56 protein-coding genes (1 of these 56 running past the window's edge) are annotated in these 57,671 nt (G+C 58.4%); 6 read left to right on the top strand and 50 right to left on the bottom strand.

The window, feature by feature from the left end; translation table 11 throughout:
- From K341_RS11640 to K341_RS0105200, 6 genes are all read right to left on the bottom strand, one after another.
- A partial coding sequence (locus tag K341_RS11640) for a helix-turn-helix domain-containing protein (RefSeq protein WP_037349470.1) occupies positions 1–224 on the bottom strand: 224 nt, incomplete at its 3' end.
- Positions 225–334: 110 nt separating this feature from the next.
- Positions 335–1,636 (bottom strand): hexokinase family protein, encoded by a 1,302-nt coding sequence (locus K341_RS0105180; protein ID WP_026762088.1) that lies wholly within the window; start codon positions 1,634–1,636, stop codon positions 335–337.
- Positions 1,637–1,758: 122 nt separating this feature from the next.
- Positions 1,759–2,532 carry an HAD-IIB family hydrolase gene (locus K341_RS0105185; protein WP_026762089.1) on the bottom strand — a complete coding sequence of 258 codons (774 nt, stop codon included), beginning with the start codon at positions 2,530–2,532 and terminating at the stop codon, positions 1,759–1,761.
- On the bottom strand, positions 2,529–4,193 hold the full coding sequence (locus K341_RS0105190; protein WP_026762090.1) for a glycoside hydrolase family 13 protein: 1,665 nt from the start codon (positions 4,191–4,193) through the stop codon (positions 2,529–2,531). The genes K341_RS0105185 and K341_RS0105190 overlap by 4 nt, the downstream gene beginning before the upstream one ends.
- Before the next feature lie 171 nt (positions 4,194–4,364).
- Positions 4,365–6,476: an alpha-glucoside-specific PTS transporter subunit IIBC gene (locus tag K341_RS0105195; RefSeq protein ID WP_026762091.1), complete on the bottom strand. Its 2,112-nt coding sequence runs from the start codon at positions 6,474–6,476 to the stop codon at positions 4,365–4,367.
- Positions 6,477–6,686: 210 nt separating this feature from the next.
- Positions 6,687–7,457 carry a MurR/RpiR family transcriptional regulator gene (locus tag K341_RS0105200; protein ID WP_026762092.1) on the bottom strand — a complete coding sequence of 257 codons (771 nt, stop codon included), beginning with the start codon at positions 7,455–7,457 and terminating at the stop codon, positions 6,687–6,689.
- Between the two features lie 401 nt (positions 7,458–7,858).
- Here K341_RS0105200 and mtnA point away from each other — a divergent pair, with 401 nt between their 5' ends.
- A complete protein-coding gene (gene mtnA / locus K341_RS0105210) occupies positions 7,859–8,935 on the top strand; it encodes an S-methyl-5-thioribose-1-phosphate isomerase (protein ID WP_026762093.1) in 1,077 nt (358 codons plus the stop codon).
- Between the two features lie 135 nt (positions 8,936–9,070).
- On the opposite strand, the gene K341_RS0105220 is transcribed toward mtnA, so the two are convergent.
- Entirely contained in the window at positions 9,071–10,033 is a 963-nt protein-coding gene (locus K341_RS0105220; RefSeq protein WP_026762094.1) for a type I phosphomannose isomerase catalytic subunit, read from the bottom strand.
- 142 nt (positions 10,034–10,175) lie between these two features.
- Here K341_RS0105220 and K341_RS0105225 point away from each other — a divergent pair, with 142 nt between their 5' ends.
- Positions 10,176–10,931, top strand: a complete 756-nt coding sequence (locus K341_RS0105225; RefSeq protein WP_026762095.1) for an esterase family protein — start codon at positions 10,176–10,178, stop codon at positions 10,929–10,931.
- Positions 10,932–10,953: 22 nt separating this feature from the next.
- The gene (locus K341_RS0105230) at positions 10,954–12,147 is read left to right on the top strand and encodes an ATP-grasp domain-containing protein (RefSeq protein WP_009438834.1); all 1,194 of its coding nucleotides are present in this window, start codon (positions 10,954–10,956) and stop codon (positions 12,145–12,147) included.
- Between the two features lie 176 nt (positions 12,148–12,323).
- Here the strand turns inward: K341_RS0105230 and K341_RS0105235 are convergent, their stop codons facing one another.
- The 4 genes from K341_RS0105235 to K341_RS0105250 form a co-directional block, all read right to left on the bottom strand.
- On the bottom strand, positions 12,324–13,175 hold the full coding sequence (locus K341_RS0105235) for an aldo/keto reductase (RefSeq protein WP_026762096.1): 852 nt from the start codon (positions 13,173–13,175) through the stop codon (positions 12,324–12,326).
- Between the two features lie 63 nt (positions 13,176–13,238).
- Entirely contained in the window at positions 13,239–14,078 is an 840-nt protein-coding gene (locus K341_RS0105240; RefSeq protein WP_026762097.1) for an SDR family oxidoreductase, read from the bottom strand.
- Between the two features lie 43 nt (positions 14,079–14,121).
- Positions 14,122–14,565 carry a nuclear transport factor 2 family protein gene (locus K341_RS0105245; protein ID WP_009729237.1) on the bottom strand — a complete coding sequence of 148 codons (444 nt, stop codon included), beginning with the start codon at positions 14,563–14,565 and terminating at the stop codon, positions 14,122–14,124.
- 33 nt (positions 14,566–14,598) lie between these two features.
- A complete protein-coding gene (locus tag K341_RS0105250; protein ID WP_009729236.1) occupies positions 14,599–15,114 on the bottom strand; it encodes a flavodoxin in 516 nt (171 codons plus the stop codon).
- Positions 15,115–15,226: 112 nt separating this feature from the next.
- Between K341_RS0105250 and K341_RS0105255 the strand changes: the two genes are divergently transcribed.
- On the top strand, positions 15,227–16,111 hold the full coding sequence (locus K341_RS0105255) for a LysR family transcriptional regulator (protein ID WP_026762098.1): 885 nt from the start codon (positions 15,227–15,229) through the stop codon (positions 16,109–16,111).
- A 55-nt stretch (positions 16,112–16,166) separates the two neighbouring features.
- Here the strand turns inward: K341_RS0105255 and K341_RS0105260 are convergent, their stop codons facing one another.
- The 35 genes from K341_RS0105260 to K341_RS0105430 form a co-directional block, all read right to left on the bottom strand.
- Positions 16,167–16,817 carry a class I SAM-dependent methyltransferase gene (locus tag K341_RS0105260; RefSeq protein ID WP_026762099.1) on the bottom strand — a complete coding sequence of 217 codons (651 nt, stop codon included), beginning with the start codon at positions 16,815–16,817 and terminating at the stop codon, positions 16,167–16,169.
- Entirely contained in the window at positions 16,817–17,425 is a 609-nt protein-coding gene (locus tag K341_RS0105265; protein ID WP_248676876.1) for a DUF5105 domain-containing protein, read from the bottom strand. Before K341_RS0105265 ends, K341_RS0105260 begins: the two co-directional genes overlap by 1 nt.
- Positions 17,426–17,580: 155 nt before the next feature.
- Complete coding sequence (locus K341_RS0105270) at positions 17,581–18,711, bottom strand: MBL fold metallo-hydrolase (RefSeq protein WP_026762101.1); 1,131 nt, start codon at positions 18,709–18,711, stop codon at positions 17,581–17,583.
- Positions 18,712–18,802: 91 nt separating this feature from the next.
- Entirely contained in the window at positions 18,803–19,291 is a 489-nt protein-coding gene (locus K341_RS0105275; RefSeq protein ID WP_026762102.1) for a flavodoxin, read from the bottom strand.
- 1 nt (position 19,292) lies between these two features.
- Positions 19,293–20,924 carry a DUF4127 family protein gene (locus K341_RS0105280; RefSeq protein WP_009349164.1) on the bottom strand — a complete coding sequence of 544 codons (1,632 nt, stop codon included), beginning with the start codon at positions 20,922–20,924 and terminating at the stop codon, positions 19,293–19,295.
- Positions 20,925–20,932: 8 nt separating this feature from the next.
- Positions 20,933–21,652 carry a hypothetical protein gene (locus K341_RS0105285; RefSeq protein ID WP_009349165.1) on the bottom strand — a complete coding sequence of 240 codons (720 nt, stop codon included), beginning with the start codon at positions 21,650–21,652 and terminating at the stop codon, positions 20,933–20,935.
- The gene (locus tag K341_RS0105290) at positions 21,652–22,350 is read right to left on the bottom strand and encodes a DUF2225 domain-containing protein (protein WP_009349167.1); all 699 of its coding nucleotides are present in this window, start codon (positions 22,348–22,350) and stop codon (positions 21,652–21,654) included. Before K341_RS0105290 ends, K341_RS0105285 begins: the two co-directional genes overlap by 1 nt.
- 153 nt (positions 22,351–22,503) lie before the next feature.
- Entirely contained in the window at positions 22,504–22,785 is a 282-nt protein-coding gene (locus K341_RS0105295; RefSeq protein ID WP_009349168.1) for a type II toxin-antitoxin system YafQ family toxin, read from the bottom strand.
- Positions 22,782–23,054: a type II toxin-antitoxin system RelB/DinJ family antitoxin gene (locus K341_RS0105300; protein WP_009349170.1), complete on the bottom strand. Its 273-nt coding sequence runs from the start codon at positions 23,052–23,054 to the stop codon at positions 22,782–22,784. Before K341_RS0105300 ends, K341_RS0105295 begins: the two co-directional genes overlap by 4 nt.
- A gap of 116 nt (positions 23,055–23,170) precedes the next feature.
- Positions 23,171–24,625: an NADH-quinone oxidoreductase subunit NuoN gene (locus tag K341_RS0105305; RefSeq protein WP_026762103.1), complete on the bottom strand. Its 1,455-nt coding sequence runs from the start codon at positions 24,623–24,625 to the stop codon at positions 23,171–23,173.
- A complete protein-coding gene (locus K341_RS0105310) occupies positions 24,625–26,157 on the bottom strand; it encodes a complex I subunit 4 family protein (protein ID WP_026762104.1) in 1,533 nt (510 codons plus the stop codon). Before K341_RS0105310 ends, K341_RS0105305 begins: the two co-directional genes overlap by 1 nt.
- Positions 26,154–28,058: an NADH-quinone oxidoreductase subunit L gene (gene nuoL, locus K341_RS0105315; RefSeq protein WP_026762105.1), complete on the bottom strand. Its 1,905-nt coding sequence runs from the start codon at positions 28,056–28,058 to the stop codon at positions 26,154–26,156. Before nuoL ends, K341_RS0105310 begins: the two co-directional genes overlap by 4 nt.
- 13 nt (positions 28,059–28,071) lie before the next feature.
- The gene (gene nuoK, locus K341_RS0105320) at positions 28,072–28,377 is read right to left on the bottom strand and encodes an NADH-quinone oxidoreductase subunit NuoK (protein WP_009657691.1); all 306 of its coding nucleotides are present in this window, start codon (positions 28,375–28,377) and stop codon (positions 28,072–28,074) included.
- Entirely contained in the window at positions 28,374–28,868 is a 495-nt protein-coding gene (locus K341_RS0105325; RefSeq protein ID WP_026762106.1) for an NADH-quinone oxidoreductase subunit J family protein, read from the bottom strand. The genes nuoK and K341_RS0105325 overlap by 4 nt, the downstream gene beginning before the upstream one ends.
- Positions 28,865–29,551 carry a 4Fe-4S dicluster domain-containing protein gene (locus tag K341_RS0105330; protein WP_026762107.1) on the bottom strand — a complete coding sequence of 229 codons (687 nt, stop codon included), beginning with the start codon at positions 29,549–29,551 and terminating at the stop codon, positions 28,865–28,867. The genes K341_RS0105325 and K341_RS0105330 overlap by 4 nt, the downstream gene beginning before the upstream one ends.
- A gap of 12 nt (positions 29,552–29,563) precedes the next feature.
- Positions 29,564–30,610 (bottom strand): NADH-quinone oxidoreductase subunit NuoH, encoded by a 1,047-nt coding sequence (gene nuoH / locus K341_RS0105335; RefSeq protein WP_026762108.1) that lies wholly within the window; start codon positions 30,608–30,610, stop codon positions 29,564–29,566.
- Between the two features lie 12 nt (positions 30,611–30,622).
- Positions 30,623–31,720, bottom strand: coding sequence for an NADH-quinone oxidoreductase subunit D (locus tag K341_RS0105340; RefSeq protein WP_026762109.1), 1,098 nt, complete (start codon positions 31,718–31,720; stop codon positions 30,623–30,625).
- On the bottom strand, positions 31,720–32,208 hold the full coding sequence (locus K341_RS0105345) for an NADH-quinone oxidoreductase subunit C (protein WP_026762110.1): 489 nt from the start codon (positions 32,206–32,208) through the stop codon (positions 31,720–31,722). The genes K341_RS0105340 and K341_RS0105345 overlap by 1 nt, the downstream gene beginning before the upstream one ends.
- Entirely contained in the window at positions 32,205–32,741 is a 537-nt protein-coding gene (locus tag K341_RS0105350) for an NADH-quinone oxidoreductase subunit B (RefSeq protein ID WP_009438716.1), read from the bottom strand. The genes K341_RS0105345 and K341_RS0105350 overlap by 4 nt, the downstream gene beginning before the upstream one ends.
- Positions 32,732–33,085, bottom strand: a complete 354-nt coding sequence (locus K341_RS0105355) for an NADH-quinone oxidoreductase subunit A (RefSeq protein ID WP_009349182.1) — start codon at positions 33,083–33,085, stop codon at positions 32,732–32,734. Before K341_RS0105355 ends, K341_RS0105350 begins: the two co-directional genes overlap by 10 nt.
- 548 nt (positions 33,086–33,633) lie before the next feature.
- The gene (gene trpA / locus K341_RS0105360; protein ID WP_026762111.1) at positions 33,634–34,419 is read right to left on the bottom strand and encodes a tryptophan synthase subunit alpha; all 786 of its coding nucleotides are present in this window, start codon (positions 34,417–34,419) and stop codon (positions 33,634–33,636) included.
- Positions 34,416–35,603: a tryptophan synthase subunit beta gene (gene trpB, locus K341_RS0105365; protein ID WP_026762112.1), complete on the bottom strand. Its 1,188-nt coding sequence runs from the start codon at positions 35,601–35,603 to the stop codon at positions 34,416–34,418. The genes trpA and trpB overlap by 4 nt, the downstream gene beginning before the upstream one ends.
- Entirely contained in the window at positions 35,600–36,391 is a 792-nt protein-coding gene (trpC, locus tag K341_RS0105370; protein WP_009349186.1) for an indole-3-glycerol phosphate synthase TrpC, read from the bottom strand. Before trpC ends, trpB begins: the two co-directional genes overlap by 4 nt.
- A gap of 71 nt (positions 36,392–36,462) precedes the next feature.
- A complete protein-coding gene (locus K341_RS0105375) occupies positions 36,463–37,095 on the bottom strand; it encodes a phosphoribosylanthranilate isomerase (RefSeq protein WP_026762113.1) in 633 nt (210 codons plus the stop codon).
- A gap of 167 nt (positions 37,096–37,262) precedes the next feature.
- Entirely contained in the window at positions 37,263–37,940 is a 678-nt protein-coding gene (locus K341_RS0105380) for a hypothetical protein (protein ID WP_009349188.1), read from the bottom strand.
- Positions 37,941–38,075: 135 nt separating this feature from the next.
- On the bottom strand, positions 38,076–39,182 hold the full coding sequence (locus K341_RS0105385) for an ABC transporter substrate-binding protein (RefSeq protein WP_026762115.1): 1,107 nt from the start codon (positions 39,180–39,182) through the stop codon (positions 38,076–38,078).
- The gene (locus tag K341_RS0105390) at positions 39,179–39,979 is read right to left on the bottom strand and encodes an ABC transporter ATP-binding protein (protein ID WP_026762116.1); all 801 of its coding nucleotides are present in this window, start codon (positions 39,977–39,979) and stop codon (positions 39,179–39,181) included. Before K341_RS0105390 ends, K341_RS0105385 begins: the two co-directional genes overlap by 4 nt.
- 18 nt (positions 39,980–39,997) lie before the next feature.
- A complete protein-coding gene (locus K341_RS0105395; protein ID WP_026762117.1) occupies positions 39,998–41,005 on the bottom strand; it encodes a FecCD family ABC transporter permease in 1,008 nt (335 codons plus the stop codon).
- The gene (locus K341_RS0105400) at positions 41,002–42,033 is read right to left on the bottom strand and encodes a FecCD family ABC transporter permease (protein ID WP_026762118.1); all 1,032 of its coding nucleotides are present in this window, start codon (positions 42,031–42,033) and stop codon (positions 41,002–41,004) included. The genes K341_RS0105395 and K341_RS0105400 overlap by 4 nt, the downstream gene beginning before the upstream one ends.
- A gap of 139 nt (positions 42,034–42,172) precedes the next feature.
- Entirely contained in the window at positions 42,173–44,341 is a 2,169-nt protein-coding gene (locus tag K341_RS0105405; RefSeq protein ID WP_026762119.1) for a TonB-dependent receptor, read from the bottom strand.
- Positions 44,342–44,440: 99 nt separating this feature from the next.
- Positions 44,441–45,157, bottom strand: coding sequence for an energy transducer TonB (locus K341_RS0105410; protein WP_026762120.1), 717 nt, complete (start codon positions 45,155–45,157; stop codon positions 44,441–44,443).
- Between the two features lie 167 nt (positions 45,158–45,324).
- The gene (gene glyS, locus K341_RS0105415; protein WP_026762121.1) at positions 45,325–47,388 is read right to left on the bottom strand and encodes a glycine--tRNA ligase subunit beta; all 2,064 of its coding nucleotides are present in this window, start codon (positions 47,386–47,388) and stop codon (positions 45,325–45,327) included.
- Positions 47,385–48,266 carry a glycine--tRNA ligase subunit alpha gene (gene glyQ, locus K341_RS0105420; protein WP_009349196.1) on the bottom strand — a complete coding sequence of 294 codons (882 nt, stop codon included), beginning with the start codon at positions 48,264–48,266 and terminating at the stop codon, positions 47,385–47,387. Before glyQ ends, glyS begins: the two co-directional genes overlap by 4 nt.
- A 67-nt stretch (positions 48,267–48,333) precedes the next feature.
- Positions 48,334–48,573, bottom strand: coding sequence for a hypothetical protein (locus K341_RS0105425; RefSeq protein WP_026762122.1), 240 nt, complete (start codon positions 48,571–48,573; stop codon positions 48,334–48,336).
- 33 nt (positions 48,574–48,606) lie between these two features.
- Complete coding sequence (locus K341_RS0105430) at positions 48,607–49,146, bottom strand: 3'-5' exonuclease (RefSeq protein WP_009349198.1); 540 nt, start codon at positions 49,144–49,146, stop codon at positions 48,607–48,609.
- 253 nt (positions 49,147–49,399) lie between these two features.
- Here K341_RS0105430 and K341_RS0105435 point away from each other — a divergent pair, with 253 nt between their 5' ends.
- Entirely contained in the window at positions 49,400–50,560 is a 1,161-nt protein-coding gene (locus K341_RS0105435; RefSeq protein WP_009349199.1) for an FprA family A-type flavoprotein, read from the top strand.
- Positions 50,561–50,640: 80 nt separating this feature from the next.
- Here the strand turns inward: K341_RS0105435 and K341_RS0105440 are convergent, their stop codons facing one another.
- Genes K341_RS0105440 through K341_RS0105450 form a run of 3 tightly spaced genes read right to left on the bottom strand, consistent with a single transcriptional unit; the run spans position 50,641 to position 56,342 of the window.
- Positions 50,641–53,658: a type I restriction endonuclease subunit R gene (locus K341_RS0105440; RefSeq protein WP_026762123.1), complete on the bottom strand. Its 3,018-nt coding sequence runs from the start codon at positions 53,656–53,658 to the stop codon at positions 50,641–50,643.
- Between the two features lie 11 nt (positions 53,659–53,669).
- Positions 53,670–54,341, bottom strand: a complete 672-nt coding sequence (locus tag K341_RS0105445) for a restriction endonuclease subunit S (protein ID WP_009349201.1) — start codon at positions 54,339–54,341, stop codon at positions 53,670–53,672.
- 12 nt (positions 54,342–54,353) lie between these two features.
- Entirely contained in the window at positions 54,354–56,342 is a 1,989-nt protein-coding gene (locus tag K341_RS0105450; RefSeq protein ID WP_009349202.1) for a type I restriction-modification system subunit M, read from the bottom strand.
- A 187-nt stretch (positions 56,343–56,529) separates the two neighbouring features.
- On the opposite strand from K341_RS0105450, the gene K341_RS0105455 reads away from it, so the two are divergent.
- Positions 56,530–57,318, top strand: a complete 789-nt coding sequence (locus K341_RS0105455) for an Rpn family recombination-promoting nuclease/putative transposase (protein ID WP_009349203.1) — start codon at positions 56,530–56,532, stop codon at positions 57,316–57,318.
- Between the two features lie 90 nt (positions 57,319–57,408).
- Here the strand turns inward: K341_RS0105455 and K341_RS0105460 are convergent, their stop codons facing one another.
- Positions 57,409–57,671 carry the final stretch of an L-threonylcarbamoyladenylate synthase gene (locus K341_RS0105460; protein ID WP_009349204.1) on the bottom strand. 805 nt of this gene lie beyond the right edge of the window, so only the last 263 of its 1,068 coding nucleotides appear in the window; the start codon falls outside the window, past its right edge; its stop codon occupies positions 57,409–57,411.

The raw sequence follows: 57,671 nt of genomic DNA on the forward strand, positions 1-57,671 counted from the left end.
CTTGCCGTATATTGTGGAGACCGCCCGCGAGCAGCTTGGCGTTCGGGTGTCCCCCGCTTAAGCTCATAGTGGATCGCCGTGTGCGAGCATCCAACCCGTGCGGCTATGGCGCGAAGGGAGAATCCTTCGCGGTGAAGTGCCTGTATTTGCCCCCTTTCGTCAAGGGTAAAGTGCTTTCCCGATTTACGAACAGCTTCCATTGTGGTAGAATGGGGGTAATCCATAGTGATTGCTCCTTTGCTGATGTTTTGTAGCAGAACCATTATAGCACGGGATGTCACTATGGATTTTGTTTTTGTTTAGCTGTTCAACTTCATTTTACAACGAACCGATTTCATTTTATCCTTTCATTTCGTTCTGTCATAGCTGCTGCGAGTGCTGCGCCGAGGGCGGAGCCGGTGTTTTCGAGGATGATCTTGACGTTGACCGCCTCGTCCAAGAGCAGCGTGTCGAGTGCACCACGCAGATGATGCGCGACAAGCGGGACTTTCTCATAGACGGAGCCGTCGACGGCGACGAACTGGTCCTCAAGCGCGTTTTCACCCATGCGGTGCTGAATGATGGCGACGTAGGTCGCCGCAACGATGCGTGCAGAGCGGACGATGACTGCAGTCGCGAGCTCCTGCAGAAGGGCACGCTCGGAGGCGGTGAAGGTCATGCCCGTTTTTGCCTCGATGACGGCGCCCGCCGAATGGCGGTCGAGATAGGCATCTGCGATGATCTCGGAGAGTTCAATGCTCGAAAAGGGGTAAACCCCGTCCGTACCGAGGAGGTCGGCAAGCGCCGCACCGTAGAGCGACCCGAGGTAGCGTCCCGACACCATCTTCTCAAGACGCTGTGCGCCGGGCTGCTCGGACTCCCTGTCCAGAATCTCATCGTATTTGGAGAAGGGCAGTTTTCCGAAGCCGCCCGACTCCATGTTGATGACGGTAGGCGGCTCGCTGCCGTCCGCGAACTCCTCGTAGTAGCAGGTGTTCTGCCCCGTGGCGTAGATGGAGCCGATGTAGGTGTGCTCGTGCTTGTATGCCGCCGCGAGCAGGACTGCGACCGTGTCATTGATGACTGCGACGGGTTCGACGTTCCTCATGCCGCGCCGTGCGAGTGCCTCTTTGAGGAGGTCGTTGACGACCTTACCCTCGACCCCCTGCGTGGCGAATTCCTTCGTCCATACAATCAGCTTCGCATTGTAGAGGTCGGTCTGCTGCGAGGGGAAGGAGAAGGTGTGTCCGAGCAGGTATTTCGTTGTGCGATTTCCCTCGATCGCCTCATCGATGATCTCAGCGAGGAAGTCAAACATTTCTTCCGCCGTTGCATCCGCGCTGACGTAGTCATAGACACCGGGGAGGGTGAGCGGCTTTGCGACCTTGCTCAGTACCTCATATTCGCCGCCGCCCTTGAGGAGGATGCGAAGTGCTCGTACATTTGTGCCGCCGAAGTCGAGCGCGAGGAAGGAGCCGTGCTCCTTTCCGCTTGGAAGTCCTGCGTAGGAGCGGAGCATACGAAGCGTTGCACCCTTTTCACCCGAAAGCCCCGCGCACATATTGGCGCGGAAATCATCGGCGATCCTGCGGAGCGTATCGTCGTCTATGGTGAAGGCAGCCTTTGTCTCGTCAAATCGTTCACGATCAAAACCCATGGTAACTCCTCCCAAGAAAAGTTGTGGGGACGCCCCTATCGGTTCGCCCTAGTCTCCCCCGTTCGAAACGGGGGAGGGGGACCGCGTAAGCGGTGGAAGGGGCGCCACTTATCAGTGATAGCTTAGCAAAAGTGATCGAGCATCGCGCCGACGCTCGGGAACACCTGCTTCGCCTGTGCTTGTATCTCGGGACGTGCGGTCGTAAGCGAGTAGCCTCCCCATGCCTTCAGCATCGGCAGGTCGTTCGTCTCGTCGCCGATGGCGAACACCTCCACGCCATCCCATCCCATGACGGAGAGGAGTGTGCGGATGCCCTGATCCTTGCTGATGCCGGCGGGCGTGATGTCAAGGCTGCACGCATTTGGGAACGCATGAATCTTGTCACTGAGCTTTGCGTTCAGCACCGCCGCACATTCTTCCGAGAGAGCAGGTTCATGAAAGCCGAGCGAGAACTGCTGAATCCCCGTCAGTCCTCCGATCTCGCTCTCCTCGATGTAGACGATGGGGAAATCCCAGTCCTTTGCCTCGCGCTCGATCCACGAACCCTCGGAGTGGTGGCAGAGATAGGTCACATCTGCTGCAGAGAAGGCGAAGTGGAAGGATTTCTGTGCGCTCGGCTCCGACGCAATCGCCGTGAGCGCGCGAGGATCAATCTCCGCCTGAAATCGGACGGCTGCATCCGCACCCCGTATGATGCCGCCGTTGTTGCAGACGGTGTAGTCGAACTCCACGCCGTATTCCTCAAGCTGCGGGACAAGCATCCCATAGTCGCGTCCCGAGATCACACCGAACTTGTGCCCTGCGGCACGCCAGCGGGCAATGCCCTCCTTCGTCTCCTCGTCGATTTTGCCGCCCCGGAGGAGCGTGCCGTCGTAATCGCTTGCCGCTACCTTCATTTTACTTCCTCCTCATAGACAACCGCCTCGAGCGGACGGAGCGCAGCCTTTGGCGCATCCGCATAGCTGCCGATGAGCCGCACGCCCCTCAAAAATCCTGCGGGAAGCTGTGCCTCCTCTGCGGAAAAGTTGACTGCCGTAACGATGCGGCGATTGCCTTCCGTACGAGAGAATGCGTAGATCTGCTCGTTTTCGGCAAGCAGTTCCTCATAGACCCCGTTGAGCAGTACGGGATTCGTCTTGCGCAGACGGATGATCTGCTTGTAGTAATTGAGCACGGAGTCCGCATCCGCTTCCTCTGCCGCCGCATTGATTGTGTGATAATTCTCGTTTGCGGGCAGCCACGGCGTACCTGTGGTGAATCCTTCGTTCGCCGTATCGTTCCACTGCATCGGCGTACGCGCATTGTCACGGCTGTTGAAGTGGACAAAGGACAGTGCCTCTGCGGGCGAGAATCCTTCCTTCAGTGCAAGCTCGTATTGCCCGTGGGAGGAGATGTCATCGTATGCGTCGATCGTATCCCATTTGACGTTTGTCATGCCGAGCTCTTCGCCCTCGTAGATGAAGGGCGTGCCGCGCAGAGTCATGAGAATGGTCGCGAGTGCCTTTGCCGCAAGGCGTGCATCGCCGCCCTTCGGGAAGAAGTAGTTCACCGAGCGTGCGCGGTCATGGTTCTCGAAGTAGATCGGATACCAGCCCTCCTTGGCAACACCCTCCTGACTCGCGGAGAGTGCGCCCTTGAGCTTTGTGAGCTTCCACGGAACCATCTTCGACCAGCATTCGCCCTCCTCGTAGGGGACGAGGACGTGCGCAAACTCGAACAGCATCGAGAATACGCCGTTCTCGCCGACCCAGTCGGGCAGCTCCGCCACGCTGACACCGTTCGCCTCGCCGACGGTGAAGATGTCGTGCCCGTCAAAGACCTCCCTGCGGAACTCGTGGAGGAAATCGAGGATGCCGGGCGTGTTCGCCGTCATTGTGTGGACGCTCACCATGCCGTCCGCCGCGTCGGGCGTGCCGTCCTCGAAGACGGCGGGTTTCTTGATGTAGGTGATCGCGTCAATGCGGAAGCCGCCGACGCCCTTGTCGAGCCAGAAGTTCGCCGCTGCAAAGAGGGCTGCACGTACCTCTGGATTCTCCCAGTTGAGATCTGGCTGCGCCTCGGCAAAGGTATGGAGGTAGTATTGATCGCGTTCCGCGCAGTACGTCCACGCGGAGCCGCCGAAGATGCCGCGCCAGTTCGTCGGCGCACTGCCGTCGGGTTTCGCGTCGCGCCAGATGTACCAGCCGCTCTTTGCGTTATTGCGGCTGGACTTCGACTCGATAAACCACGGATGCTGATCGGAGCTGTGGTTGTAGACGAGATCCATGACGATGCGCATATCGCGCTTCTTTGCTTCGGCGATCAGCTCCTCCATGTCGGCGAGCGTGCCGAACTGGGGATTGATGCCCGTGTAGTCGCTGATGTCGTAGCCGTTGTCGACCATGGGCGAGGGATAGACGGGGGTGAGCCAGAGCGCACCCGCGCCGAGATCCTTCAGATAGTCGAGCTTTTCCGTGATGCCGCGCAGATCGCCTGTGCCGCTTCCCGTCGTGTCATTGAAGCTCTTCGGGTAGATCTGGTAAACGGCGGTGTTCTGCCACCATTTCGTTGCTTTCATGCTTGTTCCTTTCGTTATATGAGCTTCCCCCGTAGCAACGGGGGAAGTGGCGAGCATGCGAGCCGATAGGGGCGCCGGTGACGATACTCGGACCCTGTCGTTCAAAGCGCCCCTTCCACCACGCTGCGCGTGGTCCCCCTCCCCCGTTTCGACGGGGGAGGCTTTTCTTCATCAGAACGTCAGAACCGTCGTCTCGCCGGCTTTTGCATCCATGCCCGTCATCTTCTTCATGAGCGGGTACTCGCCGGAGTTCGTGACTGCCATGATGACGGTGTCCTGATAGCCCGCCGCATGAATCACATCGCGGTCGAACTTCACGAGCGGCGCACCCGCCTTAACGCGATCGCCCATCTTGACGAGCAGTTCAAAGCCCTCGCCCTCGAGTTTCACTGTGTCCACACCGATGTGGATGAGGAGTTCCGCGCCGTTGTCCATACGGAGACCGACCGCATGGCGGCTGTCCTCCATGACCATCGTGACCTCAGCATCCGCAGGAGCGGCCACAATGCCCTCCGTCGGCTCGACCGCAACGCCGTCGCCCATCATCTTCTGCGAGAACATCTCGTCCTTGACCTCGCTCATATCGATGATATGACCCGTTGTAACAGCCGTAATGGCAAAGGATTTCTCCGTGCCGACGGCGACCTCGTCCACATCGGAGGCAGGGGCGGTCATGAGTGCCTCGAAGCGCTCGCGGATCTGCGGGACGGAAAGTCCCACGATGACTTGGAATGCGTGACCGTTGCGGACAAGCCCGTGTGCGCCCGCCTCGGTGAATGCGCCCGTCGGAGCGACGAGTTCGGGATCGTTGACCGTGACGCGCAGACGCGTTGCGCAGTTCGTCACGTCCTTGATGTTTGCCGCGCCGCCGAGACCGTCGAGGAAGGCGCGCGCCTTGACATCGCGCTCATCGAGCTTCATGCCGGGAGCGGCTGCCGCAGCACCTGCTGTACCCGCCTGTTTTGCCTTGTAGTCCGCCTTCGTGAAGAGCTTGTCCTCTACGCCGTCGTCCGTGCGGCCGGGGGTCTTGTAGTCCTTGAGCTGAATGACGAAGCGGAACACGAAGAAGTAGATCGCGGTGAAGCACAGACCAACGGCGATCTGCATGAGATACGTCGCATAGTGATACGAGAAGAGCGGAATCCAGTTCTGCACGAAGCAGTCGATCAGACCGCCGCCGAAGTTGCCCGAGAGCCCGATTGCATAGAGCGTTGCGGAAAGCGTTGCCGAGAGGACGGCGTGCAGGAGATAGAGAAGCGGTGCGACGAAGAGGAAGGTGAACTCGATTGGCTCTGTGATGCCGCAGAGCACCGCCGTGATCGTTGCGGGGATGAGGAGCGCCGCTGTCTTCTTGCGCTTCTCAGGCTTCGCACACATATAGATCGCGAGTGCCGCGCCCGGCAGACCGAACACCTTGCCGCTGCCGTGGAGGGCAAAGCCGCCCTCGGGGAAGAGCTCACGGAGCGACTGCCCGCTGACCATGAAGTCATTGATGTGGCTAAGCCAATATGCCTGAATGCCGCCGTCTACGACCGCAGGGCCGAAGATGAACGGGAGATAGATGAAGTGGTGGAGACCTGCGGGAAGGAGCATTTTCTCCGAGAACGTGTATGCCCAGACACCGAGGATGCCGCTGGTCTTGAGGAAGAACTGGAACTGCTCGATGGCGTGCTGAACGGCAGGCCAGACGATGCAGAAGAGAAGTGCCATCGGGATCATGACGACGAAGCCGATCGCCACGACGAACGCAGGTCCTTTGAAGATGCCGAGCCAATCGGGGATGTTCGTGTCATAGAAACGATTGTGCAGGAATGCCGTGCAGCAGGCGATGAAGATCGCACCGAGCATGCCCATGTCGAGCGTCTTAACGTTCGCGATCATTGCAAGGCCTGTGCCGGGACCCGCCGGCTGGCTGTAGTCCACACCGAACGCGCTGCCGTGGAGCGTGAGGAATGCGGAGATGAAGTAGTTGAAGAGCATATAGATGACGAAGGACTCCATCGCGCAGCGCGCCGGTTCCTTCTTGGCAAAGCCGATCGGCACGGCGATGGCAAAGAGAATGGGCATCTGGGCGAACACCGTCCATGCGCCCTGTTCGACGACGAACCAGAAATCATACCAGAGTGTGCCAGGTGCGGCGAGACTGCCGAGCAGCCCCTCGTTCTTGCAGACAATGGACACTGCCACCGTCAAACCGAAGAATGCAAACAGAATGACGGGCGTATACATCGCACCGCCGAACCGCTGCATATTTTGCATGATGACATCCTTACTGAGTGCCATGTGCGTTCCTCCTTAAATCCCAACCTTGCAACTGTGTGTGAAACAAACCTGAAATCTGATGACTCAACGATAGCGCAAAAAAGCCGCGAATGCAATAGTTTCGCGGCTTTCGGGCAGAATGTACGGAGACTGTATCACGGTACATTGGATGAAATTTGTTACAGCAGCGGATGATTCGTATAGCCCTCAAAAACGCTGGAGGGGACATTTCTAATCCATCTCCTGCTCCTGTACATACAGGCGGTAGTGCACATACCAGATCTCGAGCAGGAGGAAGTAGGCAAGCATGGATTTGAACTGGAGGCGCTGTTTGTTCTCGGCGAGTCCAATCTCTGCGGGCATGACGTAGAGATTCTCTGTCGATTGGGCGGCGAGCGTGTTGTGCCGCATCTCTGTAATTGAGAGGATGGGGACGCCCTTGAGATGGAGCTGATCTGCGAACTCTACGACGCGCTCGGACTCGCCCGAGAGCGAGATGAAGATGAAGAGGTCGTCGGGCCCCGCCGTCTGGTAGACCGAGTAGAACTCCTCGCGACCCGCGATCTCGTAGATGAGGATGTTGTCATAGACGAATAGCCGCTTCATCTCCTGCATGACGTTCGTCTGCACATAGCCCGAGGCGTAGGCAAAGATGCGGTGCGCCTCGCGGATGAGACGGCTCGCGCTCGTGTAGTCACGCCGCATGAGTGTACGCCATGTCTGATCGTAGAAGCTGCCGAGCGTGGCTGTCACATCGCGGCGGGGCGACACCATCTCCGCTGCCTCCATACGCATGACCGCCTTCAGCTCGCCGAAGCCGTCGAAGCCGAGCTTCTGCGCGAAGCGCACGACGGACGCACTTGAGACGGCGCACGCGCGCGCGAGTTCGTGGATGGATATACGGCTCGCCGCCGTACGGTTGCTGTCGATCCAGCGCCAGATACACTTGTCTGCATCGCTGAGATCCCTAAGATGTGCGTTGATTCGTTCCGTGAGCCGCATCTCATTCTCACCTTCTTTTGCTGGATCCTATTCCGCGTTATTATAGCATAACTTGTAGAATATATTTGTAAAACTTCAAGAAATCAACACTTGATAGTATTCGGTTCGTTGTAAAATGAAGTTGAACAGCTAAACAAAAACAAAATCCATAGTGACATCCCGTGCTATAATGGTTCCGCTACAAAACATCAGCAAAGGAGCAATCACTATGGATTACGCCTATTCTACTACAATGGAAGCTGTTCAACTTCATTTTACAACGAACCGTCAATTTTTTTATCTCGCATCTACCGCCGTTTGGCAAAGTTTTGCGCAGATGTAAGAATCCCTTGCAAAGGGCGTACGAGATTCGATAGAATAAGGTTAGAACAAACGTCTATCATAGGAAATGAGGCAGGATCGTGGCGGAAAATATTCTTGACATGGAAACCATCGCCCTCGACGATGCGGCGCGCGCGCTCGTCATCATCGACCAGACAAAACTTCCCGGCAGGGCGGAGTACCTGCATCTTAAGACACAGCGCGAGATTTGGGACGCGATCAAGGAGCTGAAGGTGCGCGGTGCCCCCGCCATCGGCGACGCCGCTGCAATCGGGCTCTACCTCGCCGCGTGTGAAATCGATACGGACGACCGCACGGTCTTTGCGCGCCGCCTGCACGACGCAGCGATCTATCTGAGTTCATCTCGCCCGACTGCGGTCAACCTCTCATGGGCGCTCACGCGCATGGAGCGCGTCGTGGCGGAACACGGCGCGGCATCCGTCCCTGAGCTGCGCATCCTCCTGCGTGACGAGGCACGCGCCATCGCAGAGGAGGACGCAGATATCTGCCGCCGCATTGGGGAACATGCTCTGCCGCTCGTCCTCCCCGGCGACGGTCTCCTCACACACTGCAACGCGGGGCAGCTTGCCACGGCAAAGTACGGCACCGCCACCGCCGTCATGTATCTCGGTCACGCAAAGGGATATAACTTCAAAATCTACACCGACGAGACGCGTCCGCTGCTCCAAGGCGCGCGGCTCACCGCGTACGAACTCAGCGCCGCAGGCATGGATGTCACACTGCTCTGCGACAACATGGCATCCGCACTCATGGCGAGCGGAAAAATCCAAGCGGTCTTTGTTGGGTGCGACCGCGTCGCGGCGAACGGAGACACGGCGAACAAGATCGGCACGTCGGGCGTCGCCATCCTCGCCAAGCATTACAACATCCCGTTCTATGTCTGCGCGCCGAGTTCGACCATTGATCTGTCGACGTCGACGGGCGCGAACATCGAGATCGAACAGCGCCCGCCCGAAGAGGTCACGGAGATGTGGTACAGCAGCCGTATGGCGCCGAAAGGCATTAACGTCTACAATCCCGCCTTCGACGTCACCGACCACAGCCTCATCACCGCATTCGTCACAGAGCACGGCGTTCTGCGCGCACCGTATGCGGAATCGCTGCGGACAGTACACCGAAACAGCCCCACTTATTAGGAGATAGGAGCAATGCCAAATGCCGCCGATAAAATTTTACAGGAAATTGAAGCGGAGCGAATACGCCGTATGAACCTTACAATAGAAAATAAATAAGTCTTGATGGACTTCTCCTCATGACATTTCCTCTATCGGTTAAATGTGCGTAAGCAGCAACGTGCCGCGCCCCGCCACGTCGTACGCGCCGAGTCCTGCGGGGATGAACGCCGTCTCGCCGCGCGCCAGGGTGAGCCGCTGTGCGCCCCGCGTCAGCGTACACATGCCGTCCGTGACGACGAGCGCGTGGAACGAGGCATCGTCCGCCGCAAAGGAAAGGTTCTCTTTGACTGTAAATTCATAGACGGTAAAATACTCCGTTGCCGCGAGCAGGCGCCCCGCTCCTCCGCGCAGGAACCCGAGCCGCGCCATGCCGCCGAGTGAGATCTCCGACGGGACGAGCGATGCGACCTCCCGCGCCTTTTCGATGTGCAGGTCACGCGGTTTGCCGTCCGCGCCGACGCGTCCGTAGTCGTAGACGCGATAGGTAACATTCGACGACTGCTGTATCTCGCAGATGAGGACGCCCGCACCGATGCCGTGCAGTGTTCCCGCGCGCACGAGCAGCGCGTCGCCGCGGCGCACCGGCACATGCCGGAGCGCGGAGACGATCGAGCCGTCCGCCGCCTTTGCCGCGAGTTCCTCTCGTGAGAGCTCCTCTGCAACGCCGCAGATCACCTCCGCACCCTCCGCCGCGTCGAGAATGTACCACATCTCGGTCTTGCCCGCGTCACTCTCCACACGGCGCGCATAATCGTCGTCCGGATGCACCTGCACGGAGAGGTTCTGCGCGGCGTCGATGAGCTTAATGAGGATCGGCATGTCCGTGCGTCCGCCCGCGCGTGTGCCGAGCACCGCCGGATGATCCGCAAGCCACGCGGCGAGCGTCTCGCCCGCCGCCGTACCGCTCGCAATGCGGCAGAACCCGTCCGGATGCGTCGAGAGCTCCCAGCTCTCCGCCGTGATGCCCGTGCCGCAGTCCTTGCCCAGCTCGTCATGCAGCCGATGCCCGCCCCAAAGATAGTCCTTGAACACGGGCGAAAGTTTCATTATATGAGACAAATATCATGCACTCCTTTTCGTTTGTCCCATTATCCTAAATATTCTCGAAAAAAGCAAGCGGACGTCCTCTTCCATTTGACAAAAACGGCGCGATTCGATAGAGTAGCATTGTATTGAAAACTACAAATGCACGGAGGTCTTTATGATAGACTGCAAAGAAATCAACTGGCACAGCGCGCGCCTCGACCGCGTGATGAACATCCGCGTCTACGGGAGCGGGGGCGCCGCCCCCATCCTCGTATTCCCGACGCAGGACGCGATGAGCGACAACTTCGAGAACTTCGGCATGATCGAGGCGATGTCGGGCGACATTGCGCGCGGGCGCATTCAGCTCTTCTGCGTGGATACCGTCGACACGGAAACGTGGTCGAACATCTGGGGCAATAAGCCGTGGCGTGCGCGCCGCCAAGAGCAGTACTACGCCTACATCGTCGATGAGGTCGTTCCCTTCATCCGCAGCGAGAACACGAGCGGACGCCTCCCCGTCGCTGCCGGGTGCAGTCTCGGCGGACTCCACGCCGCCATTGTATTCTTTCGCCGTCCGGATCTCTTTGACGGCGTGCTCGCCCTCTCGGGTGTCTACGATGCGAAGTTCTTTACCGACGGATGGATGGACGGCGTGCTCTACGACAACTCCCCGCTCGATTTCCTCTCGAATATGTCTCCCGATCACCCCTACATAGACCTCTACAACGACCGACGGATCGTGCTCTGCGTCGGACAGGGCAGCTGGGAGGAGGAGGGACGGCGCACGACCGCGCTCATGGGCGACGTGCTCCACAGCAAGGGGATTCACGCGTGGGTGGATTTCTGGGGCTACGACGTCGACCACGATTGGGACTGGTGGAAAAAGCAGTTCCCCTATTTCCTCCCGTTCGTGCTGCGTGAACAGGTCTGACCAAGAACAATGAGGTGATTGTATGAATTTTATCTTCATTTCGCCGCAGTTTCCGCGTGTCTATTGGAATTTCTGCGATCGTCTGAAAAAGAAGGGCGTCAACGTCCTCGGCATCGGCGACACGCCCTACGAGGCGCTCGCAGACGAGGTGCGCGAATCGCTCACCGAATACTACTTCGTTCCCTCGCTCGGCGACTACGACCAAATGCTGCGCGCCGTCGCGTTCTTTACGTTCAAATACGGGCGCATCGACTGGCTCGAGTCGAACAATGAGTTCTGGCTCGAGAGCGACGCGCGTCTGCGTACGGATTTCAACATCCGCACGGGCTGGCAGTTCGGCGACATGGATCACATCAAGAATAAATCCGCCATGAAGCCCTTTTATAAGAAAGCGGGTATCCCGACCGCGCGTCTGCGCCCTGTCACAACGCTCGCGGACGCCGAGGCATTCCTTGCCGAGGTCGGCTATCCCGTCATCGTAAAGCCCGACACGGGCGTCGGCGCGACGGACACCTACCGCATCGACAGTCACGACGAACTGTGCCATTTCTACGCGTCAAAGCCCGAAGTCCCCTACGTCATGGAGGAGTTCGTCACGGGCGACATCTGTTCCTACGACGCCATCGTCGATTCGAACTCCGTGCCCATCTTCGAATCCATGACCGTGTGGCCGCCGTCCGTCATGGACATCGTGCTCTATCAGCTCGATCTGTCCTACTACACAGCGGATCGCGTACCGGATGCGCTCAAAAAAGCGGGGCGCGCCACGCTCAAATCGTTCGGCGTGCGCAGCCGCTTCGTCCATCTCGAGTTCTTCCGCCTGACGAAGGCAAAGAAAGGACTTGGGGACATCGGCGATTTCGTCGGGCTCGAGGTTAATATGCGCCCTGCGGGCGGCTATACGACCGACATGATGAACTTCGCCCACTCCACCGACGTCTATGAGATCTGGGCGGACATGATCACCGCCGACCGCCGTCTGCTCCCCGATCGGAATGAGCACTGCTTCTGCGCGTATGCGAGCCGCCGCGATTTCCACCGCTATGTGCACAGTCACGAGGAAATCCTCGAGCGCTATGCCGGCAAAATCGTCATGTGCGAGCGGATGCCCGAGATGATGTGGCCGCAGATGGGCAACCATATGTATACGGCAAAGCTCAAGGATCAAGCCGCGACGGACGAGTTTATCAAATTTGTCCACGAACAGGTCGAATAGGAACATCGCCGGGAATCAAACATCATATGCGAGACACAGCAAAAGCTCCCGCCACGGCGGGAGCTTTTTGACGGTATGCGAAATGTCCTGGGATGGGGCTTCATGTGGGTCCCGCCATCACGAGCAGCGTAAAAATAAGCATTTGCTGAAAGACGGCCACGTCAATCTATCGCCTTTCAGTCATGGATATGCCAACCGCTCAGCCACTTGACGGTCTCTGCGGTGCGATGATCAACGATCTCGCTGTGCCCCAGGTCAAGGCGCGAAACCTCAGCCATCTCGGCATCCGTCAACGAAAAGTCCCAAATATCGATGTTCTCTTCCATACGCTCCCGCCGTACGGATTTTGGAATAATCACGACGCCGCGCTGCACGTTCCAGCGCAGGACGACCTGTGCCGGGGATTTCCCGTATTTTTTCGCGATGGCGACGATCTTTTCATTCGTAAAGATGCCGTGCTTGCCCTCGGCAAGTGGTCCCCACGCCTGCGGTACGACGCCGAACGCCTTCATTGTTTCGAGTGCCTTTTCCTGCGCGAAGAAGGGATGCAGCTCCACTTGATTGACCATCGGCGGAATCTTTGCATTGAGGCAAAGATCGGTAAGCCGATCCGGATAGAAATTGGAGACGCCAATTGCACGAATCTTGCCCGCCTTATAGAGTTCCTCCATCGCGCGCCATGCGCCGTAATAGTCGTTAAAGGGCTGATGGATCAGATAGAGATCCAGATAATCCAGCCCCAGCTTATCCATGGAAACGGCGAACGCCTTCTGCGCGCCCTCATAGCTCGTATCCTGCACCCATAGTTTCGTCGTGATAAAGAGTTCGTCGCGCGGGACGCCGGATGTGCGGATTGCCGCGCCGACAGCCGCCTCGTTAAAATATGCTGCCGCTGTGTCGATCAGCCGATAGCCCGCCGCAATCGCATCCAACACTGCTCGCTCGCACTGCGCCGCATCCTCAACTTGAAAGACGCCGAATCCTTCCATCGGCATCCGAATGCCATTCTTCAATGTTACATATTCCATGGTATAATCCTCCTGTTTCCCAACAGAGTGCGGTGCCGTCTCCCGCCTTGTCAAGCCCCCTGCTCAGCTCCGCGGGTCTTGGCTGAGTTTCCCGTAGAAATAGGATGCCGTCGCGCCCCCGTCGATGAGGAAATCCGCGCCCGTGATGAACGCGCCCTGCGGACTCAGCAGCAGCTCGGCGACGTTCGCGATCTCGTCCGACGTGCCGGGACGTCCCGCAGGGCATTTGGCAAACATATTCTTGTAGAAGTCGCCGCGAATGCCGTTGAACTCGTCGATAGCGAGCGGCGTCACGACGATCCCCGGCGAGATCGAGTTGATGCGTGCGCCGCGATCGCTCCAGCGCCCCGCCGCCTCGCCCATGACGCGTTTCGCATTCGCGCGTTTGGAGAGCTGATAAGCATGGAGACTGTTTTCGATCCGATCCGGCTGCAGGAAATCGAGCGCGAGCAGTTCCTCAGTCGGCGTCACGGCGAGCGCCTTGTCCTGCTCCGCCGTGAGCTGTGCCATGCGGTGCCCGGACTGACTGGAGATCGTCACGCCTGTGCCGCCGCGCGCGATGACCTTGCCGACCTCCTCGAGAAGCACCGCCGTGCCGTAGAGGTCGACCTTCAGGATGGCTTCGATGCTTGCCTGACTGGGCGAGAGCCCCGCGCCGTTGACGAGCATCTTGACCTCTCCGTATTCCTGTGCCTTTTCGATGAGGGTGCGGATGGAGGTGCGGTCGGAGAGATCCATCTCCATCGCCTCCGCATCAAAGCCCGCGTTCATCATAATCCCCACGATATTGTCCGCGTTCTTCCGGCTCTTATCGCCCACGACGATCTTCATCTCATAGCCCATGCGGCGCGCAATCGCCATGCTCAGCTGACCGGCTCCCGTCACAATCATAACGTCTTTCATATGTTCTCCCCGTTTCCTATGATAGATTCAAAACGTCACCGGTTTATTTTCCAAGTGCGTGCGTATCGGAAAACATAAAATACTGCTCCCGTGCCGCAATGCGCCACCCCGCCGCAGTCCTCACATAGCGATCCTCATAGCGCACGGCGTGCGTCGTCAGCATATCGGCACCGTCCTTCTCGTTGACGAGATGTGCCAGCGCATAGCAGGTTCCCGTGGCATGCGTCTCGTCCTCGAAGGCGACCGTCTGCTGTCCGTTCATATGGAACGCCGCCTTCGCCGCGCCGAATCCCTTGTACGCCGCAATCAGATCATGCACATTCTTCAGATCCATACCGAGCTCGCCGTTAAAGTAAACACGCACCCGGCAGTCCTCGGTAAAAATGTTTACATAGTAGTCCTGATTGTTCTTGTCGGACTCGTTTGCGTAGGTATCGACAAGCTGTTTCAGCTCTTGGCTCGCTGCGATTTCTTCGATCATCGTCATTGTAATCCCCCCGTTTTCATGGTCAATAAATTTTTATTCTGAAAAGCTTTCGATCCAACTGCGGATGATCGGCTCCGACGCAGTGACACCGGCGCCGTGAATCGGCAGCCCCTTTGCAACGTGCGCACCCGGGCAAAGGCGCGCGATGTCCTTTTCGCTCGCGCCCATGCCGCTGCCCTCGTGCGTGCAGAACGGTCGGATCGTCTTTCCTTTGAAGTCAAAATGCTCGAGAAAGGTGAACACCGCCATCGGCATCGTCCCCCAATAATTGGGGAATCCAAGATACACGACGTCATAGCCGTCGAGGCTCTCCGGATATTCCTTCAGTGCGGGGCGGGCATTGTTCCGCCGATCGGCGCGCGCCTCCTCGATGCAGGTGTTGTAATCCGCGGCATATTCCCGAACCGGATCGATGCGGAATATGTCCGCCCCCGTCAACTTCCGGATGATGCCCGCGGCGACTTCCGTATTCCCTACCGGCAGTTCCTTGAGTGTGCCGCTCACATAGTTCTCGTGTGCGCGGGAAAAGTACGCAATCAACGCTTTCATTCTGTGTGCCTCCGTTCTCGTTTCTGTACCTATCATACAGCAAGATTCGTTGACACGGAATCTCCGATATGTTACAGTCACTTTAACCAAAAGTTCAAAGCGGAGGCATCATATGATCAGCACACAGTTATCGGTATTTTTAACGGTCGCGAACTGCGGCAGTTTCAGCAAGGCAGCCGAGCGGCTCTTCATCTCTCCCACGGCGGTGATGAAACAGATCAATACGCTCGAGAGCCGCCTTGCACTTCCTCTCCTCACGCGCAGCTCGCACGGCGTCCGTCTGACCCCGGCGGGCGAAATCATCTGCAAGGACGCACAGTTTCTGACGGACTATGCCGCTCAATCGGTTGAAAACGCGCGCCGCGCCATGACCGAAGAACCGAAGGTGTTTCGCGTGGGAACCTCGATGCTCAACCCGGCAAAGCCGTTCATGGATCTCTGGTACCAAATGAGCGAGGCGTTCCCGAACTACGCGCTGAATCTCGTTCCCTTCGAGGACGATCACAACGGCATTCTTGCGGAGATTGTGCGCATTGGCGAGAAATACGATTTCCTCGTCGCGGCGTGCGATTCCGATGCATGGCTGGAAAAATGCAATATGCTCATGCTGGGACGCTATGAGATCATGTGCGCCGTTCCCCGCGGGCATCGCCTTGCGCAAAAGGAGCTGCTCACGCCGTCCGACCTCCGCGGCGAAACGGTGCTCATGGTCGCCGCGGGCGACTCCGCGAGCAACGATGCCGCGCGCCGCACATTAGAAGAGGATCTGCATATCCGGATCGAGGATACCGCGCATTTTTACGATATCTCGGTGTTCAACCGCTGTGCCGAAACGGGCAGCGTACTGCTGACGCTCTCTTGTTGGAAGGATGTGCATCCCGCGCTCGTGACGATTCCCGTCGATTGGGCGTACGCCGTCCCCTATGGACTCCTCTATGCGCAGCATCCGCCCGCGCACATCGAGAGATTCGTCCGCACGCTCGCGCAGCATAGATAAGGGAGTCGGTTATACTTATGCGTACAGTGCATAAGTATAACCGACTCCCTTTATTTTATCGCCTTCCGACCACGGCGATCCAATATTCACCATCCATAAAGTGCGTCTCGACTTGAGCGAATCCCGCTGCGCGGAAAAGCCGCTCAAACTCCTCGGGCGTCGGATTCGTCAGCTCGTATGCCTCAACCTTTTCCCGTATGCCCACGGGCAGGTCGGGGCGCTCATAGATCTCCGCGAGCAGGAGAAACGTCCCGCCCGGTTTGACCACGCGCGCGACTTCCTTCAAACTCTCCGAAGGATTCGGCCAAAAGTAGAAACTCTCAACGGTCACAACTTTATCAAAATGCGCGTCGGAAAACGGCAGAGACTCCACTGATCCCGGGAGAATCTCCATACGCCCCGCTGCCACGAGCATGCTGTTGAATGCCCGCGACGCCTCGACCGACGTCTCGGAATAATCAATGCCGACGAGATGTCCCTCTGTCACACGCTCCGCCATGCGTGCGAGCGTATTGCCGCCGCCGCAGCCGACGTCGAGCACGGTATCATTCGGTACGAAGGAGAGGAGGCTCAGCCCCCACGCCGTGAGCTTCGCATGACTCTCGTTCATGCGCGTGAGCATCGCACGCCCTGCTGCGCCCTCAGGGCGGCGCGGGTTCCCCTCCGCCGTCTCGCGGTCGCGCTCCGTCCAATCCTTTTCCGCCATTACTCCGCTACCCCCATCGTCTGTTTCGAGAGATCAAAGCCAAACTGCATCGGATCGGCAGGATCCCAAATGCGCGTCTTTTCGTTATAGCGCACGGGCACATAGAACGTTACCGTACCGGCAGGCTGCAGCTCGCGATATGCCTCCGCCGTCGCCTCCACGGCGACGCGTCGAATCTCCTCGGGCGAGGCGTCGAGCTTCATGCGCCGGCGCAGAAGCGAGGACGCCTTTTCCTTTGCCCCCTGCATATCGAACCGCGTGATCGTCACTTCGACCGTTGCCTCATCCTTGCCCTGCTCCGAGACCATCGTCTCGACCGTGGCGCTGCGCAGCGACTCCATGTACGCGTCGCCGAGCTGTGCCGCCTCCTCGGGCGAGAGCACCGCCCCCGTTGTCTGGAGGGCATTCTCAAACGCCGACTTCATATTGAACGACTCCGTCGGGGCTCCGTAGGACGCAAGCTGTTTCTGCGCCGCCTCGTCCTGCCGCACGAACGCATCACAGTAGAGCTTGATGCTCTCGGCAGCGTTCGCCTTCTCCATGCGCCCAATCGTCGAAACGTAAAGCGCCGCAAGAATCGCCGCCGTAAAGATCCCGATAAAAATCATCGGAAATCGAATTTTAGAATTTTTCACAATAAAATTCCCCCTACCTACTTAATTTATCGGAAGGATCTTACAGGAACTTAGCGGATTTCTCCCGCGCAATATTACAAATAGGTAAAGGATGCAAACCAAAATCTACGATGCGCCAAAATCGCACATCACGTCATCCCTTCCCACCAGTGCGGGTAGTCGGCCGGAGAAGCGATATCCACCGCCTCACCGATACGCGGCGTCACAACACGATAGGGACGCCCTGCACTCTCACGCAGAAGCTCCGCATAGGGTTCCTGCCATTTGTGCAGAGCAAGCGCAAATTTCCCTCCATGTGCGGGAAGAATGGCACGTGCGCACACATCCTCCGCCGCCTGCGCCGTCTCGGCAGGCAGCATGTGGATCGGGTGCCACTGCATGTTATACTGCCCGTTTTCCATGAGTGCGAGATCAAATCCGTCGAACCGCTCGCCGATGGTGCGAAAATGCTTCCCATAGCCGCCGTCTCCGCTGATGTAAACACGCCGCTCCGGCGCAACGATGGCAAATCCGCACCACTCGGTGTTGTTGCGCGTCAGGAAGCGTCCGGAGAAATGCTGCGATGGCAAAATATGGATGTGGAAATCATCGGCGAGCGCAATGTCCGTATCCCAATCCTCTTCGTGCAGATGCGCAAGGTCAAATCCCCATGCCTCAAAGAACTCGCCGACGCCGAGCGGACAGATGATCTCCTTGATTTTGGGCTTCAACGCCATGACGGTCGCGTAGTCGAGATGATCCCAATGGTCGTGCGTCATGAGGAGGACGTCGAGTTCGGGAATATCCGCCGCCGTATAGACGTTGCTCCCGCGAAAGGCGCGGTTGATGAAAAAGACGGGCGATCCGTATGCGGAAAAGACGGGATCGATGAGAATGCGCCGCCCCGCAATCTGAAGATAAAAGGTCGAGTGCCCCATCCATACGGCAATATCCTTCTCGCGCGGGATCGCGGCGAGATCTGTTTTATTGCTTGGAATAAGTTCCTTTGGAATGCGGCCGTCGTCCGTGTCAAAGAGAACGCGCCACAGGGTCTCAATACGTCCGGGGCGCTCCTCGTCGGGCAGCTTGTCATTCATGTATTCCACGGGTTCGAGGCAGACGAATTGTCCGTTCACATAATGCGGCGACTGCTTGATGCGTTTGAGGCGCGCGCCCTGCGGGGCACGGCCGAATTTTTCCTGCGAGACGAAGAGTCCCGCCCCACCCGCGAGCGCCCCGATCCCCGCGAGCACGCCAAGCAGGAAGTTTCTGCGTTTCATAGTTCCCCCATAAGTATAATGCGCGCCCAAGGGCGCGCATGAATTGAATCTGTTTGAGATGACGACGCCGGGCGCGAAAATCCCGCGTCACCTAAATGCCCAAGGAGGCAATCCACGAATTAATCGCCATCGGCGTCTCCCCCATCTCAAACCGCCGCCCCTCTTTGACGAGGGCGCCCGGCGCCGAAGGACGCAGGTGTGCTGTGGTCTGTCCCATAGGGCTGCCTCCGGAGGTAGAAAACGGAACGACGGTCTTATCCTTCAAGTCACAGCTCTCAAGGAACGTATTGATAATATGCGGTGCAATATACCACCAAATCGGGAATCCCACAAAGACGGTCTCATAATGCGAAATATCGGGCAGTTCACCCGCGATCTCCGGGCGGCTTGCCGGGTCGTTCATCTCAACGCTCGAACGGCTCTTTTCATTATTCCAATTGAGATCGTCCTCGGTATAGGGAACGGCGGGCACAATCTCATAAAGGTCTGCCCCTATCACATCCGCAATTTTTTCGGAAATTTTCTCTGTCCGCCGTGAAGGAGAGGCAGAAAAATACGCGATCAGATATTTTCGATACATATCATTGGCCTCTCTTTGCAAGAAAATCATAGGCAAAGCCGCGTTCACCGCGCAGAATATCGGACTCAAACATGCGGTTCCATGGGAACGTGACCTCTACGGTATCAATGTCCGCAAGCGGCGGCAGATTCTCCTCAATGAAGCGGTTCATCATACGTGTAGAGCGCGCACTGACCGCATCCATCTTCGAGCCGAGGCTGCCATAGAAGCCATCGCCGCGCAGCCATGTGAGCTGTCGTGCAATGGTATTGCGCACGTTTGCCTGGTACGCCCAGTCGTCGAGATAGCGTGTCGTGAGCAGACGATCGGCAGCATCACCGCTCATATGACGGACAAGCATCCCCTCGCCGATGGCGAAGCCGGAGCTGTTCGTCGGTGTATTCCAGCCCGCATAGGCGCGAATCTTATAGAGCAAACCACGCTTTTGCAGCTCCGCCATGAGCGCGTTATCGGAACCGTTGGCAAAGGCAACGTCAGCAATTGCAACGGGGTAGCCCTTCCCCACGTAGTCGGAGACAATGTCGGCAAAATATGTTGTTCCTTCGCGCGGTGTCCCGTCATTCAGTGCCGCATTCGCCTCATAGGTTCGCCCGTCGGGATTTGTGTTCACCGTGAGTACGACGTCTGCTTTTTCGGGTGCACGCACGACCATACCGCCCGCTGCGAGAACAGCGTCGCTGATGGAGGTGCCGATTTTTTCATCCGAGTAGGCGGGTACGGTCTCTTCCCCGCGTCCCCAATTGTAACGCGGATAGACGAAGGGAATTTCATGACGCTGCTCATTAACGGCGCGCGTAAGCATGAGAAGCGCGATCTCGTCGATGCCCGCCATCGTCTGAAAGCGTGTCTTGCCAAGATCCGCGCCTTCCTGTGTAAGGTGACGGCTCTCGAGATGGGTCTGCGAGAACGGCGCGTTATCGTCGCGCCCAAGCGCAAGGTACCGGAACGTACCTTTTTTTCGCATGAGCTCAATCATGTAGGAGTTCACTGCGTAGTTCTTCTCGCGGCGTCCCATCCAATCGGCGAGTGCTTCTTTCGGGATCAGCCGTTCAAGAAAAGCATATTCCTTTTTCTCGCGGCGTGTGAGTCCTTCAACCTCATCCTTGTCACGCAGAACCGTGTAGCGGAAGATATCGGCGCCGTAGCGGCGGTAGTACTCCGGTTCCTCGTGTCCAGACGCCTCGGCAGTACGCGGTGTACGCATGATTGAGCCGAACACGTAGAGCGGCACCTTCGGCTGCTCATGCTGGAGTTCTGCAAATCGCGCGGCGCGTGCCATGACCTCATCGCGCGAATACGCATGCTTGCGCGAGCCGACAAGGCTGCCATAGATCATGGCGTCCGAGGAGATGACAGCCCCCTTCACCCCAGGCTGCGCGATATTCGTCCGCACCCATGCCCACAGTTCATCCGGATGCCCGAGATCCTCGCGGTTGCCGAGGAGGTCATTCGGCGGTACGACAATGTCGTAGCCGAGCTGTGCCACGACATCCGCCGTCTGTTTGCTCGAGATGGGGCGGCTGTCATGCGGGATGAAGAGAATTTTCTCGGTCACGGGAGCCGACTTTGCCGCCTCCGTTATCTGCGGGAACAATCCCAGCACCAAAACAAAACAAAGTATACGAATGAGCATATTCCTTCTCACTCTGTACCTCCTTCCGGTGTCCCTGTCTGCACCTTGTCCTTCAAAATGTTTCTCAGTGCGTCCTTCACATCATCCGGTACGTTCAGTTTTGTATCAAACATGATGCCGCCGTCGCGCACCTGCGCCCCCTCGATCTCAATCATATCGATGAGTCGGTGCCCGCGGAACTCTGTCTGCCCAAAACGAGACGCCGCCAACACCTCGTGGAAATCAACGCGCACCGTATTGCCGCGCACATCAACGGGGACGCGATCCGAGACGTCGAGATGTCCGACCATGCGCTCCACCATAGAGAGCGAAACACGCGCGAAAATCCACGAGACAAGCCCGTGATTGGGAACTTTCTTCTTGCGTACACGGTAGACGGCGTACGATTTCTCACCGTCATGCACCATTTCCTCGATCGTGCCGGACAACTCGATGCGCTTATATTTTTTTGCCGTTGTGCATACGATATCGAGCGTTCCATTCGCGTGCGATGTGAGTGTGATGCCCGTGATGCTCCCGTCTGTACCGAGATTTTTTGCGATCGCCTCGTTCATCGTCGCATCGCGCACAAAGAGATGTCCGTCCGCGATTTCCGTCAGTGTCTCGCGATCCCATGTGTCGCGAAGTGCTGTCAATACAGGCGTATAGTCCTGCACCGTCTCCCGGATCGTGCTCCAATCGAAGCTGCGCAAATCCTCAATGAAATGCGCCGGAATATCAATAACCATTAACCGTTCGCTTTCTCTGCCGCGGCCTTCCTCTCACGCAGCTCAAGCCACAGGTTCTGCGTGCGCTCGAAGAGTTTTGCATCGTTCTTACGCACTTCCTGATCGCTCATGATCTGCGAAAGCATCTGCGTCGCCTTTTCATAATTCTCAAGACGGTAGTATGCCGCCCCCGTCATATAGATTGCCATCATATCACTCATACCGTTGATCGGGTAGTGCTCCGTCATAACGGATTTCTCGTAGAGTTCCGCTGCGCGCAGCAGCGCCTCGTTCTCCTTATCGCGATCATCCGTATCGCGGTAGACCCACGCCATGCCCATGCAGTAGCCCGCCTGTTTTTGCAGCGGCCAGCCGAGCCGCTCGGCGAAGTAGATGCCGAGCTTGTACGCGCGGATTGCCTCTTCCACCGTACGCTCCTCTTTGTATGGAAGATTGACCTTATGCCCCGCAAGAAGCTCCTTGATCTTATCCTTGTCACGCGCCTTCAGAGGCTCGCCCGTGAACTGCTTTTCATCGGCGGCAAAGCCGCAGTGTTCGCACATCCATACGCGATAGCGGTAAGGGTTCACTCCCTCATAGTGAACGCAGTAGTCCTCATCAGTCTCAAGCGTGATCAGGCGCGCTTTCATCTTCGTCACGTGCGTCTCTTCCCCACAGACCGGACACGGTTTTTCCACCGTATATGTATACTCTGACATAATGCACCCTTCCTCCCTGTCAAAAAGACTATATGTAGGATACCATAAAACGTGCGAAAAAGAAAATTTTTCCACATAAAAACACGCCCGGCCACATTAAATTGGCCGGACTCCTCAAAGTGAGACGCGCGGATAAGAGCATGTTTTTTCAGGTTACTCATCAAATACGTCTGCATGGGTGCCCGTATTCGTAAGCGTAAGGGTCAGTATATCGTCTTCAACGAGATATATAAGCAGCCAGTCGGGCTGAATATGACATTCCCGAAATCCCGCCCAATTCCCTTTGAGTTCATGATCCCGATGCTTTGCAGGAAGCGTGTGACCTTGCCGCAGCTCATCGACAACAGCATCTAAAAGCCCAATATCAAGCCCCCGCTTCTTGGCACGTTTGTAATCCTTTTTGTAGGCTGATGTGAATTTTACTCGGTAGGTCATTCTTCGAGCGCCCTCTTCAAATCATCCATGCGATCAAAACTCGGAACGCCGGGATCGCGTGAGATACGCCTCGCTTCCTCCATCGCGGATAGTGTACGCGCGTTATAGTGCGGCATCTCTATGCTGAACGGAATGCCGCCGCGCAGGACGCATTGATGCAGGAACATGTTGACGGCGCCGGACATATCAAGTCCCAGTCTCGAGAAGAGAATACCTGCCTGTTCTTTGACGTCACGGTCGATTCTTATTTGTGTCGGCACTGTTGCCATGATGAACACCACCTTTTACTGTATTTTACATATTTTGATTTACAATGTAAAGCGAAGTATATATAAAAGCGGAGTCGAGGTACAAATGCACCACGACTCCGTTTTCGTATGAGGTTTCACCGCATAAAGGTATAGACCGCGATATTGCTGAGGATCGAGAGGGGCTGCGCCCAGATGCCGACGATGAGGGTGCAGAGGACGGCGAGAACGCCGACGGCGGATGCGGGCAGGGGCAGTACGAGTTTACTTTTGACCTCTTTCTCTCCTAGCTCGACGTCGCGGTACATCTCCTTGATGACGAGGAGGTAGTAGTAGACGGATGCCATAGACATGACGAACCCGACGCCCGCGAGCCAGAGATAGCCCGCGTCGATGACGGCGGAGAAGATATAGATCTTCCCGACGAAGCCTGCCGTCGGCGGCAGTCCCGCCATCGTGAGAAGGGCGACCATGAGAAGCCCCGCGGGGAGCAGAGATTCCTTTGCCAACCCGCGCACGGTGTCAAAGTCCGCCGCGCCGCGTTTCATCTCGAGATAGGTGACGGTGACGAACGCGGCGACGTTCGCGAATACGTAGGTCATCGCGTAGAAGAGTACCGCCTTGATGCCCGCCGCGTTCGTGGCGACGAGCGCGCTCATCATGTATCCTGCCTGTGCGATGGAGGAATACGCGAGCATCCGTTTGATATTCGTCTGCCGGAACGCCATGAGGTTGCCGCCGACCACGGAGACCGCCGCGAGCACGGCAATCAGGTGCGCCCAATATGCGGCGAGCACGGGGAACGCGACGAAGAGGACGCGCAGGAGGACGGCGATGCCCGCCGCCTTCGAACACATGGCGAGCAGTCCCGTGACGGGCGCGGGCGCGCCCTCGTAAACATCGGGCGCCCATAGGTGGAACGGGATGATCGAGAGTTTGAAGAAGAATCCCGCGAGCATCAGCACGACGCCGATGAGCCCGAGCGGAAAGAGCATCCCGTAGCCCTGTGCGATCCCCTGAAAGAGCATCGTCCCCGTCATGCCGTAGACGAGGCTCATGCCGTAGAGCAGCGCCGCCGTCGAGCCCGCGCCAAAGACGAGGTATTTCATCCCCGCCTCCGCCGAGCGCGGCGCATCCGTCCGCAGTGCGACGAGCGCATAGAAGGAGACGGTCATGAGCTCCAGCCCGACGAACGCGGTCATGAGGTCGTTCGCCGAGGCGAGCGCGCACATGCTGAGGAGCACCGCGAGGAGCAGCACATAGTATTCGCCGCGGTGCGGCAGAACCTCTTCGGCGTAGTCCATGGAGAACAGGACGGTGGAGAGTATGCCCGCGATGAAGAGCATCTTGAAAAATACGGAATAGCCGTCCACGATGTAATGTCCGGCATAGAACGCGACCGCGCCGCCGTCCGGCGGATACATGCCAACCGCGCCCGCGAGTACGGCAAGCAGTCCGACGGCGGTCACGCCGCCGAGAATCCGGCGCGGCGCATTTTTTTCGAGAATCAAATCGAGGAGGAGCACCGCCGCCATGAGTACGGCGATGCCGATCTCAACGGAGAGCGCTGCAAAATTCATGTCCGCCATCATCACATCCCCCCTCCGAGTATCGTCGGCGCATCGTTCAGCAGCTCAAAGAGCGGCACGAGCGGCGCGACGCCGCTGTCAACGACGTTCATCAAGAGCCCCGGGAACACGCCGAGTCCGACGAGGAACACACCGAGCACGAAGAGCGGCGCGAGGTCGATTTTCTGGGTGTCCGGGATGGCGGTAAAACGCTCCGTGCGTGGGCCAAAGAGCACGCGCGCGAGCATCCGCAGCACATAGAACGCGGTAAATACGATGCCGCTCACGGAGACGACGGCGATGACGGGGTAGACCTCCATCACGCCGACAAAGATCGTGAACTCGGGAATGAAGCCGATCAGTCCCGGCAGTCCGAGCGAGCAGAGCCCCGCGAGCATGAACCCGACCGTGATGTGCGGGCGGTGATGCGCGAGCCCCCACAGATCGCCGATGCTGCGGAGATCCGTCTTGTCGTAGATGTAGCCGATCTGCGAGAAAAAGAGCGCGAGCATGATGCCGTGCGCCACCATATACGCGACCGCGCCGCTGACGCTCACGGCGTTCAGCGCCGCAAAGCCGAGCAGGACATAGCCCATATGGGAGACGGACGAATAGGCAATCATGTACTTGATGTCGCGCTGCGCGAGCGCGATGTAGGAGGCGTAGACGACGTTGATCATCGCGAGCACGGCGATGACGGGTGCCCAGAACTTTGCGCCGAGCGGCAGGATAAAGATGCCGATGCGGATGAGCGCGTAACCGCCTATTTTTTTCAGCACGCCCGCGTTGATCATGGAGATCGCGGTGGGCGCGCCCGCATAGCCGTCGGGCGACCAGATGTGCAGCGGGAACATCGAGAGATGCGAGCCGAAGCCGACGAGCAGGAGGAGGAACGCGGTGACCTGCACCTCCCATGGAATATAGCCCGCCGTCGCCGCCATCGCGAGCGCCTCGAAGTCGAACGTGCGCATCCCCGTCTCGTACGCGCTCACATAGAGGAGGAGCACACCGAGCAGCATGAATGCCGAGCCGACGAGGAGGAACACCGTCATCTTCATCGCCGCGTGCTCCTTCGAGACGCGTTCCGACGAGCCCCAGATGAGCACCATCAGGTACGCGGGCACGACGACCATCTCGCAGAGCACGAGAAAGAGGAACATGTCGCGCACGAGGAACGCCCCCGTAACGCCCCCGATGACGATGAGGAGGAGGACGAAATACTCCTTGACGCGTTTCTCGACGTGCCACGAGCTAAAGACCGCCGCGAGCCCGACGACGCCCGAGAGAAGCAGCATGGGCAGCGAGATGCCGTCCACGCCGAGCGCATAGGCGACGCCGAGGTCGGTGACCCACGGAACGTACTCCGTGAACTGCATCCCGCCCGGCATGAGGTCGTAGTTCGCATAGACGTGAAGGATGAGCAGCAGCGTGAGTGTCATCGCCGCCGCCGAGAGCCGCCGGATCGTACTGTGCAGCCCGCCCGGCAGGAGCGCGATGATGCACGCCGCCGCGAGCGGCAGCCATAGAATGATCGAAAGAACGGGAACCGCCGTCATCGCAGGGCACCTCCTCCCCAATACGCAAGCACCTGCACTGCCCAATAGAGCGCATAGCACAGGAGTATCAGCACACCCGTGTAAAAGACCACGACGTAGCGCTGCGCCTGCCCGTTCGCGGACTCCGTGAGGAGGTCGCTTGTCGCGAGCGCATAGCCGCCGAGTCCGTACATCGTGCCGTCGAAGATCTTCTCGTCGATCCAGCGCAGAACGACCGCCGTTCCGTAAACGAAGCGCGTGCGGATATGCGCATAGAGCTCGTCGATGTAAAATTTATTGTAGACGATGCGATAGGCGAGGCCGAACCGCTTCCGCTCCATCGAGGCGCGGAAACTGTGCCTCCCGTAGATTTGGTACGCGGCGGCAAAGGCAAGAAGCGCGAGCGCGGTGCTCGTTCCTGCCACCGTCCAATCGATGGCCTCTTGATGCGGCACGCCCGCGTGAACCCACTGCGAGAACCCGCCGAAATAGCCCCACAGACCGCTCCCGATCGTGAGCAGAGCGAGCGCCATCATCGGCAGCCACATGCGGGCGTCGACCTCGTGCGCCTCGTGTTCGCTCCGATTCTCTCCGAGGAACGCGAGGATGAGCAGGCGCGCCATGTAGAACGCCGTGAGGAAGGACGTCGCCGTCGCCATGACGTAGAGCGGCGTGCTCGCGTGCATGACCGCCGCGAGGATTTCATCCTTGGAGAAAAAGCCCGACAGCGGCGGGATGCCCGCGATGGCAAGCACGCCGATCACCATTGCCGCGAAGGTCAGCGGCATCTTTTTGTAGAGCCCGCCCATCTTCGTGATGTCCGTCTCGTCGTGCAGCGCGTGCATGACCGCGCCCGCGCAGAGGAAGAGCATCGCCTTGAAGAACGCGTGCGTCATGAGGTGAAACATCGAGGCGGAGAACGCGCCGACGCCGACCGCCATCATCATGTAGCCGAGCTGACTGATCGTCGAATACGCGAGCACCGCCTTGAACCGACGCTGCGTCACGGCAATGACCGCGGCGAAGAGCGCCGTGAACGCCCCCAGCCCCGCGATGAAGTCCATCACGACGGGCGACGTGCTGAAGATGAAGAATGCACGCGCCACGAGGAACACGCCCGCCGCAACCATCGTTGCCGCGTGGATGAGCGCCGAGGTCGGCGTGGGGCCTTCCATCGCGTCGAGCAGCCACACATGGAGCGGGAACTGCCCGGATTTGCCGATCGCGCCCATGAAGAGCAGGAATCCAATGAGCGTGAGCATCCCCGTCCCTGCGGCAATCGCGTAGGGCGGCACCATCATGCGCAGCTCGACGAAATCCATCGTGCCGAATGTGATCTGCACGAGCAGAATGCCGAGCAGCATTCCGAAGTCGCCGATGCGCGTTGTGATGAACGCCTTTTTCGCCGCCTCGCGCGCCGCCACCTTTTGATAGTAAAAGCCGATCAAGAGGTACGAGCAAAACCCGACGCCCTCCCAGAACACATAGAGCTGGAGGAAGTTAAGCGCGACCACGAGCCCGAGCATCGCCGACGAGAACAGCGACATGAATGCGAAGAACCGCCCCATGCCCGCGTCGTGTTCCATGTAGCCGGCGGAGTAGATATAGACGAGCAGGGAGACGAGCGTCACGATGACGAGCATCATCGCCGTGAGCGGGTCGATGAGCACGCCCATCTCGAGCGCAACGTCGCCGACCTTTGCCCACAACGTTTTCATCACATAGGGATCGGACATCGTGATTTGGTAGTCCACGACCGCAAACGCGACGCAGACGGAGAACACGAACGCCGCCGCCATCATCGCGATCGCAATCGCCGCGGAGAGATTCTTCTTTGACCGCGTAAAGGGCGCGATGATGAGGAACGCGATCGCCGGGAAGAGCGGGATGAGATAGGCATGGGTCAGTACGAATGTATACATGTCCTTCCCTCCCCTAATCTCTCAGCGTATCGAGTTCGTCGACATTGGTCGTGAACCTGATTTGATACAGACGGAACGCGAGCGCAAGCCCGACGGCGATCTCGGACGCCGCCACCGCGATGGAAAAGAGCGCCATGAGCTGCCCCTCCGTGTTGTGCGCATAGAAGCGATCAAACGCAACAAGGTTGATGTTGACCGCGTTCAGCATGAGCTCCACGCACATGAGGATGGGGATGAGACCGCGCCGCGTGAGCAGTCCGTAAAGTCCGATGCAAAAGAGCAGTGCGGACACAAAGAGCAAATCGGACAGTCCGATCATGCGGCATCCCCTCCTCTCGCAAGCATCAGCGCGCCGATCATCGCCGCGAGGAGGAGCACCGCGCCAATCTCAAACGGCAGGACGTACGTGCCGAGCATCAGCGCGGCGATCTCATGCGCGCCCGTCGATGCACCGAGCATCCCGTCCGGCATGGGAGCGAGCACAATGCCGAGCCCCATGAGGAAGAAGAATCCGCCCGCGAGCAGTCCCGTCACAACGCACCGAAAGAGTTTCTGCGACGGATTCGAATGCTGCATCGAGTCCCGCCGCGTCAGCATGATCGCCATGACGATGAGCACGGCGACCGCCCCACTGTAGACCATGAGCTGCACCGCGCCGAGGAACTCCGCACCGATGTAAAAGTAGATCGACGCCACGCCGATGAACGACACGACGAGGAAGAGCGCGCTGTGCACGACGTTCGGCGAGAGCACAACGCCGAGTGCGCCGATGACGGTGATCGCCGCGAGCACATAGAAGATGAAACTCATGACGCGCCCCCTTCCTGTGCCGCGTTGTTAGGCGGTTCCACGATTTTTTCTGCGGACTTTTCCGCAGTTTTTTCAGCCGGCGCAGCTTGTACCGCCGCACTTGCATTCGCCTGTGCCGCAGGTTTTTCCTCCGCAGGTGCATCCTGCCCCGCCGTCTTCGCGGCGGCTTCCGCAGCCTTTGCTTCCGCCTCCGCTTTGGCTTTTGCCGCAGCCTTTGCCGCCGCTTCGGCTTCCTTCTTCGCCTTTTCCTCCGCCGCCTCGATCTCGACGCGTGCGAGGAACTCCGCAAGATCGGCGCGGTCTTTATCGGTCATCGCGTCGTGGGTCATCGTCTCCTTGCTCCATGTGGAGATGGCATAGTCCTTGTCCCACACGAGCGTCTTGACGGGGCAGACTTCCACGCACAGATTGCAGTAGAGACACCGCCCGGATTTATGAATATAGTATTGCATGTGACGCTTTTTCTTCGCATCCTGCACGATCGTCAGATCGAGCGCCTTGTTCGGGCACGCGTTCGCGCACATGGAACAGCCGATGCAGACGCGCCAGTCCATCGCGAGGTTGCCCCCGCGGAAATTCTCCGTCATCGGCAGCTTCTCTTCGGGGTAGCAGAACGTCTCCTTTTTCCCCCAGAGATGCTTCCATGTGACGCTCATTCCGGTCAGCAGACCTTTTCCAAACATGTCGGCGCCTCCTTAGACCATCCCAAAGACATACATCGCGACGCCCGTCAAAAAGACGTTGATCATCGAGAGCGGCACAAGTACCTTCCATCCGAAGGTGAGAATCTGATCCACGCGCGTGCGCGGGAACGTCCAGCGGAACCACATGATGAGGAACACCATGACGAGCGCCTTGAGTCCGAACCACACGAAGCCCGGCAGGAAGGAGGGGCCGCTGTAGCCGCCGAGGAAGAACGTCGTCGCGAGAATCGCCGCCGTCAGCAAATTCGCATACTCGGCGAGGAAGAACAGCGCCCAGCGCATCCCCGAATACTCTGTAAACGGGCCCGCGATGATCTCCGACTCGCCCTCCACGAGGTCAAACGGCGTGCGGTTCGTCTCCGCGACCGCCGCAATCAAAAAGATGACGAACGCAAGCGGCTGCACGAAGATGAACCACGCGTTGTGCGCCTGCATCTGCACGATGTCGTCGAGCCTCAGCGATCCCGTCAGCATGACGACGCCGAGCAGCGAAAAGAGCAGCGGCGCTTCGTAGCTGAGCATCTGCCCCACGATGCGCATCCCGCCGATGAACGAATATTTATTGTTGGACGCATAGCCGCCCATGAGGAACGGCAGTACCGCCTGTCCCGACACAGCGAAGAGGAGGAACACCCCGACGTTCACGTCGGCGAGCACCGCGCCCGCATCGAACGGGAAAAAGGCATAGACAAGCGCCGCAGGTACGAAGAGCAGCGCGGGCGAGAGCGCCCACACGACCTTGTCCGCACCTGCGGGCATGATGTCCTCCTTGCTCATGAGTTTGAGCATGTCCGCGATCGGCTGGAGGAGACCAAAGCGACCGCCGACCCTGTTGGGGCCGAGACGCACCTGAATGAACGCGCAGATTTTACGCTCGGCATAGGTAAAGACGATCGCCGCCATCGAGATGATGCCGAGGAGCGCCGCAACGCCGACGACCGTCATGACGAAATCCACGACGAGCGGCACGGGCACGATCGCATAGATGAGTTCACGCATCCACGCTGCCAAAGCGGCAAGCAGAGAAAGTTCCATCATCCCCCTCCTTTCTCAGCAGTCCACTTCGCCCATGATGGGGTCGATGGACGAATACGCGGCGACCGAGTCGCCGATGAGCATCCCACGGCACATCGCGTCGAGCCCCTGCATATTGACGAACGAGGGGCGGCGAATGTGGATGCGGTAGGGCTTCGGCGTGCCGTCGCTGACGATGTAGAACCCGAGCTCCCCGCGCGTCCCCTCCGTGCGGCTAAAGACCTCGCCCTTGGGCGGCTTCACGACCTTCGGTACCTTGCCCATGAAGTCGCCCTCGGGCAGTCCCTCGATCGCCTGCCGGATGATGCGCGCACTCTGCGCGATCTCCCCGAGCTTCACTTGGTAGCGATCCCAGTTGTCGCCGTGCGCTCCCACGGGAACGTCGAACTCGAACTCATCGTAGACGCTGTAGCCGTCGACCTTGCGCAGGTCGAACGGCAGCCCCGTCGCGCGCAGATTCGGCCCCGTCATGTTGTAACGCAGGGCTTCCTCCGTCGTCATCGGGGACGTCCCCACGATGCGGCGGACAAAGATTTCGTTGCCCGTGAGGAGCTTATTGTACTCGTCGAGGAAAATAGGAACCTCGTCGAGGAATGCACGGATCATCGTCACCGCCTCGGGCGAAAGATCTTCCTTCACCCCGCCGATGCGGATGTAGTGAAACGTCTGACGCGCGCCGCAGACGAGGTTAAAGATGTCGAGAATCTTCTCGCGGTCGCGGAAACAGTAGAGCATCCCCGTCGACGCGCCGAGATCGTTCGCGAGCGTCCCGATGAAGATGAGATGACTGTTGATGCGGTTCAGCTCCGCCATAATGACGCGGATGTACTCCGCGCGCCGCGTCGTCTCGATGCCCGCCAGCTCTTCAACTGCGAGCGCATAGCCGAAATTATTGTTCATCGAGGACACATAGTCGAGCCGATCCGTATAGGGCAGCCCTTGGATGTACGTCCTGTCCTCAAGCAGTTTTTCAATCCCGCGGTGGAGATAGCCCATGACGGGCGTCGCCTTTAGGATGCGCTCGCCGTCTAGCTCGAGCTGCACCTGCAGGACGCCGTGCGTCGAGGGGTGCTGCGGTCCCATGTTGAGCGTATAGGTCTCCGTTCTCGGCATCACGGCGCCTCCTTTCGAATGCGCGGAATCTCGGGCGGCGGAGGGGCCTTGAAATCCTTGCGCAGCGGATGTCCCGCGAAATTCTCGGGCAGGAACACGCGCCGCAGGTCGGGATGCCCCGTGAAGGCAATGCCCATGAGATCATAGACCTCGCGCTCTTCGAACTCCGCGCCCGGGAACACCGCCGTCGCGGACGGCACGCGCGGCGCATCGTGCGGGAGCGTGACCTTCACCGTCAGCCAATGCTCCGATGCGGGCGCAAAGAGATGATAGACCGTCTCGAAGCGATCCTTCCAATCGACCGCCGTCAGATTTTCAAGGCGCGTAAAAGCGAGCGCCGCATTGCCGCGCAAATAGGTCAAAAACGATATGAGTTCATCCGCGCCGATGTAGACCGCAGGACGTACCGCTTCCGCGTCGTATTCCGCCGCCGGAAATTGCTCCTTGATTGCCGCAAGCGTTTCGGCGGGTGCATATTCTTTTCTCATGCTGTCACCGCCGCTTTCTCCTTTGCCGCCCACGCCGCGCGCTCTGCCGCGACGCGTTCGGGATGCAGGATCTTTTCCCGCAGCTTCAGCATCCCGTCCATCAGCGCCTCGGGACGCGGCGGGCAGCCCGGGATGTAGACGTCCACGGGCAGGATGTCGTCGATGCCCGGGACGACGGAATACGAGTCGGCGAAAGGGCCGCCCGCAATCGTGCATGCGCCCATCGCAATGACGTATTTCGGCTCGGGCATCTGCTCGTAGAGCCGCACGATCGGCTCCGCCATCTTCCACGTCAGTGTCCCCGCCACGATGAGCAGATCCGCCTGCCGCGGGCAGGGACGGAACACCTCGTAGCCGAACCGCGCGAGATCGAACCGCGCCGTCGCCGTGCTCATCATCTCGATCGCACAACAGGCAAGTCCTGAGGACAGCGGCCAGATGGAGCTTGCGTGCGCCCAGCGAAAGAGCTGATCGATTTTTACGACGAATACATTGTGCCGCAGCGATTCCGGCACGCGCTCCGCTATCTCCATGTCAGATCCCCCTTTCGCCACGCATAGCCGAGTCCGAGCGCGAGAATGCCGACGAATACGAACATCTCTATGAGCGCAAACACTCCGAGCATCCGGAACTCGACCGCCCATGGATAGAGGAATACCGTCTCGATGTCAAACACGATGAACAGCAGCGCATAGAGGAAATATCCCGCGCGGAACTGCACATACGGCGACCCGACCGGATCGACGCCGCACTCATACGGAATGTACTTCTGCGGCGACGGACGGCGCGGCTGCAAGAGGAACGCAGGCCCCAGCGCCATCACGGGAAACGCGAGCGCAACCAAGAGGAAAACACCAAGACTCCCATACTCTCCCATACACAGACCCTCCTTGTATTAAGATATAAAATAAATACATAGGAAAAACAAATAATCATAAACAATACACAACGGATAAAAAATTATGCTGAAACCGTTCATTCTAAATCAGATTTATAACAGGCGGCTGCAACAATAAAGTCCATGTATAATATACCGAAAAAAATCTATATTGACAAGGATAATTCATGAGGAAAGTATTATTTATAATGAATCTCATTCATGTATATTAACTGTGTAAATATTCCTTCACAAACGTTATTCCGTCATAAATCGTTAAGAGGAGTGCATAAGTCGATACAATCACAAAGATGTACATGCCAAATCCGCACGGAACGACTTGTTGAGCCGCAAACGATGTGCCGTTTGGTATCCGCCGCAGCCATTTTTAAGCCCCGCTTTTTTGGCAAGGCGGATGCCGAAGCGGCGTTAAACATATCCGAGGGGATATATTTCCCCATAAGCTGTGCAGCTCTTACAATAAAAAAGGCTTACCGTACGAATATGTTAAAACATATTTGTACGGCAGCCCCGGTTCAATTTTTTATTTATGCATCCAATGCCTTTCGCATCTCGGCGATGAGACGGATGCCGCCGTCAATATCGCCCTCGATGATGCGCTTTACGACTGCGCTGCCGACAATGACGCCGTCCGCCTGCCTGGCAGCGCGCACCGCAGCGTCAGGCGTACCGATGCCGAACCCGATCGCGAGCGGCACATTCGTATAGCGGCGCGCCGCCGCGCAGACGCGCCCGATGACGCAGTAATCGATCTCCTTTACCCCCGTGACGCCGTAGTTCGAGACGCAGTAGACGAACCCCGCCGCGTCCCTGCACGTCTCCTCCATGCGCTCCTCGGTCGTGCCGGGCGTGATGAATTCGGTCAGCGTGAAATCATGCGCCGCACAGACCGCGCGCATCTCGGCGGACTCCTCGTGCGGAACATCGGGGAGAATCACGCCGTCCATGCCCGCCGCGCTGAAATCCGCAACGAATTTTTCAAATCCATAGTGATGCACCATATTGATGTAGCCCATGCCGATGAGCGGGATCTCCGAGTGTTTCCGAATCTCCTTGACAATATCGAGCGCCTTTTTCAGCGTCATGCCCTGTTTGAGCGCCATGACGCTCGCCTCTTGGATGACGGGGCCGTCCGCCATCGGGTCGGAGAACGGCAGACCGAGCTCGATCACATCCGCGCCCGCTTCCTCTGCGCGGCGGATAATATCGACGGTCTCCTCCGCATTCGGGCAGCCCGCCGTGATGTAGATATAGAGTCCCTTGCGCCCCTCTTTGCGCAGCTTCGCTAGTTTTTCATTCAGACGCTTGCTCATGCGATGTCCTCCCCCAGCTCCTTTGCGACCATTTGGACGTCCTTATCGCCGCGTCCCGAGAGACAGACGACGACGTTCTCGCCCGCCTTCGTCTGCGGCATCAGCGTCTCGAGATAGGCGAGCGCGTGCGAGCTTTCGAGCGCAGGGATGATGCCCTCGATGCGCGAGAGCCTTTGGAACGCCGCGAGCGCCTGTGCATCCGTCACTGAGACGTAGGTCACGATGCCCTGATCCTTGAAAAAGGAATGCTCGGGACCGACGCCCGGGTAGTCCAGCCCCGCCGAGATGCTGTATGCCTCGACGACCTGTCCGTCATCGTCTTGGAGGAGGTAGCTGTATGCGCCGTGCAGGATACCGGGCGTGCCCGCGCCGCTGAGCGTCTTGGCGTTGTCGCCGTCCTCATCGCCGCGTCCGCCGCCCTCCACGCAGAACTTCTTCACATTCGCGTCGCCCCGGAAATCATAGAACGTCCCGATGGCATTGCTTCCGCCGCCGATGCACGCGACGAGATAGTCGGGCTTTGCATCGAACGCCTCCGCCGACTGCGCGCGAATCTCCTCGCCGATGACCTTTTGGAAGTCGCGCACCATCTCCGGATAGGGGTGCGGCCCCACGGCAGAGCCGATGACGTAGTAGGTATCCGTGATGTTTGTCGCCCAGTAGCGGATCGCCTCGCTCGTCGCGTCCTTCAGCGTGCCCGTGCCGCTCGATACGGGGATGACCGTTGCCCCGAGGAGACGCATACGGAACACGTTGAGCCGCTGACGCTCCACGTCTAGCTCTCCCATAAAGATGTGGCACTCCATACCGAAGAGTGCCGCTACCGTCGCCGTCGCGACGCCGTGCTGCCCCGCGCCCGTTTCCGCGACGATGCGCTTCTTGCCCATGCGCTGTGCGAGGAGCGCCTGGCCGAGCGCGTTGTTGATCTTGTGCGCCCCCGTGTGCAGCAGATCCTCACGTTTGAGGTAGATGTTCGCCTTGCCGTAATGCTTCGTCAGACGCTCCGCGAAATAGAGATTCGTCGGACGCCCCGCGTAGTTCGTCAGATATTTCTGGAACTCGGCGCGAAATTCCGCGTCCTCGCGGTATTTCAAATACGCTTCTTCCAGCTCGTTCAGCGCGGGCATCACGATCTCGGGTACATATTGTCCGCCGTATGCGCCGAATCTTCCCTTTTTACTCATAGCTCATGCTCCTTTGTCCCCAATGTGCTCAGTTCTTTCGCAAATGCCCCGACATCCGCCGCCTTCACCAGTCCCTCGCCGACGAGCACGCCGCGGCAGCCCGCATCACGCACTCGTGCGGCGTCCTCCACGTTGAAAATGCCGCTCTCGCTGATGAGCGTGCGCGCCGTATCCGCGTATGGGAGGAGGTCGATCGTCGTCTGCACGCTCGTCTCGAACGTCACGAGGTTGCGGTTGTTGATGCCGATGAACTCTGCGGGCGTCTCCTGTGCCGCCGCGAGATCCGCGCGGTCATGCACCTCGACGAGCGCGTCCATGCCGAGACTCCATGTAAGGAAGAGCAGTTCCTTCAGCGCCGCGGGCGTCAGGATGCGTACGATGAGGAGCACGGCGTCCGCCCCAAGCGCCCTTGCTTCATATACTTGATAAGGGTCGATGATAAAGTCCTTGCGCAGGAGCGGCGTATCGACGAGCGCGCGCACGGCGGCAAAATCCGCGTTGCTCCCGAGGAAATGCGGGTCGGTGTGCACCGAGAGTACCGCCGCCCCTGCCGCCGCGTATATCTCGGCGAGCTCCGTCACCGTGTGCGCCGTCGTCAGGCGTCCCTTTGCGGGCGACTGTAATTTGCACTCGGCAATCAGCCCCCACCCGTGCCGGCGAAAATGCTCCGCCATACGGAACGTCCCGCACTTTATATCTTTCTTGAGCGTTTCGAGCGGCACATCGCGCTTTGCCGCCGCGACGATCCCGCGTTTTTTTTCGACAATCTCAGCCAATAGGTCACGCATGAACGTACCTCCTCTGCGAATCCTCCGAAGCGCGGCGCGCCCCTCTATCTTAGTGGAGTTGCGCATATTTGTCAATCATGCCCACGGGATTCGGACGCGCCCGCGCGTACCGCCGCCATGAACACTGCGATTTTTGCGATAGATTTCTCCCCGTTTTCTTCCAGACCGCCCGACACGTCGAGACCGAACGGATGAAAGATCTCGATCGCCGCGCGCGCATTCTCCGCTGTGAGCCCGCCCGCGATGAGGACGGGCTTTGTCACGCGCGCGATCTCACGCGCGGCATCCTCCCACGCGAACGCCGCGCCCGTTCCGCCCGCCGCCCCCGGCGCGTAGCTGTCCACGAGGATGATCTCGGCGGGATAGGCGTTCGCCGTGTCCGCGTCGAAGTCGTCGCCATAGCGGTACGCCTTGATGACGGGGCGCTCCACCCGGCGCGCCGTCTCCGCAGGCTCATGCCCGTGGAGCTGTATGTAGTCCAGCCCGCAGTACGCGGCGATCTCGTTCATCTCCGCGGGGTCGGTATCGACAAAGACGCCGACCTTCTTCACCACGTCCACCGCCGCGCAGATCGAGCGCGCATCTTTGGGCGTGATATACCGCCTGCTCTCCCGCGCAAAAATAAATCCGATGTAATCCGCACCCGCATCACGCGCCGCGCGCGCCGCCGCAAGCGACCTCATCCCGCACATCTTGACCCGCATCGCGATAACCTCCTCACGTCTCCATCTTAAAGACGTCCGGCACATTTGTCAAACAAGCGCGCCCCGTAACATACCGGCGGCAATGTATGAAAAGGATTTCCATAGAAAAACGGGGGCACTGCATATTCTTTATGCAGTGTCCCCGCAGCCGGGCATCCTTGGAAGGATTATTTCTTCACCGGCATATCACGCATCGGCGGGAAGTCCGGTCGATCCGACTTCAGCATATTCTTATCGACGCCGAACTCATCGGCAATCTCTCCCCACCCCTTATTGTCCTTCTTTTGGTTCAGTACGGACAGGATATCCTTGTGTGCGGCTTTCGCAATCACACCTGCCATCTCGATGTCATGCGGCTCATAGCCCTTCTGCAGAAGGTCGCGCGCCGTATTTTCATCTACATCGCCGCGCATACTGATGTGCAGTACCGCCATGTCCATTAGTCCCGCTTGGAGCTGTTTATCCGTGATGCCGAGGGTGTCGACGATCTGCGGCCAGTCCTTCCCCTTTGCCTTCATCTGCATAATACTCGGGAACGGTTTTCCGGAGAGCTTTGCAAGCATCGCTCCCTGCCCGATGTCAAAGAGATCCGTCTTCTTCGCAATCTCCTGTTTGACTTCCGTTTCACTGACGCCAAAGACCTCCGAAACATATTTTGCCTGCTCATCCGCAGACATTTGAACCTGGGGGTGTTTGTCCATCTTCATCTCTGTCTGCTGCGTCGGCATTCCATGCCCCCCTTGTTCGGTACTGTTCGCGTACGCGAGCGAGCCGAAACTTGCGCTGAGAATCGCAGCGCCGAGCGTCATGCCAATCAAGTTTTTTCTTACAGATCTCTTCATCATAAACCACACCTTTCTGCGGAAATCTCCGATGGGATCGAAGGATCTCCGTCATTCCTTGTATGGTATTAGTATAGAAACCTGTTGTTAAGGGCGCTTGAAGGGGGCATTAAACTTTAATTGAACGTCTGCGCCGTATCATTGCCGTTCCATATCCTCCGCGAGGGCATCCATCGCCCGCTCGCGCGAGATGATGCCATGCGCGTTCCAGATCATCGAGTCCACCTCGAGCATATGCCCCGCGCGCACGGCGGGCACGCTTTGCCACAGGGGATCGAGCCGCATCGCCGCAAATCGTTTTTTCGCAATCGCACTGCTCTGTCTGCTGCTCGGGCCGAATCCCGCGCTGATGAGCAGGTAATCCGTTTGCAGATCGGGCAGGAGCTCGAGCGAGATCGCGTTGTTCTGCTCGTTCCCGTCGATGTCGATCACCATCTGCGGCGGGCGCAGGTTCAGCAGCTCGTACATGAACCTGTTGATGTCGTTCGTCGCATACGGATAGAGCCGCACTTCCTTGTTCATGATGCGCAGGAGCGCGACCGTCGCATCGCCGATATGCCCCTTGATGCGGATGCGGTCGCGCTTTGCCGTATCGTAAAATTGCCGCAGGCGCACCTCGCCGTCCGCGGGACGCGCGAGGACGAGCGAGAGCGCGAGCAGGGTACGCTCGTAGTCGCGCAGGTCAAATGCCGCGACGGGCGCGATCTTCGAGAGGTCGTCGTAAACTCCCTTGCCGAAGCTGTCGCGCATGACGATGAGATCGGGCTTCGCCGCCTGCACCTGCTCAAGGTTGATCGTCTTGTTCTCGTCGTTGATGCTGATGCGCATGACGCCGCGCGCCGCGAGCTCCTCATGCAGATAGTACGCGGGAAAATCGTAGGCGGCGGCCATGGGCGCGTCGAGCGCGAGCATGGGATCTTCGAGGCGGATGCAGACGATGCGCAGGGGCGCGTCCGGCAGTACCGTCTCGCCGAATTTATGCTTTAGAATGCGCCGTCCGTCCTCAACGCGGTAAAGCTTTTCCGCCGCCTTGCGTTTGTCTGTGAGCCGCGCGGCAAATTCCGCGTCGATCGCCGCCGGCGTATCGGCGCGCAGCACGGCGGGATCGAACCGGCGCAGTTTTTTCACCGTCTCCTGCGCCTTTTCCGATTTCTCCCCGCGAATATCGGGCTGTCCACACCCGGACGCCGCAAATAGAGCGAGGACGCACAGACCTGCCGCAAGCAATTTTCTCCCGCGCATCATGCTCCGTGCTCCTCCGATTCCATGAAATACGGGATACACAGAGGTCGCCCGCCGCGCGGATCGTTCATGATCTCCGCGTCGATGCCGAACACATCGCGCAGCATCTCCCGGTGAAACACCTCCGCGGGCGTGCCGCAGTAGAGAATCTCCCCTTTGCACATGCCCACGAGATAGTCCGCGTACCGCGCCGCTTGGTTCAGCTCGTGCAGCACCATGACGACCGTCTTGCCGTACGCCTCGTTCAGATGCTTGACGAGGCGCAGCACCTCCATCTGATGCGCCACGTCGAGGAAGCTCGTCGGCTCGTCGAGGAAGAGGATCTCCGTATCCTGCGCGATCGCCATCGCGATCCACGCGCGCTGCCGCTGCCCGCCCGACATCGCGCCAATGGGACGCTGCGCGAACGCCGTCATGTCCGTCTCGGCGAGCGCCCAGTCGATTATCTCCGCATCCTTCTTCATCGTCCGTGAGAAAAAGGACGTCTTGTGCGGCGCGCGGCCATAGGAGACGAGTTCGCGCACGGTGAGTCCGTCGGGCGCCGTAGGATTCTGCGGCAGGATCGCGATCGTCTTCGCGAGCTCCCGCGGGTTCGCCGTATGCACGTCCGCCCCATCGAGGAGCACGCGCCCACCGAGCGGCGCTTGGATGCGACAGATCGTCTTGAGCAGCGTGGATTTCCCGCAGCCGTTCGCACCGATGAGCGCCGTGATCTTCCCCTCGGGAATTTCGAGCGAGAGATCCTCGATGATAACGGCGGTATCATAGCCCGCCTTTAGATGTTCTATCGTGAGTTTCATATATTTTCACCTCCGCGCTCAACCCTTGGCGCGCGCCAAGACAAATAGGAAATACGGCGCGCCGACGAGCGCGATGACGATGCCGAGCAGCATCTCCTCGGGCGCAATCACGACGCGTGCGAAATAATCCGCCGACACCACGAGCAACGCGCCGACGAGCGCCGTCATGGGGATGCTGCGCGCGTGCTGCACGCCGACAAGCCGCCGCGCGATGTGCGGGCAGAGCAGCCCGACAAAGCCGATGCTCCCGCCGATCGCAACGCATGACGCCGCGAGCGCGACCGCCGCCATCAGATACACGAATCGCGCGCGGTTCAGCGGCACGCCGAGCCCGATCGCCGTCTCGTCCGAGAGCGCGAGCACATCGAGATCCGTCCGCCGCACATAGAAAAAGAGCGTCAAAAAGAGGACGATCGGAAAGAGGAGCGCCGCATGAGACCATGTGCTGCCGAAGATGCTGCCGATGATCCACGTGTTGACCTGACTGAATTTCTCCGGGTTCAGTCGCACGATCAGCATCATCTCGACGGCGTGAATCCCCGCTGTCAGCGAGATGCCCATGAGGACAAGCGTATGCGTCGAGAGCGTATGCCCCCGCTCATAGCTCATGCGGTAGATGAATACCGCTGCGAGTGCCGCGCCCACGGTTGCAACAAGCGGCTGCACCCAGAGCGACGCGCTCCCCGCCGTGTCCGAAAAATAGACCAAGAGGAGAATCGCAAAGCCCGCGCCCGCATTCACGCCGAGGAGACTCGGGCTTGCGAGCTCGTTGCGCGAGATCGTCTGAAAGACCGCGCCCGAGACCGCCAGTCCCGCGCCGATGACGACGGCGAGCACGGAGCGCACCATGCGGAAGTCGAACACCGTCAGATTCTCCTCCGCCGTCCCGCCGCCGAGCAGGATGCGCGCGATGTCACCGTAGCCCAGCTCCGTAAATCCCGAACCGAGATGCACAACGAACATAACGGCGAGGAGCACCGTGCAGCACAGGCTGTACAGATAAAAACGCTTTTGCAGTACGCTCATCGCCTGTTCCTCCCCCTGCGAATCAAATAGAGGAAGAACGGCACGCCGATGAGCGCCGTCACCGCGCCGAGCGGCGTCTCGAACGGCGGGTGAATCGTCCGCGCCGCGATGTCCGCGAGCGTGACGAGAAGCGCGCCGAGAAGAGCCGAGACAGGGATCACCTTCCGATAGTCGATGCCCACGATTTTACGCGTGATATGCGGCGTCACGAGCCCGACGAAGCCCACGGGGCCCGCCACTGCCACGGCAGAGCCCGCAAGCAGGAGCACCGTCACGCCCGCGACGAGGCGGATGCGCCCGATCTTGCTCCCGAGCCCGACGGCGACCTCCTCGCCGAACGAGAGCAGCGTCACCGAGCGCGCAATGCTCATCGCAAGCGCAAGCCCCGCGGTCGTCCACGGCAGGAGAAAGAGCGCCTGCTCCATGCGCACGCCGCTGATGCCGCCCGCCGTCCAATACGAGAGATCCTGCGCCACCTCGAAATACACCGTCATCGCCTGCGTCACCGCGCCGAACACCGCGCCGATCGCCGTCCCCGCGAGCGCGAGAAATACGGGGCCGCGTCCCGCGCCCTTTGCCTGCGCGAGGAAAAAGATCGCGAGCGTCGCAAGCCCCGCCCCCGCAAGCGAAAAGAGGAGTGATAAACTCAGTCCCCCCTGCGGGAAGAGAATCATAAAGACGGCAAGCCCGAAGCCCGCCCCGGCGTTGATGCCGAGAATGGAGGGGCTCGCCATCGGGTTGTTCGTCACGCCCTGCATCAGCGCGCCTGCGACCGCAAAGCTCGCACCGCACAGGAGCGCCGCGAGGAGTCGCGGCAGGCGCAGCGTCCGAACGATCATCTCCTGCACGTTCGCCGGATCGTACGCCATGAATGACCGGAAAATCGTCGCAACAGACACATCCTGCGCGCCAATATAGAGCGACATGAGACACGCCGCAAAGAGTCCGCCGCAGAGCAGCAGGGAGATGGCGAGCGCAAGAGATACGCCGCCGCCCGCCGCCCGCACCGGAGCCGTATTGCCTTCCATAGTACCCCCTTTGACGATATGCACGACATAATAACGCACGTATAAACGACGAGAGGCACGGCGACGCCGTGCCTCCACCGAACGCGCATGATACGCCGGTCATCATGGAAACGATATGATGCTGTCCCGGCGTTCTATGTTAGAAATCCGCCGTCATGGAGAGCATGAACGTGCGCGGCGCACCGAGGTATACCGCGCCGCGATCAAGCGCGTGCCAGTAGTTCCGGTTGAACACATTGTAGACATCCGCGCGCACCGTCACGGGCGTACCGCCAGCCTTGAACCGATAGCGTGCGCCCACATCGACACACGTCCACGGTGCGACGCGGAACGTATTCGCATCATTGGCATAGGTCGAAGAGTTATACGTCATACGCGCTGAGAGCGAAAGCCCCGGGACGCCGTGAATATCCTGCTCGAGTCCGAGCACCGCCGTCATGCGCGGGCTGCCGCTTTGAATTTTCCCGTCATTAACGCCGCCGCTTGTCTTTTCAAAGCGCGCGTTCAGCCACGTCATACCGCCCGTGATGCGCGTCCCCGCCTTCGGCTCGCCGAAGAACGTCCACTCCAGCCCACGGTTGCGCACCTCGCCGTCCGCAGATTCTATCAGCGTGACGGGATCCCGTACGATCGCCGCATTCTTGATGGAGAACGCGCTGAGCGTCGTCGCAAATTTGCCGAAGTCATATTTTGCGCCGATCTCGTACTGCTTGGCGACAAACGGCTTCATCTTCTCTCCGGCATTCGCGGCATTACTATTCGCCTCATCGCCATCCTTGAGCCCCTGAATATAGTTCGCATAGAGAGAAAGCCGCTTCGTCGGTTGATGCACGAGCGCAAAGGCGGGCGAGAATTTCGACTCCTCATAGGACTTCCTGGGCCTATATTCCTCGATGATGATCTGCTGCAAACGTCCGCCGACAATGAACGTCCAGCGTTTGTCCTTCGTCGTCATCACATCGGAGAGCGCGATGCTGCGCAGCGTCTCCGAATCGTTCAGCGGCAGGCGTTTCGTCAAGGGGCCGAGAAAGCTGTCAAGATCCCTCCACTGGAGATGATACAAATTCGTATTATATTCTTTTCCCGTAAGAGAGTTCTGGAACATATAGCGGTCATAGTGCATGAGACTTGCCGCGAGCGTCATCTCATGATCGATCGCCCCCGTTTCAAATTTCCCCTTGAGGCCGACTTCCGCACTCTTTGCCTTATTGATCTGATTGTTGTAGCGGTGGACAACGCGGAGCGATCCGTTGGCATTTCGGAGCGATACCTGGCTGCTCAGCGTATCCTGATGCGTGATGCGCATACCGAACGCCGCATACCCCGTGATATTCTTATCGATGTCATACTCGGTACGCAAGAGCCCGAACTTCTCGATGACCTTGCGGAACGTGCCGGGTGCGCCAAAGTTTGTGTTGATATCTACACGCGGTGCACTTCCACCAAGCGCTCGAATGACGTTGTCGGATATTTGCAGACGATACTGCGCATTCTCCACGCGGTTGCTGATGATGCCGGCGTCAAACGTCGTGCGGCTGCGGTCGGTATTGTAGTCCACGCCGATAAATCCCGTATGCGTCTTGATGCGCTCGCGGTCATACTGACCATCGCCGTTGTTGTGGAGAAGATTGACGCGCACGCCGAGCTTATTGTCTGCGGAGCGACGGCTGATGTCGATGTGCTGCGTGAACTGCCCCCAGTTGCCATAGGAAAGCGTCACGCTTGCCTTGTTCCCCTCCGCACGCTTCGTGACGAAGTTGACCGTGCCGCCGAGCGATCCGTTCGGCGCCATACCGTTCAGCAGCGCCCCGACCCCCTTGAGGAGTTCGACGCGATCCACATACTCGATGCCGCCGTAGAATCGCGGCGCGACGCCGTAGATCCCGTTGAGCTGCGTGTCCTGCTGCTGTGCCTTGAACCCGCGGATCATCCACGCCTGCGACACCGACGAGAGCGTCAGATCGGAGACCGACGGATCATTCGCGATCACGTCGACGACGGAGCTTGCCTGTTGGTTCTCGATCATTTGACTGTTGAACGTTGTCACGTTAAACGGCACGTCCATGAAGTCGCGCTCGCCGAGCACACCGAGGTGGCTCGTGCGTGCAATTTGACCTCCTGCATAGACGGACGGCTGTTCACTTTCTCCGGATGCCGCCGTCTCGTGTACCCCGACAACCTCAACTTCCTCGAGGTCGTAGACCTCCGGCTCATCCGCCGCCGCAAACGCCGTCATCGGCAATGCGGCAATCGCCGTCATGAGTGCGAGGCGGATGCTGCTCTTTAATCTTTTCGTCTCGTAACGCACGGGTATTCCCTCCCCTGTCTCTATTCCCAAATTTTCCCAAAAATTTCCCAAGACCTTCTTTCCAAGAAGGAGCATAAACGTTTATCGCGGTATCCCCGCTTATTTAAGATTGAACCTAACCGGTATCCTCGTATAGGCGGAAACCGGCTCGCCTTCTTCGTTCTGGGCGGGTGAAAACGGCGTGTTATAGATCGCCGCGATCGCCGCCTGATCCATCTCCGGATAGCCCGAGGACTGTTCTGCTGTTGCGTCCTGCACGCTGCCGTCCGCCGTCACAACGAACCGGACAACGACGACGCCCGTAATTCCCTGACTGCGAAGTGACTCCGGATAGACCGGTTGAGGCGTTGAAAGATTGCGCGGAGGTACTTTCGGTCGTTTTGACGATTGCGAGTTTCCCGCAGGGGCATTGCTGTCGCTCCCACCGCCGTTGTTCGCATTGCTGTTCGTCGACGCATTGTTCGCTCCCGTATCCGTCGACGAGGTGCTGCTCGCGTTCGTATTCGCCGCTGCGCTCTGCCGCGGCGTCTCGCGCGGCTGCTCCTGCTGCGGCTGCGGTTCGGGCTCCTTCTTCGGCTTTTCAAATTGGATGTCGTCAATGCTCGGCGGCGGCGGAGGCGGTGCCGCAGCCTGTGCCGCCGCTGCCGGCGCGCTTGCAGGAGCGGCAGTATCATAGATCTCCACATCGATCGGACGTTTATCCGGTGTCGCAGCCACGGCAAACAAGCCCATTGCCGCCGCCGCGATCAACAGACCAAAATGAATCCCGATAGATGCGCTCCACGAGATAACTTTTTCTTTCCCCGCTATATCCATAGCCATACCCCCATAAAATGACAGACTTATCTCATAATGAGAAACACTATCACTTTTAACGTGGTCATAATACCACATAATTACATCTTTTGCTAATTAAAAATAAAAAGGAGCGCCCGCATCCTGTTCAATCGGTCGCTCCGTAATCATTCTGTATGTTGTGTCCTTTAATTGAGGACGATCTTGCTGAAATCCGCCGTCTCGAGCAGATAGTCGTCGATCGATTTCAGCAGCGACAGTCGGTTCGCCTTGATGCGCTCGTCCTGATCCATGACCATAACGGCGTCAAAGAACGCAGCGATGGCAGCGGCAAGACGGCGTTCCACCGCTAGTGTCCCATCATCGTCGCTCCCGGACGCGCGCAACTCCACTGCAGTTTCATATGCCGCCAGCAAGATACGTTCCTCATCCGCCGCAAAGAGCGCAGAATCCACAGCGCCCGTGGACGCACTGCGCGCAATGTTGCCCACACGGACGAAGGACTGCACGATCGCCGCCGCATCGTCCGCCGCGAGCAGGTGCTCCACATGGGCGGCACGTACCGGCACATCCGCAACGGTATCCACATCGCTGAGCACGGCCTCCTGCACATCATAACGCACGCCGCGCTCCGTGAGGACGTTCTTCAGGCGCAGGCGAATGAACTCCGCGACATCGACCTGCATCTTGCTCCGCGCCGCATCGTCCAAATCATAGAGATCACACGCCTCGTCTATGAGATCGGAGAGCAGAATGCCGCTCTCATGGAGGATGAGCATGTTGACGAGCCCGAGCGCCTGACGGCGCAGACCGAACGGATCCTGCGACCCCGTCGGGATCTTGCCGCGGCTGAACGTGCCGACAATGTTGTCGATCTTATCCGCAACGCTGAGTGCAAAGCCGAGATCGCTCTCCGGCAGCGCATCCCCCGCAAAGCGCGGCATATACTGCTCGTCGATGGCACGCGCGACCTCCGGCTTCTCTCCGTCGAGGAGGGCATATTCGCGTCCCATGATCCCCTGCAGCTCGGTGAACTCCGTCACCATGCCCGTCACGAGATCCGCCTTCGAGAGCTCCGCCGCCCGGCGCGCATCCGCCGCCATGGTCTCATATGCTGCGTCGTCGCCCGCGGTCATATCCTCGACAACCGACGCCGCCAGTTGTGCAAGGCGTTCCGTCTTTTCATACATCGAGCCGAGCCCCTGCTGGAACACGACCGTGTGCAGCTTCTCGCGATGCTCCGCGAGCGATTTCTTCCGATCCTCGTCAAAGAAGAACTGCGCGTCCGCGAGCCGCGCGCGCAGGACACGCTCATTCCCGTGCGCCACTACGTCAAGGTACTCTCTGCCGCCGTTGCGCACAGTGATAAAGACGGGCAGGAGACTGCCGTCCGCCGCCTTCACCGGGAAATACCGCTGATGGTCGCGCATCGGGGTAATGACCGCCTCGGCGGGCAGCGCGAGGTATTTCTCCTCAAACGATCCGCTGAGCGCTGTCGGGTATTCCACGAGGTACAGCACCTCCTCGAGGAGGTCGGGCGTGATCTCCGCCGTGCCGCCGCACGCCTTTGCCACATCTGCAATCTGCGCAGAGATCATCGTACGCCGCCGCACGGGATCCGCGATGATGTACGCCGCTTCGCACGCCGTCTCGTAATCTGCCGCACAGGAAATCGTAAAGTCCTCCGGTGCGAGCGTCCGATGCCCGCGCGAACGGTTGCCGCTCGTCACTTCGGCAAGTGTAAACGGTACGACGTCCGTGCCATAGAGCGCGACGATCCAACGAATCGGGCGGATGAAGCGGAAGTCGAGATCGCCCCACCGCATACTGTTCGGCAGGGGAATCGCACGGATGAGCGCGGGCAGGAGTTCCTTTAGGATCTCCGCCGTCGGCGCGCCCGTCTCGTGCACCGCCGCATAGACGTAGCCGTCGCGGCGGATGAGGTCTTCGGGCGCGACGTGCTGCCCGCGCGCGAAGCCCGCGCCTGCCTTGGTCGGGTTGCCGTCCGCATCAAACGCGATGGAGATCGCGGGACCCCGCGTCTCCGTATTGACGTCCGCCTGCCGCTCCGCCGCGCCCGTCACGATGAGCGCCATGCGGCGCGGCGTGCCGAGCGTACGAATCTCATCATAGGAAATACGCTGCTCCGTGAGCATTTCACCCGCGAGACGCTTCATCTCACGCAGAAGGTTCGGCATCGCATGTGCGGGGATCTCCTCCGTCCCGATTTCAAGCAGTAAGTCTCTCTTCATGCCTTCGCCCCCTTCTTCAGCATCGGATAGCCGAGCGCCTCACGCTGTGCCAGATACGCCTCGGCGCAGAGCCGCGCGAGTTTCCGCACGCGCCCGATGAACGCCGTACGCTGCGACACGCTGATGGCACCGCGCGCGTCGAGCAGGTTGAACGTATGCGAGCATTTCAGCACATAGTCGTGCGCCGGATGCACATGCCCCGCGCCGATAACGCGCACCGCTTCCGCCTCGTATTTATCGAACAGCTCAAAGAGCAGATCCTCATCCGAGAGGTCGAACGCATAGGTGGACTGCTCGAACTCATTCTGCCGAAATACGTCGCCGTAGGTCACATCGTCCGTCCATGCGATATCATAAACGTTCTCCACGCCCTGAATATACATCGCAAGGCGCTCGAGCCCGTAGGTGATCTCCACCGAGACGGGCTTCACATCGTGACTGCCGACCTGCTGGAAATAGGTGAACTGCGTGATCTCCATGCCGTCCAGCCAGACCTCCCAGCCGAGCCCCCACGCGCCGAGCGTCGGTGACTCCCAGTTGTCCTCGACGAACCGGATGTCATGCTCCTCGGCGCGGATGCCGAGCCGTGCAAGACTTTCAAGATAAAGCTCCTGAATGTTGTCCGGCGAGGGTTTCATGATGACCTGGAACTGATGGTGCTGATAGAGACGGTTCGGGTTATCCCCATAGCGGCCGTCCGCGGGGCGGCGCGACGGCTCGACATAGGCGACATTCCACGGCTCGGGGCCGAGCACGCGCAGGAACGTCCACGGGCTCATCGTTCCCGCGCCTTTCTCCACATCGTACGGCTGCGCAAGGATGCAGCCCTGCCCCGACCAAAACTCCTGCAGTGCGAGGATAACCTCTTGGAATTTCATACAAACAACTCCTCCAATAAAAAACCGCGATCCTTCATAGAATGCGCGGTTTCGCTCCCGTCAAATACTATTTGAAATTCTCCTCCAAACTTTGAAGAATCTTCGACTGTCTGTCGTTCACGGGCTTCTCCCAACGTCCCTCATAGGCGGCATCGTCGCCGGGAAGCAGTGCACAGACGATGATCAGTATGATGAACATCACCACCGCCGTACCGATGATCTTGCGCTGGCGGGAACTGCGCTGCTGCTTCACACGTTGAAGCCCGCGCTCGAGTTCCTTGTTTTTCTCCGCTCTCGTCTTTCCCATGATGCACCGCCTCCTGCCCATTAGGAAATTCTGCTAAAAGAGACTTTGCTCCTCATACACCGGCTGCCGCATCTGATCATAGCAATACAGCGTCGCAAGCGTATCGGCGAGAGCTCCGTGTGCCTCGGTCGTCCCCCAGTTGTAGCGGTAGTACTCCGCGCACTCCGTGAGCTTCCACCAGCGATAGCCGCCGCGCCGCGCATCCGGCACCTTGCGCATCTCCGAGAACGCGAGCATCACATCGTGCCGGTTTGGATTCGTAATGCGGATGCCCGACTGCCCCAAAAGGCGAATGTCAAACTCAATGTTATAGCCGACGAGCAGGGTCTCCGGATCGTTGAAAAGCCGTTCCAGCTCCGCCCGGTGCGTAAGAATCGGCGCACAATCCGCCACCATCGCAGGCGAAATGCGGTTCACCTTCTCCGCGTCCGGCCACTCCTTCTTGGATACGGGCGCATACATCCCGTCCACCACGGTTTTGCCCGCACCGTCCACCACAGCGAGCGTCAGCACCTCATCGTCACTCCGAAAGCCCGTCGTCTCGGTATCAAAGACCAGAATTTTTTCCAACATGCAGGTCCTTCCTTTTCTAGTCATTTTCTCCCAATTTTACACAACTTTCGTTATAAATATTATACATTACGCAAAATCATCTGTCAAGAAATCGGGATGCGCTGCACCCCGACAAACAGAGGATTTTCCCGCATAATTTACTATTGCAAAAGTACGCTTTTTCGGCTAGAATACACCTATGAATATAGTTCTCATTTATAGCTAATATCTATAGGAAATACAAATCAGCCTATGAGCGAAAGGAGCCTCATTCATGAACGCCATCAAAATCCGGGATGATATTTACTGGGTCGGAGCCATTGACTGGTCGATGCGCAGCTTTCACGGCTACGACACGCAGCGCGGTTCCACCTATAATGCATACCTCATCCTCGACGAGAAGATCACCCTCATCGACACAGTGAAGCGCGGTTTTGACGACGAACTGCTCGCGCGCATCTCCACAGTCATCGATCCCTCGCGTATCGATTACATCATCTCCAACCACGTCGAGCCGGATCACTCGCACACCGTTCCCATCATCTCGCGGCTCGCCCCGAACGCGAAGGTCATCACGAGCGCGCCGAATGGGCTCAAGGGGCTCAAGGCGTACTACGGCGACCTCCCCTACGAGACGGTCAAGGCGGGTTCTACGCTCTCCATCGGCAAGCGCACCCTGCAATTCATCCCGACGCCGATGCTCCACTGGCCGGACAGTATGGTCACCTACTGCCCCGAGGAAAAAATTCTGTTCTCGAACGACGCGTTCGGTCAGCACCTCGCGAGCGGCACGCGCTACGATGACGACACTGATCTCGCCATCGTCTGCGAGGAGGCGAAAAAATACTACGCCAACATCCTTTTCCCCTATGGCAATCAAGCACAGGCGGCGCTCAAAGCGCTCCACGGGCTCGATATGGAGCTCATCGCCACGGGACACGGCATCATCTGGCGCTCGCATATCCCCGAGATCATCAAGCACTATAAGCAGTGGTCGACGGGCGAGACCGAGGATCGCGCCGTCATTGTCTTTGACACCATGTGGCACTCCACGGAGATGATGGCGCACGCCATCGCCGAGGCATTCATCGACAAGGGCATGTCCGTCGGTTACTACGACATCAAGTGCAACACACACGCGGACATCATGACCGACGTCCTCACGAGCCGTTACCTCGCCGTCGGCTCCCCTACGCTCAACAACAACATGCTCCCCACCATCGGCGGCTTCCTCTGCTACATGAAGGGGCTTGCTCCAAAAGGACGCAAAGCCTTTGCCTTCGGCTCGTACGGCTGGGGCGGGCAGAGCATTGGGCAGATAGAGGATGAGCTCAAGGGCACAGGCTGCGAAATCGTCCTCGACAAGGTACGCATGCTTTACGTCCCCTCGAGCGAACAGCTCGCTGCCCTGCGCGATCAGATTCTCGCATTGTAAAATGGAAGCCTAAATTGAAGATCCGAACTGCTGCACAAACGCATTGGCCAACGTGCAGCAGTCTTTTTATGTGAGATTTCTCAAGATCGCTTGCCGAACCTATCCTCGCGATCCGCCGCTTCTCTGCTTTGCTCCGCGTAGGGCGCGTAGCGCTCCGGCTCGTGCGGATCGTAGGGTAGCGTCGGCACGCGCGGCACGCCGCCACCGTTGTAAGTCGTATCAAATACAAAATCTCTCAGCCGATCCTCAAATCCCGGCGTCGACTGCATATGTAGGATGAGTTTCAAATAGTCCTCAATGTTCTTATAGATAATGTCTTGAAGGACGCGGTCGCTCTCCGTGCGCGCATTCTGCGCATCCGAGTTTTTCATCGCGTTCCGATAGGCTCTGTCCTGCGCCACCTGTACTGGCAGCGAATAGATCTGCCGCCGCACCTCGTCGTCCTCCGTCCATACGATATTGCCGAACGACTTGTTAAACGCCGCCACGATCTCAGAGAGCGGATCGAGCTCCGGCGCCGTCGGATGCGCCGCAGATCCCGTCGGCACGGGCGAGAGCACTGCATCCTCATCCGCACAGAGGATCGCGATCGCCTCCCGCGCCGCGTTCCGATAGCTGCCGAGGTCAACCGTCTCTAGAATGCCCTCCGCGAGATCTTCCTCCGGGGGCGAGGGCAGCTTTGGCACGAGCAGATGCAAAAAGATGGACATCTTCTCCCACGCCGCATTGCTGGAGGAGAGAATCATCGCGAGGAACTGATAGGTGCGGACAAAATTCTTTGCCGCCGACTTAAACGCGATCTGCTCCCCCACCTCTAGCTCCATATAACGCGCGGCACACGCATCAAGCGTCGGATCGAGCAGCGGGCGTTCCGCTCCCTCAAGGAAGCGCCGCACGACGCGCTCCACATCGCTCCCCGCATAGACCTCATAGCCCTCCATCACCGCGATCAGATCGTGGAGCTTATTCGGATCGGTCTCCCCTGCGAGCAGCGTCGTCCGATAGTACTTTGCAAAAGCGTCGGCGACGTCCCCCTCGTTATTCGCAAAGTCGAGCACACAGACCTCGCGCTTGCCGGGATATGCCCGGTTCAGCCGTGAGAGCGTCTGCACCGCAGAGATCCCCGCGAGCTTCTTGTCCACATACATCGCCGTCAAGAGCGGCTCGTCAAATCCCGTCTGGAACATGTCCGCCACAACGAGAATGCGATAGGGATCTTCCTTGAACCGTGCGGGAATATCCGTATCGGGGAAACCGTTCATCTCGGCGCAGGTCACGCCCTCATGCTCCCCCGAGAACGCGATCAGCGCACGATAGGAACGTCCCTCCGCTGCGAGCGCATCGTTCACCGCCCGATAGTAAGCGGCGCAACACTCGATGCTGCTTGTCACGATCATCGCGCGCGCCTTACCCCCGAGCCGCCGCGCCACCGACGCGCAAAAATGCTCCGCCATCACCGCCGCTTTTTGCGCGATAACATTCCTCTTTCCTTCGACGAATGCGCGCAGCTTCTTCTGTGCGCGCCTCGTATCAAACATCGGATCGTCCTCAACCGTCCGGACGATACGATACCAGCTCTCAACCGTCGTGTAATTCTTCAGCACATCGAGGATAAAGCCTTCCTCGATCGCCTGCTTCATCGTATAGACATGGAACGGACGGTGCATCATCGCGCCGTCCTCCTCATAGCGCATCCCAAATAGCTCTTCCGTCTTATTCTTCGGCGTCGCCGTGAATGCAAAATAGCTCGCATTCGGGAGGAGTCTCCGAGACTCCATCAGTTCATTGATCTTGTCCTCATCGTCGGTCGCGAGAGCGCCCTCGCCGCCCGCGAGCGTCCGATTCATCTGCGCCGCATTGCGCCCCGTCTGCCCCGCGTGCGCCTCGTCGATGATGATGGCAAAATGCCGCCCTGCAAGAGACGCGTTCATCGCCTGCGCGATGTAGGGGAACTTCTCGATCGTCGTCACGATGATCCGCTTGCCGTCCGCGATCGCCTTGCGCAGCGTAGAGGAGCGCTTCGCCCACGTAAAAGTACTCCTCACCTGCATGAACTGCTTCACCGTCTCGCGAATTTGCCGATCAAGAATCCGCCTATCCGTCACCACGAGCACCGAGTCCACCATCGGACGCCCGTCCCGCATCAGACCGACCAGCCCGTGCGCGAGCCACGCGATCGAGTTCGACTTCCCGCTCCCCGCACTGTGCTGCACGAGATACCGCCTACCGATCCCATGCGTGCGCACATCCGCGAGCAGACGCTCCACACAGTCGAACTGATGATAGCGCGGGAAGATCATCTTCTCCCCCTTGCCTTCCCCCGTCTCTTTCACGAGCTGCGCATAGCCCTCGATGATGCGCGAGAGCTTCGCGCGCGTTAGAATATCCTGCCACAGATAGTCTGTCATCAGCCCCGCGGGATTCGGCGGATTGCCCGCGCCCCCTTGATATCCCTTATTAAACGGCAGGAACACAGACGCCTTACCCGTAAGCTGCGCCGAGAACATGACGGTGCGGTCGTCCACGGCAAAATGCACCATGCATCGCTTGAACGAAAAGAGCAGATCGCGCGGCGAGCGATCCTCCCGGTACTGCCGCACCGCGTCCGCCGTCGATTGCTTCGTCAGACTGTTTTTTAGCTCCATCGTGATGAGCGGCAGCCCGTTGACAAAGATGCAGAGATCGAGCGCGAGCCGCGCCCCCGCCGTATAGCGGAGCTGACGTGTCACGCTGAAAATATTCTCATCATAGAGTGCCTTTGCCTCGGCGTTCCCCTCCGTTGGCGTCACATAGTAGAACGTGAAGTGTGCGGCGCGATCCTTGATGCCGCGGCGCAGGACATCCACGATGCCGCGCTTTGCGATCTCTGAGGAGAGCCGCCCTAGGAAGGCACGCCGCCCCCGCTCGTCCGCGAGACCGCCGAGCTTTTCCATCTCCGCCGCCTGCGTCTTCCGAAGGAAGCGAAAGAGCCGCGTCTCATCGACCGCGAACGCCTCGTTGTAGTCGGCGTTCGTCCCCTCCTCATAGCCGTTCCGGTCGGTGAGATATGAAACAATCAGCGACTCCAGCCCGCTCTCCTTCGTATTCGTGCAGCTCATCGCGCATCCTCCTATTCCATGGACGGATTTGTCGGGATCTCGGCGTCCCGAACGTCGATCTTTCCGGTGACGACATCGGAGATCAGTGTTGATTTGAGTTCTTTCAAGCATTTGATTTGTTCTTCCAGCTTTGAAATCCCCGCATCTATCGCAGATATTTTCGAATCCAAATAGCGCACGATTTGATCCTGCTCGTCACGTGGCGGGACAACAATTTTTATGTTCAACAAGTCATTCGCGGATAGGGTTTGACGTACACCTGCCCCAAGACCATTAAAGATTTGTCTCAACCACAAGTCATAGTATTGAAAATAAAAATATCTTGTATTAATATCGCATTTTGCAGACAGACGTATATAGGCAGAACTCATGATTCCCCGCTCAGGAACAAGTCCCACCCTGCTGGTAGAAATATTTTCAAGGTCAATGAGCTTAAATACCAAATCATCTTTTTCAAAGATTTGATAGGTTCGGTAATCACTTGGACTTAATCCAATAGGTTTCTCCCTATTATTTCGGACGACGCCTTGCAGTGTCAATGACAGTATATTTCCTTCTTCATTATTTTTATTTTTCTCTGTTTGCGTTGCAAATAGTGTTTTACACTTCACATATCCCCAATGCTTTGGCACATTTGTCAACCACGATTGATCTGTTGTTTTATAGGTTTTGTATCGCTTCATTCTATCATTTCCTCAATAGTTGAGTACAGCGTTAAGTAGTCTATTGCTTGCATCTTCCACAACACGAATATCATGAACAATCTCATCAATTTTCCTTAGCTCCAACGGTCGATAAAAATACTTCGTGAAGCTAATCTCATAGCCGATCTCAGTTTTCTTCTCGTCGATATAGGCGTCGGGCGCATAGGGGCGCACTTCGTTCTCGATGAACGCCGCAATCCCGCCCGGATAGTTCAGCGGGACGTTCTCGGTATCGCGGAGCGCGGAGTCGGCTTCGCCCGCGACAGGCTGTGCCGCAGGATCTTTAACGGTGATATGGGGACGCAGTTTTTTCAGCAGGGCGGGCTTCAGTCCCGTCGCCTTTGCAAACGCCGTCCAGTCGTCAAGCGGCGCGGTATCGAGCGCCCTTTGGTAGGCGGCGCGCTCCTCGGCAGTGCCGAACAGTCCCGCGGGGAGTGTGCGCTCCCGTTCGATCCGCAGACGCAGGGGACGCTCCACGGTCACCGACCAAAAGCCGAACTCTTTGCCCTCAAATATTTTGCTGACGTCGCTTTCTTCATATGCCAAAAAGATGCGCAGTATCTCCGCACGAAGCTCGGGAGTAAATTCGCAGTTTTTCTTGCCGAGATTTTTCCTGAGCGGCGACTTCATCGCGGTCGCGTCGATGAGTTGTATCTTCCCTTTGCGACGCTTTTCTTTTTTGTTCGACAGAATCCAAATGTAGGTGCCGATGCCCGTATTGTAGAACATATTCTCCGGCAAGGCGATGATCGCCTCAACAAGGTCGTTCTCGATCATAAAGCGGCGCGCGTTGCTCTCGCCGCTGCCTGCATCCCCGGTAAAGAGGGACGATCCGTTGTGCACCTCGGCGATACGGCTGCCGAGCTTTGTATTTTGCTTCATCTTCGCGATGTTGTTCAGCAGGAAGAGGAGCTGTCCGTCACTCACGCGCGGGAATGCGGCAAGGCGTTCTCCGTCCGCGAGTGTGACGCGAAACCGCGGGTCTTTGATGTCCGATTTCCCGCCCATTTTGGTAGCGTCGGCTTTCCAATTTTTACCGTAGGGCGGATTGGACAGCATGAAGTCAAAGTACATCTTTGCGTGATGATCCTCGGAGAGCGTCGAGCCGTATTTGATGTTTCCCGCTTCAGCGCCGTCCCCTTTGAGCAACATATCCGCGGTGCAGATAGCGTAGGTCTCAGGGTTCACCTCCTGTCCGTAGAGGTGGATGGAGACTGCCTTGCCGTGCTCCTCGGCAAGCTCCTGCAGACGTGCCTGCGCGACGGTGAGTATTCCGCCCGTACCGCTCGCGCCGTCATAACAGGAATACGTTGCGTCTAGGAGTTCATGACGGATGGGGACGAAGATGAGATCTGCCATGAGTTCTACGACATCACGCGGCGTCCAGTGCTCGCCCGCCTCTTCATTATTGTCTTCGTTGAATTTGCGGATGAGTTCTTCAAAGATCGTACCCATGCTGTGATTGTCAAGCCCCGGGTGCAGGACATCTTTTTTCTCCGCGTCCTTATAGATCGGATAGGGGCTGAGGTTGATGTCCGAGGCGGTGAATTTTTCGATGACTGCGCCGAGGATGCCCGCGTCGTCCATGGTATCAATCTGCGTGCGGAATTTGAATTTATCCAAAATCTCCTGTACGTTCGGAGAGAAGCCGTTGAGATACGCAATGAAATCAGCTTTCAGGTTCTGCTCGTTTGTACGGCTCGTGAGATCCTTGAGCAAAAAGGGAGAGTCGTTGTAAAACGCCTGTCCCGCTTTGATGCAGAGGGTTTCCGGCGGGACGTCCACATGTGCGTCCTCGAATTTGCGCTTGGCCGCGAGCACCGCTCCCTTCGTCTCCTCGAGTACGCTGTCGAGCCGGCGAATGACGGTCATCGGCAGGATGACATCGCGGTACTTCCCGCGCTGATAAATATCGCGCAAACATTCGTCTGCGATCCCCCAGATAAAACTGACGATTGCGTTGTGCGTTTGATGATCCATTGCCGTTCCTCTTTCATCTTGGTATACGTTTTATTATACAGATTAGGCGAAATAAAACAATCCTAAATTGTGCGATGCAGTCGATATATCTAGCGAGGCGGCGCGATTTATGGTAAAATTGGTACGAGGAGGGATGCCCCTTGATGCAGCGTAAAAATGGCGGGATCTGACCATCACCGACGACTATATGTTCAAGCTCATCATGAGTTACAAACGTATTTGCAAGCACCTCATTGAGCGGGTACTCGGCATCGAGGTGAAAGATATTGCCTACATCGAAAACGAATATCCACTCAAGAGCACACATGAGAGCAAGGGCGTTCGTCTCGACGTATTCGTCGCCGATACTGCCGGCTCGCGGTTCGTCCTAGAGATGCAGGTGCGCAATTACGGCGCACGGGAAATCGGCAGGCGCAGCCGTTTTTATCAAACGACCATCGATTTTGACTTCCTCACGACGGGGGAAGCATACAAAGACCTCGGCGATGCCTATGTGATTTTCTTCTGCCCTTTCCCGCTGTGGGGCGGCGAGCGGCGCGTCTATACGTTTGAGAATACCTGCCGCGAGGATAAAAATCTGACCTTACAGGACGGCATGACGAAGGTATTCCTCAGTTCCGCCGGAAAACCGACGGACGATATTGATCCCGAGGTCAACGATTTCCTGAACTACATGAACGGCATCCTCGGGGACAGCCCCTTTATTCGGGAAATCGACGAAGAGATCCGACGACTCAAGGAAAACGGTGAAAAGGAGGAGCTATATATGAATTTCCTAATGAGCATCAATGACGACCTGATCGAAGCCCGCGCCGAAGCGCGCAAAGAAGGCAGAGCCGAAGGTACAGAAAAGACACAAATATCCGCGCTCAAAAACCTCATGAAGGACCTAAATCTGTCTCTTGAAAAAGCAATGGACGCTTTGGGGATTCCGTCAAACGACCGCGCAAAGTATGCGGCGATGATACAGAATTGACGCTGTTGAACAGCCCGGCAAATTTTAACAAGTAAAAGAGACTGATGCACAAATATCTGTGCATCAGTCTCTTTTGTTGATAAGTTTTCTTTAGGATACGTATTCTCCTACAATGATTATATTTCCTCCGCTCGCTTTGCGCAGGCGGTTCATGACGGCAAGTCCAAGCCCGTGTTCGTCCGTCCCCTCGGCGAGGAGCGCCCCGGCGTCCGTATTGTCAAACCGGCGGAGTGCATCGTAAAGACAATTCGCATACGCGGCATCATCGCCGCGTGCGCCGCAGGCGTAAACATACGCGGGCGATATGAGGCCCGTGAGCGCGGCACAGGTCTCCCGAGATGCAATCAGCCCGA

It is taken from the genome of Centipeda artemidis DSM 19719, from assembly GCF_000426665.1.
Lineage (GTDB): Bacteria > Bacillota > Negativicutes > Selenomonadales > Selenomonadaceae > Centipeda > Centipeda artemidis.

Bases quoted from the DNA above. Each gene is read 5' to 3' on its own strand.
- K341_RS0105180 (WP_026762088.1), bottom strand. From the start codon at position 1,636: ATGGGTTTTGATCGTGAACGATTTGACGAGACAAAGGCTGCCTTCACC.
- K341_RS0105185 (WP_026762089.1), bottom strand. From the start codon at position 2,532: ATGAAGGTAGCGGCAAGCGATTACGACGGCACGCTCCTCCGGGGCGGC.
- K341_RS0105190 (WP_026762090.1), bottom strand. From the start codon at position 4,193: ATGAAAGCAACGAAATGGTGGCAGAACACCGCCGTTTACCAGATCTAC.
- K341_RS0105195 (WP_026762091.1), bottom strand. From the start codon at position 6,476: ATGGCACTCAGTAAGGATGTCATCATGCAAAATATGCAGCGGTTCGGC.
- K341_RS0105200 (WP_026762092.1), bottom strand. From the start codon at position 7,457: ATGCGGCTCACGGAACGAATCAACGCACATCTTAGGGATCTCAGCGAT.
- K341_RS0105225 (WP_026762095.1), top strand. From the start codon at position 10,176: ATGATAGACTGCAAAGAAATCAACTGGCACAGCGCGCGCCTCGACCGC.
- K341_RS0105230 (WP_009438834.1), top strand. From the start codon at position 10,954: ATGAATTTTATCTTCATTTCGCCGCAGTTTCCGCGTGTCTATTGGAAT.
- K341_RS0105235 (WP_026762096.1), bottom strand. From the start codon at position 13,175: ATGGAATATGTAACATTGAAGAATGGCATTCGGATGCCGATGGAAGGA.
- K341_RS0105240 (WP_026762097.1), bottom strand. From the start codon at position 14,078: ATGAAAGACGTTATGATTGTGACGGGAGCCGGTCAGCTGAGCATGGCG.
- K341_RS0105245 (WP_009729237.1), bottom strand. From the start codon at position 14,565: ATGACGATGATCGAAGAAATCGCAGCGAGCCAAGAGCTGAAACAGCTT.
- K341_RS0105250 (WP_009729236.1), bottom strand. From the start codon at position 15,114: ATGAAAGCGTTGATTGCGTACTTTTCCCGCGCACACGAGAACTATGTG.
- K341_RS0105255 (WP_026762098.1), top strand. From the start codon at position 15,227: ATGATCAGCACACAGTTATCGGTATTTTTAACGGTCGCGAACTGCGGC.
- K341_RS0105260 (WP_026762099.1), bottom strand. From the start codon at position 16,817: ATGGCGGAAAAGGATTGGACGGAGCGCGACCGCGAGACGGCGGAGGGG.
- K341_RS0105265 (WP_248676876.1), bottom strand. From the start codon at position 17,425: ATGATTTTTATCGGGATCTTTACGGCGGCGATTCTTGCGGCGCTTTAC.
- K341_RS0105270 (WP_026762101.1), bottom strand. From the start codon at position 18,711: ATGAAACGCAGAAACTTCCTGCTTGGCGTGCTCGCGGGGATCGGGGCG.
- K341_RS0105275 (WP_026762102.1), bottom strand. From the start codon at position 19,291: ATGTATCGAAAATATCTGATCGCGTATTTTTCTGCCTCTCCTTCACGG.
- K341_RS0105280 (WP_009349164.1), bottom strand. From the start codon at position 20,924: ATGCTCATTCGTATACTTTGTTTTGTTTTGGTGCTGGGATTGTTCCCG.
- K341_RS0105285 (WP_009349165.1), bottom strand. From the start codon at position 21,652: ATGGTTATTGATATTCCGGCGCATTTCATTGAGGATTTGCGCAGCTTC.
- K341_RS0105290 (WP_009349167.1), bottom strand. From the start codon at position 22,350: ATGTCAGAGTATACATATACGGTGGAAAAACCGTGTCCGGTCTGTGGG.
- K341_RS0105295 (WP_009349168.1), bottom strand. From the start codon at position 22,785: ATGACCTACCGAGTAAAATTCACATCAGCCTACAAAAAGGATTACAAA.
- K341_RS0105300 (WP_009349170.1), bottom strand. From the start codon at position 23,054: ATGGCAACAGTGCCGACACAAATAAGAATCGACCGTGACGTCAAAGAA.
- K341_RS0105305 (WP_026762103.1), bottom strand. From the start codon at position 24,625: ATGATGGCGGACATGAATTTTGCAGCGCTCTCCGTTGAGATCGGCATC.
- K341_RS0105310 (WP_026762104.1), bottom strand. From the start codon at position 26,157: ATGACGGCGGTTCCCGTTCTTTCGATCATTCTATGGCTGCCGCTCGCG.
- nuoL (WP_026762105.1), bottom strand. From the start codon at position 28,058: ATGTATACATTCGTACTGACCCATGCCTATCTCATCCCGCTCTTCCCG.
- nuoK (WP_009657691.1), bottom strand. From the start codon at position 28,377: ATGATCGGACTGTCCGATTTGCTCTTTGTGTCCGCACTGCTCTTTTGC.
- K341_RS0105325 (WP_026762106.1), bottom strand. From the start codon at position 28,868: ATGAGTTTCATCTTCTATGTGCTCGCGGCGATCACCGTCATCGGCGCA.
- K341_RS0105330 (WP_026762107.1), bottom strand. From the start codon at position 29,551: ATGTTTGGAAAAGGTCTGCTGACCGGAATGAGCGTCACATGGAAGCAT.
- nuoH (WP_026762108.1), bottom strand. From the start codon at position 30,610: ATGATGGAACTTTCTCTGCTTGCCGCTTTGGCAGCGTGGATGCGTGAA.
- K341_RS0105340 (WP_026762109.1), bottom strand. From the start codon at position 31,720: ATGCCGAGAACGGAGACCTATACGCTCAACATGGGACCGCAGCACCCC.
- K341_RS0105345 (WP_026762110.1), bottom strand. From the start codon at position 32,208: ATGAGAAAAGAATATGCACCCGCCGAAACGCTTGCGGCAATCAAGGAG.
- K341_RS0105350 (WP_009438716.1), bottom strand. From the start codon at position 32,741: ATGGAGATAGCGGAGCGCGTGCCGGAATCGCTGCGGCACAATGTATTC.
- K341_RS0105355 (WP_009349182.1), bottom strand. From the start codon at position 33,085: ATGGGAGAGTATGGGAGTCTTGGTGTTTTCCTCTTGGTTGCGCTCGCG.
- trpA (WP_026762111.1), bottom strand. From the start codon at position 34,419: ATGAGCAAGCGTCTGAATGAAAAACTAGCGAAGCTGCGCAAAGAGGGG.
- trpB (WP_026762112.1), bottom strand. From the start codon at position 35,603: ATGAGTAAAAAGGGAAGATTCGGCGCATACGGCGGACAATATGTACCC.
- trpC (WP_009349186.1), bottom strand. From the start codon at position 36,391: ATGCGTGACCTATTGGCTGAGATTGTCGAAAAAAAACGCGGGATCGTC.
- K341_RS0105375 (WP_026762113.1), bottom strand. From the start codon at position 37,095: ATGCGGGTCAAGATGTGCGGGATGAGGTCGCTTGCGGCGGCGCGCGCG.
- K341_RS0105380 (WP_009349188.1), bottom strand. From the start codon at position 37,940: ATGATGAAGAGATCTGTAAGAAAAAACTTGATTGGCATGACGCTCGGC.
- K341_RS0105385 (WP_026762115.1), bottom strand. From the start codon at position 39,182: ATGATGCGCGGGAGAAAATTGCTTGCGGCAGGTCTGTGCGTCCTCGCT.
- K341_RS0105390 (WP_026762116.1), bottom strand. From the start codon at position 39,979: ATGAAACTCACGATAGAACATCTAAAGGCGGGCTATGATACCGCCGTT.
- K341_RS0105395 (WP_026762117.1), bottom strand. From the start codon at position 41,005: ATGAGCGTACTGCAAAAGCGTTTTTATCTGTACAGCCTGTGCTGCACG.
- K341_RS0105400 (WP_026762118.1), bottom strand. From the start codon at position 42,033: ATGGAAGGCAATACGGCTCCGGTGCGGGCGGCGGGCGGCGGCGTATCT.
- K341_RS0105410 (WP_026762120.1), bottom strand. From the start codon at position 45,157: ATGGATATAGCGGGGAAAGAAAAAGTTATCTCGTGGAGCGCATCTATC.
- glyS (WP_026762121.1), bottom strand. From the start codon at position 47,388: ATGAAGAGAGACTTACTGCTTGAAATCGGGACGGAGGAGATCCCCGCA.
- glyQ (WP_009349196.1), bottom strand. From the start codon at position 48,266: ATGAAATTCCAAGAGGTTATCCTCGCACTGCAGGAGTTTTGGTCGGGG.
- K341_RS0105425 (WP_026762122.1), bottom strand. From the start codon at position 48,573: ATGGGAAAGACGAGAGCGGAGAAAAACAAGGAACTCGAGCGCGGGCTT.
- K341_RS0105430 (WP_009349198.1), bottom strand. From the start codon at position 49,146: ATGTTGGAAAAAATTCTGGTCTTTGATACCGAGACGACGGGCTTTCGG.
- K341_RS0105435 (WP_009349199.1), top strand. From the start codon at position 49,400: ATGAACGCCATCAAAATCCGGGATGATATTTACTGGGTCGGAGCCATT.
- K341_RS0105440 (WP_026762123.1), bottom strand. From the start codon at position 53,658: ATGAGCTGCACGAATACGAAGGAGAGCGGGCTGGAGTCGCTGATTGTT.
- K341_RS0105445 (WP_009349201.1), bottom strand. From the start codon at position 54,341: ATGAAGCGATACAAAACCTATAAAACAACAGATCAATCGTGGTTGACA.
- K341_RS0105450 (WP_009349202.1), bottom strand. From the start codon at position 56,342: ATGGATCATCAAACGCACAACGCAATCGTCAGTTTTATCTGGGGGATC.
- K341_RS0105455 (WP_009349203.1), top strand. From the start codon at position 56,530: ATGTTCAAGCTCATCATGAGTTACAAACGTATTTGCAAGCACCTCATT.